Genomic DNA, 55,573 nt, shown 5'->3' with positions numbered 1-55,573 from the left:
GCTTCAGCCTGGCGGCCGAGCGGCTGTTCATCGCCCAGTCGGCGCTGAGCCGCCAGGTCAAGGACATGGAACAGGCGCTGCAGGTACCCCTGCTCGAGCGCGGCACGCGGCACCTGCAGGCCACCCCCGCGGGGCGGTCGCTGTATGCCGACGCGCGCCGCATCCTCGCCGACCTGCAGCAGGCCGCCGTCAACGCGCGCGATGCGCAGCGCGGCATCGAGGGCACGGTGCACCTGCTGCATGCCAGCTCGGTGCCGCTCACGCCCGCGCTGCAGTCCTTTCTGCGCCGCCATCTGGCGCAGCACCCGGGGGTGTCGGTCGAGGTATCGCAATCCTCGTCCGAGCACCAGGCCCCCGACATCGCCCAGGCGCGCGCCGACATGGGCCTGGCGCGCGCGCCGGTGCTGCGCCGCTACCCCGGCATGCACTATGAGCCGCTGTACACCGAGGGCCTGGTGGTGGCCCTGCCCCCCGGCCATGCACTGGCGCAAGCGCCCGAGATCGCACTGGGCGACTTGCGCGGGGAGTCCTTCGTGGCCACGCCCCACCTGGACCGGGGCGGCCTCAGCCACCACGTGGCCCAGCTGTGCCGGGCGGCCGGGTTCGAGCCGCGCAGCGCGCGGGTGCGCTCGCGCAAATGGTCGCAGCTGGCCCTGGTGCAGGGAGGTTTTGGCGTGGCGGTGATGCCCGAATCGCTGGCGGCATGGGCACCGCCGGGTGTGCCCGTGCGCCCACTGGCCGGGAGCACGGGTCACCGCACGGCGGTGCTGGCCTTGTGGCGCGAGGACGCAGCGCCCCTGGTGCAGCAGTTCGCGGATGCCATGGTGCGCAGCTTCGCCCCGCTGCCACAGGCCCCCGGCTCCCACCCGCCTGCGGGCTGAACCCAGCTGATTTCGAGATAGATACCCGCCCCATTCGGTATTGGATGTGCAGGGGGACCGCCGGTAGAGTGCATCGCATTCGTCCACCGTGCCTGTTGCCCCCGCCACCCATGCCGCTCTCCACCCTTGCCGACTTTCTGCCCGCCGTCCAGCCGTGGCAACTGGCCCTCATCTGCGCGGGGGTGACCGCCGCCTACGTGATCTTCGGCATGGCCGGTTTCGGCACCGCCCTGGTGGCCGGGCCGGTGCTGGCCCACTTCATCCCCGTCGCGACCATCGTGCCGCTGCTGGCGCTGCTCGATTTTTTCGCCGCCGCCACCAACATCGCACGCGACCGCCATGCGGCCGACCGCGCCGAGCTGGGCCGCCTGGTCCCGTTCATGGCCGCGGGCAGCCTCGCGGGGGCCGCGCTGCTGCTCTGGGGGAGGCCCGATGCACTGCAGTGGGCCCTGGGCGCATTCGCCACGGGCTATGCGCTCCATGCGCTGAGCGGCCACAAGCCCCGGTCGGCGCTGCCCCCGCGCGCGGCCCTGCCCTTTGGCTTCATCGGCGGCATCTTCTCGGCCCTCTTTGGAAGCGGCGGTTTTCTCTATGCCATCTACCTGGCGGGGCGGCTGGACGACAAGGACCGTATCCGCGTCACGCAGTCCACCCTGATCGGGCTGAGCACGCTGACCCGCGCGGTGCTGTTCCTGCTGGCGGGTGTGTACGCGCAGGCGCCGGTGCTGGTGCTGGCGGCCGCGCTGGTGCCGGCCATGCTGCTGGGCACGGCCATCGGGCGGCGCATCACGCTGCGCCTGTCGCGCGAACAATTTCTGCGCGTGGTCCACGGCGTGGTGCTGTGCTCGGGCGTGCTGCTGCTGTGGCGGCAGTGGGCGGGCGCATAGCCGCAGGCCCCGGCCGCCGGTTCACCTACTTGGGTTGCGGACAAGGGCCCGCCGGCGCGCGCGCCGCGCCCCGGTCCTCTACCATCGGGCGAAGAGGAGCCGCGCTACGTGTTCAAGTTTTTCGAAAACCGCCTTCCCCCCTATCCCCCCGCCGAACCCCACCTGCCCCCGAAGGACTTCATGGCCTTCGTCTGGGATGGCACGCGTGGCCTGCGTGGCTACGTCGCCGCGATGGCGGGGCTGTCCGCCGCCATCGCGGTGTACGAAGCCCTGCTGTTCGCCGTGCTCGGCCATGTGGTCGACTGGCTCTCCACCGTCGCGCCCGGTGCGCTGTGGACGCAGCACAAGGGCTCCATCCTCGGCATCACCGCGCTGCTGCTGGGCTCCGTGGGCCTGGTGGCGCTGCAGACGGCCATCAAGCACCAGGTGCTGGCCATCAACTTCCCGCTGCGCCTGCGCTGGAACTTCCACCGCCTGATGCTGGGCCAGAGCATGGCCTTCTATGCCGACGAGTTCGCGGGCCGCATCACCACCAAGATCATGCAGACCGCGCTGGCCGTGCGCGACATGATCTTCACCACCACCGACGTGGTGATCGGCATGGGCGTCTACCTCGTCACCATCCTCGTGCTGCTGGCCGGGTTTGACGTGCGGCTGCTGGCCCCGTTCGCCGCCTGGATGGTGGCCTACGGGCTGGCATGCTGGTACTTCGTGCCGCGCCTGGGCAAGGTGGGCAAGGCCCAGGCCGATGCGCGCTCGGTGATGACCGGGCGCATCACCGATGCCTACACCAACATCGCCACCGTCAAGCTGTTCTCGCACACGCGCCGCGAATCCGAATTCGCGCGCGCGGCCATGGACGCCTTCAAGCTCACCGGCTATGCGCAGATGCGCCTGGTGAGCCTCTTCGAGATCGTGAATCACATCCTGGTGGTGGTCATGATCCTGGGTGCGTGCGGCACGGCGCTGTGGCTGTGGTCGCTCGGCGAGGTGGGCGCGGGCGCCGTGGCCGCCGTCACCGCCATGACGCTGCGCGTGTCGGGCCACGCGCACTGGGTGATGTGGGAGATGACCACCCTGTTCGAGAGCGTGGGCACCATCCAGGACGGCATCAACACGCTGACCAGGCCGCGCACGGTGGTGGATGCACCCGATGCCCAGCCACTCGCCGTGACCCAGGGCGAGGTGCGCTTTGACAACATGAGCTTTGCCTATGGCAACGGCCGGCCCGTGATCGACGGGCTGAACCTGATCATCCGGCCGGGCGAGAAGATCGGGCTCATCGGCCGTTCGGGCGCCGGCAAGTCCACGCTGGTGAACCTGCTGCTGCGCTTTCACGACGTCAGCTCGGGCCGCATCCTCATCGATGGCCAGGACATCGCCCACGTCACGCAGGACAGCCTGCGCCGCTCCATCGGCATGGTGACGCAGGACACCTCGCTGCTGCACCGCTCCATGCGCGACAACATCCTGTACGGCCGCCCCGACGCGAGCGAGGCCGACCTGCACAAGGCGGCCGAGCGCGCCGAGGCGGCGGACTTCATCGCCACGCTGACCGACCTGCAAGGCCGCACGGGCTACGAGGCGCATGTGGGCGAACGCGGCGTGAAGCTGTCGGGCGGCCAGCGCCAGCGGGTCGCGATCGCGCGGGTGATGCTCAAGGACGCGCCCATCCTGCTGCTCGACGAAGCCACCAGCGCGCTCGACTCCGAGGTGGAGGCCGCCATCCAGCAAAGCCTGGACAGCCTGATGCAGGGCAAGACCGTGATCGCGATTGCGCACCGCCTGTCCACCATCGCGGCCATGGACCGCCTCATCGTGATGGACGCGGGCCGCATCGTGGAAGAAGGCACGCACGCGCAGCTGCTGGGCCAGGGCGGCGTGTATGCACGCCTGTGGGGGCACCAGAGCGGCGGATTCCTGGGCGAATCGGAAGAAGACTGACAGCCCCCGCCTCGCCGCCCAATCGCCCAGCCAGCCAGCCGGGCTGCCTGCCACCCACGCGACAGCACGGCACCGGCCTGTCGCCCAGGCGGCTGTGCGCGGCCCGCGCACGTTCTACCGTTGCAGCCCTGCACGGGCCATGGTGGCCTGGCCAACCGAAGGAGACGATCCGATGATCAAGGTCACGGCGGTGTACCGCTGGCGCGAAGGCGCCACGTTCAACCACGACTACTACCACGGCGAACACATGCGCATCGCCCGCGCGGCGCTTCAGCCCCTGGGCCTGGTGCGGCTCGAGAGCGACCGCGTGCTCTACCCCGGCGAGCCCCGCCCCGGCCAGGTGGTGGCGCTGACCAACGCATTCTTCAGCGACCTGAAGCAGGCCCAGGCCGCAGCCAGGCAAACGGCGGCGCAACTGACGGCGGACATCCCCAACTACACCAACATCACGCCCGAGTCCTACTTCGCGCAGATGCTGGCGCACGAGGTGGCAACGGCCTGAGAGCGCGTCGATCCGCCGCTCGCGCACGGCCTTGGGCAGCAGGCGCACACACCGCCCTGCCCGGCCCCGGCACGGCGGCCAGCACGTGGCACGCGGTGGATGGCCAGTCCAAGGCCGGGGAAGGCAACCGGCAGCGCCGCCTGGCCCCACATGGATAAAAATAGGCCCTCGCGCAGGTTTGCATTGCGCATTAAGCTATAAATTTAATAGCAACATACATTCCAGGCCGCAGCTCCATGACCACCAGCACCCCCATCCCACTCGACATGCCCGCGCCCACCGGCGACCAGCTCAAGGCCAGCCGCGCCGCAGCCGGGCTCAGCCAGGCCCAGGCCGCGGAATTGATGGGCTATCCGCTGCAGACCGGCAGCCGGGGCGGCGTGCAGTCGCGCACCTGGCAGGCGCTGGAGAGCACCACCGACGAGCGCAACATGCAGGGGCCCGTCTACGCGATGTTTCTGCTGCTCACGGGGCAGCATCCCGACTACGTGCTGGCCCGGCGCTCCGGTGCGGCCCCATCCGCCGTCGCCCCATGAAAAAAGCGGAACGGTCCAAAGACCCTTCCGCCAACTGCTTGCAGGGAGATTGCCGAAACAGCGGGTGGCTCAGTCCACCTTGATGTTGGCGGCCTTGATCACCTGGGCCCACTTGTCCACCTCGGCCTTCTGGAAGCTGGCGATCTGGGCGGTGGTCATGTCGGCCGGCTCCATGCCAAAGCCCTTCAGGCGGTTTTGCATGTCGGGCTGGGCCAGGATCTTGCGGATCTCGTCGTGCAGGCGCGTGACGGTGGGCGCGGGCGTGCCGGCCGGCACGAAGATCGCCTGCCACGACTGCACCTGGAAGTCCGCCAGGCCATTCACGCCCGATTCGGCCACCGTGGGCACGTCGGGCATGGAGGCCAGGCGCCTGGGCGAGGTCACCGCGATGGCGCGCAGCTTGCCGCTCTGGATGTGCGGGGCGGCGACCACGGTGGTGTCGAACATCATGTCGACCTGGCCGCTGATCACGTCCTGGATGGCGGGGCCGCTGCCCTTGTACGGAATGTGCGTGAACTTCACGCCCGACTTGTAGGCCAGCAGTTCCACGGCCAGGTGCTGCGAGCTGCCGGTGCCGGCAGAGGCCGACGACAGGCCGCCCTCCTTGCCCTTGGCGGCGGCCAGCACGTCCTTGAGCGTCTTGTGCGGGCTGTTGGCCGACACCACCAGCACCACCGGATTGGTGCCGATCAGCGTCACGGGGCTGAACGACTTGATGGGGTCGTAGCCCAGCTTCGGGTACAGGCTGACGTTGATGGCGTGGGAGCTGACGGTGCCGCCCAGCAGCGTGTAGCCGTCGGGCGCGGCGCGCGCCGCGGCTTCCGAGCCGATGCTGCCGGCCGCGCCACCCTTGTTCTCGACCACCACGGTGGTCCCCAGGGCGGTGCCCAGTTGCTGGCCGATCAGGCGGCCGAGCGTGTCGGTGGTGCCGCCAGCGGCAAACGGCACCACGTAGCTGATGGGCTTGCCCGTGGGCCAGGTGCCCTGGGCGGCGGTGGGCAGGCCGATGAGGCCCAGGGCGGCAGCCAGGGCCGCTGTGTGGATGAGGGTTCTGCGTTGCATGAAGGGTCTCCTGGTTTGTGGATGGTGGATGGCGGGACCGAATGGAAGAACCGTTCAGGCATTTCCACGGTTCAGTCCGTCTCAAGGCAGGTCAACGATCTCGACCCAGTTGGGGTTCTTGCCCGCTGGCACGCGCGTGGGGGTGCCCGGAACGCCGGTGGCGGGGTCGATGGGGTGCAGCGACACCTGGTGGGACTCCTGCCCCGCCGCGACCAGGAAGCGGCTCGAAGAATCCACCGCAAAGCCGCGCGGGGACTTTTCCGTGGGCACCTGGCCCAGCGGCTGCAGCTGGCCCGTGACCGCGTCGACGCGGAAGCTGCTGAGGGTGCTGGAAGTGCGCTCCGACGCATACAGCGTGCGGCCGTCGGGCGACAGGTGAATGTCAGCGGCCCAGGGCTTTCCGGCAAAGCCTGCGGGCAGCGCCGTGGCGCGCTGCACTGGGCGCAGCGTGCCCCGCGCCGAGTCGTAGGCCAGCACGTGCACGGCGGCGTCCAGTTCGTTGAGCACATACATGAAGCGCTGGCCCTTGTCCCACACGAAGTGGCGCGGGCCCGACTTGTCAGGGGCGACGGTGGTGAGGGCGGGCTCGTGCGCGCTGAGCCTGCCCGTCTCGGCATCGAAGCGCCAGGCCGAGAGGTTGTCTCCGCCCAGGCTGGTGGCGAACACATGGCGGTTGGCGGCATCCGCATGGATGGCATGCGCATTCGGCGCCGTGGGAATGAGCTGCTGCACCGCCCCCACCGCGCCGTCCTTGCCAATGCTGTTGACCGTGATCTTGTGGCCGGGGTACGAGGCCGCGAACAGCCAGCGCCCGGTGGCATCGGTGTCGATGTTGGCCATGCTGTCGGCCAGCGGCGCCTCGCCCAGCTTGCGCAGCTTGCCGCTGGCCGGGTCGATCGCCAGGCTCACCACCCTGAACGGCTGTGAGCGCAACGCCACGTACAGCATCTTCTTGTCCGGGCTCACGGCCATGGGCATCGCCATGCCGCCCAGCGGTGTGGTATCCACCGGCTTGAGCGCGGCGGCGCTGCGGTCCAGTTCGAACACCGACACGTCCTGGCTGTCCGCGTTGGAGACATAGACCCAGGTAGCGGCCCAGGCGCCCGGCGTGGCCAGTGCGGCGGCCACGGCAACGGCCACATGCGCCAGCCGTGCGGCCCTGCGGCGGGAGCGAAGTGCTGCAATCATCCGTATTCCTTGGGCAAGATGGCGGCGAAGGCTGGGGAACAGCGCACTCGCGTTGCCATGGTGGTCGTTTCCCGCCGGGCGATTTCACGGCCTGCCCGGCGCGGGGTGGGAGTCTTTTGTCATATGTCGTCATACAACAAAGAGGCGATTGTGGAGCCACTCCCACCTGGCACCCTAAAGGGATTACCCGAAGTTTTTTGACAGCCGATTGGTGCGCCGAACCCCTGCCACCATAAGGAAACGGCCTCCCAAAACCTTGGTACTTACCCTGATTTTTTAAGGGTAAACCCGATATTTCCAGGCCGGTCGGTTGTTTTGGACGGCATCTAGTTGTACGATGACTAACAACAACCCATGCAACGGAGACATTCCATGACCTTGAACCGACGCGCCATCCTCCTGGCCTGTACCGCCGCCCTGGCCGCAGCCTCCGCCACCGCCCAGACGGCGGAATGGCCAGCAAAGACGCTGCGCATCGTGGTGCCCTACCCTCCAGGCGGCAGCTCGGACATCATTGCGCGCTCCATCAGCCAGTCGCTGTCCGAGGCGCTCAAGCAGACCGTCATCGTCGAGAACAAGCCCGGGGCCAACGGCAACCTGGGGGCGGACTTCGTCGCCAAGGCCGAGCCGGACGGCTACACCATGCTGCTGTGCGACGTGGGCGCGCTGGCCATCAGCCCCTCGGTCTACACCAAGCTGTCGTTCGACCCCTCCAAGGACCTGCGTGGCGTGACCATGCTGGCCTACTCGCCCCACCTGCTGGTGGTGCACCCTTCGGTGCCCGTGAGCAACCTCAAGGAGCTGGTCGCCTACTCCAAGAAGAACGACCTGAACTTTGCCGTCACGGCCACCGGCAGCGCTCCCCACCTGGCTGGCGTGGCGCTGGAGCGCGCCAGCGGCGCGCGCTGGCAGTACATCCCCTACAAGGGCGGCGTCACCGCCATCCAGGACACCGTCGCCGGCCAGACCCAGGTGCTGATGAACGGCATGCTGGCCACCCTGCCCCAGGTGCAGAGCGGCAAGCTCAAGGTGCTGGGCGTGTCCAAGTCCACGCGCATGCCCCTGATCGGCGACGTGCCCACCATTGCCGAGCAGGGCGTGGCCGGCTACGAGTCCGGCACCTGGCAAGGCGTGCTGCTGCCACGCGGCACGCCGGATGCCGTCGTGCAAAAGCTCAACAAGGCCCTCATCACCGCCATCCGCGCACCCGAGATCCGCTCGCGCCTGGCCGGCCAGGGCGCCGAGGTGGTGACCATGACCTCCGCCGAGCAGGACCAGTTCTTCGTCAAGGAGCGTGCGCGCTGGGCCAGCGTGGTCAAGGCCGCCAACATCAAGCTCGACTGAGCACTTCACACCCCCTGTTTCATTCACCTTTCTCCCTCGTTGCAATGACCATGACCCCGCAAGACCTCAAATCCATCATGGGCTCCGGCCTGCTGTCCTTCCCCATCACGGACTTCGACGAGCAGGGTGAATTCCGCCCCAGGACCTACATCGAGCGCCTGGAGTGGCTCGCCCCCTATGGCGCCAGCGCCCTGTTCGCCGCCGGCGGCACGGGCGAGTATTTCTCGCTCTCGGGCCCCGAGTACGGCCAGGTCATCAAGACCGCCGTGGACACCTGCCGCGGCAAGGTGCCCATCATTGCCGGCGCCGGCGGCCCCACCCGCACCGCCATCGCCCATGCCCAGGAGGCCGAGCGCCTGGGCGCCCACGGCATCCTGCTGTTGCCCCACTACTTGACCGAAGCCGGCCAGGAGGGCCTGATCGAGCATGTGGCCGCCGTGTGCAACAGCGTGAAGTTCGGCGTGATCGTCTACAACCGCGACCGCACCAAGCTGACTGCCGATTCCCTGGCCATCCTGGCCGACCGCTGCCCCAACCTGATCGGCTTCAAGGACGGCGTGGGCAACATCGAGACCATGTCTTCCATCTTCATGAAGATGGGTGACCGCTTCTCCTACCTGGGCGGCCTGCCCACGGCCGAGGTGTATGCGGCGGCCTACAAGGCGCTGGGCACGCCGGTGTATTCGTCCGCAGTGTTCAACTTCATTCCCAAGACGGCGATGGACTTCTACAAGGCCGTGGCGGCCGACGACACGGCCACGCAGCACAGGCTGCTCAAGGAGTTCTTCATGCCCTACCTGGCCATCCGCAACCGGGTGGAGGGCTATGGCGTGAGCATCATCAAGGCGGGCGCCAGGATCGTGGGCCATGACGGTGGGCCGGTGCGCGCGCCGCTGACGGACTTGAAGCCCAGCGAGATGGAAGAGCTCAAGGCGCTCATCGACAAGCTCGGCCCGCAGTAAGCGCGCCGAGGGGCCTGGCAAGCCAGGCCCCTTTTCTTTGGTTGCATTCCACCACGCGCCTGGCCGTGCACGGGCGCGTGGTGCAGCCGTGGCACGCACACACATCCCCAACACCACAACGGAGACAGACAAGATGTTCAAGCAAATCGTTCTCGCCACGGCCGCCGCCTTGGCCATTGCCGCGCTCACGGGCTGCGCCACTAGCGCACCCGCTGCATCTTCGGCATCGTCCGAGCAATCGGTGGCCGCGGCTGCGGAAAAACTGCGCGTGGCCATGATCGATCCCACGCCCACGGCCCTCGCCCAACTCGTCGCCGACGACCTGAGCTACGGCCATTCGGGGGGCCGCGTGGACACCAAGGACAGTTTCATCGGCGACCTGATCGCAGGAAAATCCGACTTCGTCACCATCGCCATCTCCGACCAGACCATCAAGGTCGTGGGCAACACCGCCATCGTGCGCCACACCCTCACGGCCGATACCAATGACTCGGGCAAGCCAGGCAAGGTGCAGATCAAGATCCTGGGCGTGTGGCAGCAGCAAGGCGGCCAGTGGAAGCTGCTGGCACGCCAGGCCGTGCGCGTCGCGGCATGATGTAGACACATCGGGGCGGCAGTGTGCCGCCGTATGCCGCCCGTTGCATTTTTTGGCACTGTTGCCCCACGAAACCATGACCACGACTCCCCACCGCATCCTGCAAATCGGCCGCCTGCCCCTCCCCGCGCTGGAGGCCGAACTGGCGGCCCGTTACAGCGTCGCCTGCCTGGCCGAACAGCCCGATCCAGCGGCTTTTCTGGCGTCACACGGTGCCGGGTTCACCGGGGTGGTGACCACCGCCGCCATCGGCCTCAAGGGCGAGGTCATCGCCGCGCTGCCCCACCTCCAGGTCATCAGCAGCTTTGGCGTGGGCTTTGACGCGCTGGACATCGATGCGGCCAAGGCGCGTGGCGTGCAGGTGGGCTACACGCCCGGCGTGCTCAACGACTGCGTGGCCGACATGGCATTTGCGCTGATGCTGGATGTGTCGCGCAACCTTGCCGCCAGCGACCGTTTTGTGCGCCGTGGCGAATGGCCGAAGGCCAGGTTTGCGCTCGGCAGCCGCGTGTCGGGCAAGCGCCTGGGCATCGTGGGCATGGGCCGCATCGGCCAGGCGGTGGCCGATCGTGCGAGCGGTTTCCGCATGGAGGTGGGCTACCACAACCGTCGGCAGGCCGAGGGCTGCGCACTCCCTTACTTCGCGTCCTTGACCGCACTGGCGCAGTGGGCCGACTACCTGGTGCTGACCGTGGCGGGCGGCGCTGGCACGCGCCACCTCGTCAACCGCGATGTGCTGGATGCCCTGGGGCCGAACGGCTACCTCGTCAATGTGGCGCGCGGCAGCGTGGTGGACGAAGCCGCATTGATCGAAGCGCTGACCGAACGCCGCATCGCCGGTGCAGGGCTGGACGTGTTCGAGAACGAGCCCACCGTGCCCGCCGCGCTGATGGCGCTGGACAACGTGGTGCTGACGCCCCACACCGCCAGCGCCACGCACGAAACCCGACGCGCGATGGCCGACCTGGTGCTGGAAAACCTGGAATCGTTCTACACCACCGGTGCCGTGCTGGCGCCGGTGCCTGGCACCTTGGTACTTGAGTAAGCCGTAAACAGCGCCTCCGTGCCTGGCTCCTCGCCCTGCAGCACCGGAGACGCCCCCGCAGGGGGAGGCACGAAGCGGCTCAGGGAGTCACTTCAGCCTGTCGCGCGAGATGTCCATGATCATGCGCGTGGCCAGGTACAGGCGCGGCACGATGGTATTGATCTGCACGTACTCCGCATCGTTGGAGTGGGCGCCGTAGCCCGACAGGCCCATGCCCTCTACCACCGCGCCCTTGGTCTTGAGCGCCGCAAAGGCCGCATCGGTGCCGCCCCCGGTGGCTTTCTCGACCACGTTGAGCGGCAGGCCCAACTCCTGGTAGATGACCTTGCCGTAACCGGCCACACGGCGCGATGCCTCGCTGGCTTCGAGCGGCGGCCGGCGCACCTCGAACTTCACGTCCACCTTGGAGGCGGGCAGCAGCCGGGTCTTGATCTTCTCCTGCAGCGCCTTCTCCAACCCGTCAAAGTCCGCCACCTTGAGCGCGCGGGCATCGGCCTGGGCCGTGGCTTCTGCGGGGATCACATTGCGGTTGGTGCCGGACTTGGAGACGGTCCAGTTGAGCTTGAGTCCTTCGTCGTTCTTCGACAGGTCCTTCATCTGCAGCAACTGGTGCGACAGTTCGTACAGCGCGTTCACGCCATCCTCGGGCTTGGCCCCGGCGTGCGATGCCTTGCCCTGCACCGTGAGGTAGGCCGCCCCGATGCCGCTGGTGGCCAGGCGCAGCGTGCCGTCGGTGCCGCCGCCTTCGAACGACAACACCACATCCTGCTCGGACGCCACACGGGTGATGGTGCTGCGCCAGCCGGGCGAGCTGATTTCCTCGTCGCCATTAATCAGCACGGTGAGCGTGCCGTAGTCCTTGAAGCTGAGCTTTTGCAGCAGGGCCACGGTGTGGATGATGAGCGCGATGCCCTGCTTGTCGTCCGAAATGCCCAGGCCATAGGCCTTGTCGCCATCGATGCGGAACGGCTGGCCTTTGAGCATGCCTTTCAGGTACACCGTGTCCATGTGCGCGATGAGCATGATCTTCTTGCTGCCCGTGCCCTTGAACACGGCCTGCACGGCAGGGCCCACCTTCTCGGGCGTGTCGTCCAGGCGGTAGATGTCGCTGGTCTGCAGCACGTCCACCGTGCCGCCCAGTTGCTTGAGCTGGCTGGCAATGCGCTCGGCGATCTGATTCAAGCCTTCGATGTCCTTGCTGCCGGACTCGATGTGCACCAGGTCGCGCAGGGTGTCGAGCAGCGGCTGCTGCTCCTTCTGGGCCAGCGCATGGACATCAGCCACCGGCGCAGCGTGGGCCAGGGCGGCGGCAAACGCCAGCGCCAGCGAGGCCATCAGGGGGCGGACAAACGAAGGGGCTGAGTGTGGGCGGCGCTGCGGATGGTGCATGGTGCAAAGGCTCGGTGAAGGGATGAGGAAAGCGATTATGGAGTCTTGCAACACCAATTTCAAACACTGATCCTCCTTGCAATGCTTCGGTCAGCGCCTGCGCGCCAGACTCAGCCCGCGGGCGCAAACACCTCGGGGCCCAGCCGTGACTTGTAGCCCCGGGGTTCGAACAGCCACATGCCATACAGCGGCAGAGATTCCGCCAGCCGCAGGGGCGCCACCAGCGTGGACGCACCGCCCAGCAACGCAGGGTGCGGCACAACAGCCAGCAGGTCGGACTGCGCCACCAGGTGCAGCAGGCTGGCAAAGTCGGGGCAGCGCACGGACATCTTGGGCGCGGGCATGCGGCGCACACGGTGCGCTTCCGTCAACACATCCACCGGCCCGCTGACACTGGGCCCCACACAGGCCCACGCAGCGCCCTGCAGTTGCGCCAGCGACTGGGCCCGGACCCATGGGTGGCCCTTGCGCGCATAGACCTGGGGATGCAACTCGTACAGGGGGCGCTCCGTCACATCGGGATGCGCAAACTTGCGCGGTTTGGGGGCAATGACCGCATCAAAGCGCCGCTGCAGCAGGCCCTCCAGCAGACTGCCTTCATCGGCCGTCGCCATCTCCAGCGAGCGCCGGGCGTTGGGCAGGCACCAGCTGGCATACAGCAGCGGGCCACAGACCAGCGCCGCTGAAGACGTGAGCCCTACCCGCAGCAGGTAGCGGTCTGCCGCAGCCACTGACGCGCGGGGCAGCGCCTCAACCCCTTGTGCCAGGTGCAGGGCCTGCGCGGCTACAGCCCGGGCCAGGTCGGTGGGCACATGGCGGCGCCCCTCGCGCACCAGCAAGGGCTTCGCGAAGTGGACTTGCAGTGCCTTCATGCCATGGCTGATCGCAGGCTGCGACACGCCGCAGGCCTTGGCCGCCAAGGCGAACGAGCCCTGTTCGATGACCACTCGGAGGTATTGCAGGTAGCGCAGATACATAAACACCTTTTATGTACAAGCCACCATTGTCTCTTGTCGTGCGGCGCGGAGTTGGCGAAGCTACGCACTCCACTCCACGCCCTTTGCATCGCCACGTATGAGCCATTCCCCCATCGACACCGTCCGCACCTACCTCGCCCACCTGCATGCCAGTCATACCGACGGGCTGATTGCCTGTTTTGAAGACGATGGCATGGTGCACTCGCCGTTCCTGGGCACGATGCGCGCGAGCGACTTTTTCAAGAAGCTCGCCCAGGCCTCCAGCGGCAGCGTGATCACCGTGCTGGATCTGTTCGCCTCCGCCCAACCAGAAAGCGGCGGCGCCGTGCGGGTCGCCGCCTATTTCCGCTACGACTGGACCTTGAACGATGGCCGGGAGGTGACTTTCACCTGCGTGGATGTGTTCACGTTCGACGCGGGCAGCACCCGCATCCGCGACATGAACATCGTCTACGACACCCACCCGCTGCGCGAAGAGGTGGGCGACAAGTACGCGCCGGATCCAATTGTCACAACAACTCCACGCCCTTGAGCGTGACAAAACTCGTCTCGCGCGTGACCTGCACAAAGTCCTGCAGGTACGGCTTGGCCGACAAGCTGGGCAGGCAGGCGGCGTGCAGTTCGCCCCGCACCCCCCGGGCTCCGATGGGCCTGGCCGTCACATACCCCCGGTCCAGGTAACTCTGCACCGCCCACAGCGGCAGCGCCGCCACGCCGCGCCCGCTGGCCACCAGCTGCAGCATGGCCACCGTCAGCTCGGTGGTGCGGCGCGGCGGGCGCACCCCGGCGGGCTCCAGCACCTGGCGGATCAGGTCCAGCATTTCGTCGGGCACGGGGTAGGTGATGATGGTCTGGTCGGCAAAGTCCTGCGCCACCAGGTGCGGCCTGGCGACCAGCGGGTGCGTGTTGGCCAGCAGCGCGCGGATCTCGAAGCCAAACAGCGCGTGGTAGTCCACGCCCGCCTCGTCGGCATCCACCTCCGACACGATGGCCACGTCGGCCCGGCCCTGGTGCAGCAGGCCCACGGGGTCGGCGTGAAAGCCGCTCACGATGTCCAGCTCCACCTCGGGCCAGCGGGTGCGAAACGCATCCATGGCGGGCATCAGCCAGTCAAAACAGGTGTGGCATTCCACCGCAATGCGCATCTGCCCGCCCTGCCCCAATACCAGGCGGGCAATGTCGCGCTCGGCTCCCTCCACCTGCGGCAGCATGGCATCGGCCAGGGCCAGCAGGCGTTCGCCCACGGCGGTGAACTGCGGCGGCACGGACTTGCGCTCAAACAGCGGCTGGCCATAGCGGTCCTCCAGCAGCTTGATCTGGTGCGACAGCGCCGACTGCGTGAGGTTGAGCAGCTGCGCGGCCCGCACCAGGCTGCCGCTGTCGCGCAGGGCGACCAGGGTGCGCAGGTGGCGCACTTCCAGAATCGACTGGTTCATTACTAATTTTCAAGTTGATCGCATAAAACTTTCGTTTGAATAATAAACGAGCCCGCGCGACCATCGGTGCCTTCATTGCATTGCTCCATTCAGAAGAAGGAAATCACCATGTCGCTCGCCGCCCAATCCTCCTCTCGCCCTGTGCTCACGCACACACTGGGTTTTCCGCGCATGGGGGCGCAGCGCGAACTGAAATTCGCGCTCGAGTCCTTCTGGCGCGGCGACAGCACCGAGGCCGAGCTGCAGGCCACCGCCGCCCAATTGCGCCAGTTGCATTGGCAGGCGCAGGCCGATGCGGGCCTGGGTTGTGTGACGGTGGGCGACTTTGCGCTGTACGACCACGTGGCCAACCACATCCAGCTGCTGGGCTGCGAGCCTGCCCGTTTTGGCTTTGACGGCCACACGCCCGAGCTGGCGCGCTACTTTGCGATGGCGCGGGGCGTGTCGGCCCACGCCGCCGAAGACCATCAGGGCTGCAGCGCCGGTTGCCAGGCAAAGCACACCACCGCAGGCCAGCCCGCGCTGGAGATGACCAAGTGGTTCGACACCAACTACCACTACCTCGTGCCCGAGTTCAGCGCCGGCACGCAGTTCCACCTGGCCAGCGAACGCCTGTTCGAGGAAGTCTCTGAAGCGCAGGCGCTGGGCCACAAGGTCAAGGCGGTGCTGCTGGGGCCGCTGAGCTTTTTGTGGCTGGGCAAATCCAAAACGGCGGGTTTTGACCGCTTCAGCCTGCTGGAGTCATTGCTGCCGGTGTACGAAACCGTGCTGGCGCGCCTGAAGGCCCAGGGCGTGGAATGGGTGCAGATCGACGAACCCATCCTGGGCCTGGACTTGCCCGATGTGTGGCGCCATGCCTTTGAGCCCAGCTACTGGCAACTGGCGCGCAGCGCGCCCAAGCTGCTGCTGGCCACCTACTTCTCGCCCCTGGCCGAGAACCTGCGCCTGGCCTGCCAGCTGCCCGTGGCGGGCCTGCATGTGGATGCCGTGCGCGCGCCGGAAGAACTGGTGGGCGTGGCGGACTGGCTGCCCTCGCACAAGGTGCTGTCGGTGGGCATCGTGGACGGCCGCAACATCTGGCGCACCGACCTCGATGCCGCTCTGACCAAGCTGCGCCCTGTGGCCGACAAGCACCAGGGCGAGCTGTGGCTGGCACCGTCGTGCTCGCTGCTGCATGTGCCGTTCAGCTTAGAGGCCGAAACGCAGCTGGATGCCGAAGTGAAATCCTGGCTGGCGTTTGCCGTCGAAAAGCTCGACGAGCTGCGTGTGCTCTCCACCGCCTTGTCGCAAGGCGAGGTTGCGGTGGACGATGAATTGCACGCCGCCCGCATCGCCCTGGCCGCCCGCCGCGCCAGCCCCCGCGTTCACCGTGCCACCGTGGCCGCCCGCCTGGCCGCCGCTGCGCCGGGGGCCGACCAGCGCCACGACGCCTTTCCCGCCAGGCAAAAGGCACAGCGCGCACGCCTGAAGCTGCCGCTGCTGCCCACCACCACGATTGGCTCGTTCCCGCAGACGGCGGAGATCCGCGCCGCACGCGCCGCCTTCAAGCGCGGGGCACTGGATGCGGCCCACTACCAACAAAAGATGCAAGCCGAAATTGCCTTGGCAGTGCGCAAGCAGGAAGCCCTGGGCATCGACGTGCTGGTGCATGGCGAGGCAGAGCGCAATGACATGGTCGAATACTTTGGCGAGCAGCTCGACGGTTTCGCCTTCACCGCCAACGGCTGGGTGCAAAGCTATGGCTCACGCTGCGTGAAGCCGCCCATCATCTACGGCGACGTGGCCCGCCCCACGCCCATGACCGTGGCCTGGACGCAGTACGCGCAGAGCCTGACCGACCGCCCCATGAAGGGCATGCTCACCGGCCCCATCACCATCCTGCAGTGGAGCTTTGTGCGCGACGACCAGCCGCGCGCCACCACGGCCGACCAGATCGCCTGGGCCATCCGCGACGAGGTGTGCGACCTCGAGGCCGCAGGCATCGCCATCATCCAGATCGACGAGCCCGCGATCCGCGAGGGCCTGCCGCTGCGCCGCGCCGGGTGGAAGAGCTATCTGGAGCGCGCCACACGCGCGTTCCGCATCAGTGCCAGCGGCGTGCACAACGACACCCAGATCCACACCCACATGTGCTACAGCGAGTTCAACGACATTCTGCCCGCCATCGCGGCCATGGATGCCGATGTGATCACCATCGAGACCAGCCGGTCGGACATGGAACTGCTGCAGGGTTTTGGCGACTTCAAATATCCCAACGAGATCGGCCCCGGCGTGTACGACATCCACTCGCCTCGCGTGCCCGGCGTGCAGGAGATGGCCGCGCTGCTGGAGAAGGCCGCCGAGGTGGTGCCCGTGGAGCACCTGTGGGTGAACCCCGACTGCGGCCTCAAGACCCGGGGCTGGCCCGAGACGGAAGCCGCGCTGCGCCACATGGTGCAGGCGGCGCAGGAAGTGCGCGAGCGGCTGCTGGAGGAAGCGGCCCTGGCATGACGGAGGCCCGGCCGCGAGATCGCCTGGCCGCCCACTCAGCCCGCAGCGCCCTTCATCTCCGCCAATTTCACGAGGACCAGCAAAGCGTGGTTGAGGGGCGTGGGCACGCCCAGGGCGGCCCCGCGCCTGACGACGTAGCCGTTCAGATGGTCGATCTCGGTGGGCTTGCCCCGCGCCAGGTCCTGTGCGGTGGACGAGAACTGGCCGGGCATGGTGGCAGCGATGCCGCGCACGGCGGCCTGCACGTCGCCCGCAATCGTCACTCCGTCCGCAGCGGCCACGGCCAGGCATTCGGCCACGATGTCGGCGATCACCTGCGTCACGCCGGGCACCTGCACCAGCGGGCCATAAGGCTGTTGCGACAGGGCCGAGAGCGCGTTGTACGCGCTGTTGAGCACCAGCTTGGCCCACAGCGCACCGCGCACGTTGTCTGACACCTGGGTGGGGATGCCCGCCGCCGTGAGCTGGCGGGCGGCCTCGCCGCTGCGTGGCGATGGCGCAATCACCAGCTCGCCCCGGCCATGGTGCACCACATGCCCCGGGCCGCCCATGGCGGTGGCGACGTACACCACGGCGGCGGCCACGGGGGTGCTGGCGCCGAGCACGGCGCGCACGCGCTCGTCGTTGTCCACGCCGTTCTGCAGGGTCAGCACCAGCGTGCCGGGCGCCAGGTGCGGGCGCATCCCGCGCGCGGCGTCCTCCGAGTCCGAGGACTTGACGCAGAACAGCACCACGTCGGCCCCCAGCACCGCGCTGGCCTCGGTGCTGGCCGCCAGCGGCACCTGCACATCCAGCACGGCTGTCTGCAGGCGCAGCCCGCGTTCGCGCACGGCCTGCACATGGGCGGGCCGGCCAATGAGCGTCACCGGGTGCCCGGCGCGTGCCAGCAGCGCGCCGTAGTAGCAGCCCACCGCCCCCGCGCCCATGACGGCGATGCGCAGCAAGGGGCCGGGGGTGGGCGGGGCGCTGGAGGAAACGGCTGTGGTCATGGAAAGTCCGGGGGACACAAAAAGAAGGCTGGGCCGATGGGCCTTGAGACTATATCGGGCGATCCGCCGCCCGCGCGCACGCTCAGGCGCCGCGCAGCACGCGCTCCGCCCACCTGCCCGCCCCCAGGAAGAGGAAGCCCACCAGCACGAAGCCGCCCAGCAGGCCAGCCGCATTGCGCAGCACCATGGCATACCCCAGGGCGTTCACATCGATGAACGGATACGGGTAGCTGCCCAGCCACACGCCGCGTACCAGCGCATAGGCAAAGTACGCCAGCGGGTAGGCGCAGGCTGCGAGCGGCACCCACCACCGCAACCCGCGCTTGCCGGGCGCGGCCCCCAGCCAGTACAGGCCGAACAGCACGGGCACCGCGTAGTGCAGCAGCACATCGGCCAGCCACTGCCAGCCCTGGGGATCCCAGATGTTGCGCAGCAGGAAGTGGTAGGCCAGGCCCACCAGAACAATGCTGATGGCGGCACACGCCTGCACCGGCGCGCGCGCGAAGAACCGCCCCCAGGAGGAGCCTGCGGCCACCGCCGGCAAGGTCAGCACCAGGGCCACCAGGATGTTCGTGAGCACGGTGAAGTACCCCAGATAGGCCACCAGGCCCTGCAGGGCGGACTGGCCGCCGGCCAATGCAAGCCGCAGGGAAAGCACCAGCTGGAGCAGCACGGCGAACCAGACAAGCAGTGCAAGGGAAAAGGTGGCCCGCCTTTCGGCCGGGGTGGGGCGCGCGGCGTGCGCAGACGGGGGTGGCGAAGGATTCAAGGGTGTGCCCTGCTCTCGATGGGATGTGCCAGCACCATAGCCCAAAGGCCGTGGCACGGCCATCTCACCCAGGGCCGGAAGTTGCAATAACCCCTGGCAACAACTCGGGAATCAGTTGATTGCAAAGACAATCATTGTCTAGTCAATTAAATTCCTGCCCATGACTTCCGCGCGCCCCACCCCCTCGATCCAGGGCTTCTACAGCCCCGACCACCTCCAGCCCGAGGACAGCGTGGGCTACCTCATGCGCAAGGTGATGTCCTCCATCCGCACCCAGGCGGATGCGCAGCTGGCTCCGCGCGACCTGACCTACGCCCAGTGGCTGCCGCTGTACAAGATCTCGCGCTGCGACAAGACCACGGTGGCCAGCCTCGCCCGCGACCTGGAGACCGATCCGGCGTCGATGACCCGGGCACTCGACCGGCTCGAAGCCAAGGGCCTGGTGCTGCGCGAGCGTTCCACCACCGACCGCCGCGTGGTGCAGCTCGCGCTCACTGCCGAAGGCCAGGCCGTGGCCGCCCAGGTGCCCGCCGTGCTGGCGGACGTGCTCAACGGCCACCTGAGCGACTTCACCCACGACGAATGGCAGCTGCTGCTGCGCATGCTGCGCCGCATGCTGGCCAATGGCGAAACGCTGCGCCAGCAGCCGCCCGCGCAGCCCTGATCGCGGTGCCCCGTACTTTTTTCGAATCCCTGGAGATTGACGTGTCCCAACCCACCCTCTTTTCAACCCGCGCCGCCGTGGCGGCCCACTTCGCCGTCTCGGCCGTCGCGCTGGCGGCCGCCCTGTTCCTGGTCGGCTGCGCCAGCCCCGGGCCGGCGCACACGCCGCTGGCACAGACCACGCCTGCCGGGGCGGGCCTGAACGCCTCGGCCAGCGAATCGGCCGCCCCGTCGCAGTGGTGGACCACCCTGGGCGACACACAGCTCAATGCCCTGGTCGACAAGGCCCTGCAGGGCAGCCCCAGCCTGGCCGTGAGCCTCGCCCGCCTGGAGCAGGCCGTGGCGCTGAGCCAGGTGCGCGAAGCCGCCAGCGGCCCGCAGGTGAACCTGGGCGTGGACGCCACGCGCCAGCGCTACACCGCGCACGGCCTGGTGCCCGCCCCGGTGGCCGGCAACACCTACAACAGTGGCACGGTGCAGGCGACGTTCAGCTGGTCGCCCGACTTCTTTGGCCAGCACGCCGCCGAGCTGCAGGCCGCCCTGGGCCAGGCGCGCGCGGCCCAGGCCGATGCTGCCGCGGCAGCCAACACCCTGGCTGCCCAGGTGGGGCGCAGCTACGTGGCCCTGGCGCGCCTGGTGTCGCAACGCGAAGTCGCGGTGCGCGCGCTGGAGCAGCGCGAAGAGCAGCGCCGCCTGACCAATGACCGCGTGGCCGCGGGCCTGGACAGCCAGGTCGAGCTGACCCAGGCCCAGGCCGCCGTGCCCGATGCGCGCACGCAGATCGAGGCGCTGGACGAGCAGATCACCCTGGCGCGCCGCCAGGTGGCCGTGCTCACCGGCCAGGCGCCCGATGCGCTCACCACCCTGACCCCGCAGCTGGCCGCCCTGCAGCCCGCGCCCGTGCCCGAGGCGCTGGGCGCCGACCTGCTGGGCCGCCGCCCCGACGTGGTGGCCGCGCGCTGGCGCGTGGAAGCCGCCACCCAGGGCGTGAAGGTCGCGCGCACGGAGTTCTATCCCAACATCAACATCGGCGCCTTCATCGGCCTGAACTCGCTGGGGCTGGACAACCTGTTCAGCGCCGGCTCGCGCCAGATGGGCGTGACGCCCGCGCTGCGCCTGCCGATCTTCGACGGCGGCCGCTTGCGCGCGCAGCTGGGCGGCCGCCAGGCCGAGCTCGACGCCGCCATCGCCCAGTACAACGGCATGGTGCTCGACGCGGTCAAGGAAGCCGGCGACGCCATGGCCTCGGTGCAGTCGCTCACGCGCCAGCAGGCGCTGCAGGACGATGCCGCCGCCAGCGCCGAGAAGGCCTACCGCTTCGCGCAGGAGCGCTACCGCGCGGGCCTGGGCAACTATCTGGTGGTGCTGTCCACCGAAAGCCAGGTGCTCGCCCAGCGCCGCCTGGCCGTGGACCTGCGCGCGCGCCAGCTCGACACCCGCCTCATGCTGATGAAGGCCCTGGGCGGCGGCTGGACGGACGACACCGACACGCTGCGCACCGCCGCGCGCTGATTCCTGGCACACGAAAAACACATACAACAAACACCTACCGAAAGATCACAGCCATGAGCGAACCCCTCACCTCCCAAGAAGCCAACACCGCCCGCCGCCGGGGCCTGACCCTGATCGCCGCCGCCGTGGCCCTGGCCGCCATCGGCTGGGGCGGCTGGCACTGGGCCAATGGCCGCCATGTGGAGACCACCGACAACGCCTACGTGGCGGGCAACGTGGTGCAGATCACGCCGCAGATCGGCGGCACCGTGGTCTCCATCGGCGCGGACGACACCGATTACGTGAAGGCCGGCCAGCTGCTGGTCAAGCTCGACCCCGCCGATGCCCGCGTGGCGCTGGAGCAGGCCGAGGCCCAGCTGGCGCAGACCGTGCGTGAAGTGCGCACCCTGTTCGCCAACAATTCCACGCTGAAGGCCCAGGTCAGCCTGCGCAGCGCCGACCTGGCGCGCGCCCAGGCCGAAGCCGCCCGCCTGCAGGACGACGTGGCCCGCCGCGCGCCGCTGATGGCCAGCGGCGCCGTGGGCAAGGAAGAGTTCCAGCACGCCAATGCCCAGGCCACGGCCGCCAGGAGCACCGTGGCCGCCGCCCAGGCCGCCGTGGTGGCCGCGCAGGAGCAACTGGCCGCCAGCCAGACGCAGACCGAAGGCACCTCCATCGAGCAGCACCCCAACGTGCAGCGCGCCTCGGCACGCGTGCGCGAGGCCTACCTGGCCGTGCAGCGCGCCCAGCTGGTGGCGCCGCTCGACGGCCATGTGGCCAAGCGCGGTGTGCAGGTGGGCCAGCGCGTGCAGGCAGGTGCCCCGCTGATGACGCTGGTGGCCCTGAACGACCTGTGGGTGGACGCCAACTTCAAGGAAAGCCAGCTGCAGAACCTGCGCATCGGCCAGCCCGCCGAGCTGGTGGCCGACGTATACGGCACCAAGGTCGTCTACCACGGCAAGGTCGCCGGCCTGGGTGCCGGCACGGGCGCCGCCTTCGCGCTGCTGCCCGCGCAAAACGCCACGGGCAACTGGATCAAGGTGGTGCAGCGCGTGCCCGTGCGCATTGCCCTCGACCCCAAGGAAGTCAGCGAGCACGCCTTGCGCGTGGGCCTGTCGATGGACGTGAAGGTGGACACGGCCGACCAGAGCGGCAAGACCCTGTCGGATACGCAGCGCACCACGCCCGTGGCCGCCACCGCCGTGTTCGACGCGCAGTTCAAGGCCGCCGACGACGAGGTGGCCCAGATCATCGCCGCCAACCTGGGCCGCAAGGCCCTGGCCGTGGCCTCGCCCAAGGTGGTCCAGACGCCGGGCGGCAGCGCCGGGCAGGAACAGAACCACGCCTCCGCCCCCGTGCGCGCCCCTGTGGTGCAGTAAGCCGGAGTCTTTTCCATGACTGCCGCCAACCCCACCGCGGACCAGGCCGGCGCCTCGGCGCTGCCCGCCGCGCCGCCGCCGCCAGCCGCCCCGCCCGGGCCGCCTGCGGCCTACCCCCCGCTGCAGGGCACGGCCCTGCTGCTGGGCACGCTGTCGCTGTCGCTGGCCACGTTCATGAACGTGCTGGACTCGTCCATCGCCAACGTCTCCATCCCCGCCATTGCCGGTGACCTGGGCGTGAGCCCGGGCCAGGGCACCTGGGTCATCACCAGCTTCGGCGTGGCCAACGCCATCTCGGTGCCGCTCACGGGCTGGCTCACGCAGCGTTTCGGCGCGGTGCGGCTGTTCACCATGAGCGTGCTGCTGTTCGTGCTCACCTCCTGGCTGTGCGGCTTCGCCTCGTCGCTGGAGATGTTGGTCTTCTTCCGCGTGCTGCAGGGCCTGGTCGCCGGGCCGATGATCCCGCTGTCGCAGACGCTGCTCCTGGCCAGTTACCCGCGTGCCCTCGCCGGAACGGCGCTGGCCCTGTGGGGCGTGACCACGCTGGTCGCGCCCGTGGTGGGGCCGCTCCTGGGCGGGTGGATCACGGACAACATCTCCTGGCCGTGGATCTTCTACATCAACGTGCCCGTGGGGCTGCTGGCCGGCGTGCTCACCTGGGGCATCTACCGCAAGCGCGAGACCCCGATCCGCAAGCTGCCGATCGACACCGTCGGCCTGTCCCTGCTGGTGCTGTGGGTGGGTGCGCTGCAGCTCATGCTCGACAAGGGCAAGGAACTCGACTGGTTCGCCTCCAACGAGATCATCGTGATGGCCGTCGTCGCCGTGGTGGCGTTCGCCGTGTTCCTGGTCTGGGAGCTCACCGACAAGCACCCGGTGGTGGACCTCAAGCTCTTCAAGGGCCGCAACTTCACCTTCGGCGCGCTCGCGCTGTCGGTGGCCTATGCCCTCTTCTTCGGCAACGTGGTGCTGCTGCCGCTGTGGCTGCAGCAGTGGATGGGCTACACCGCCACCTCGGCCGGCATGGCGCTGGCGCCGGTGGGCATCTTCGCCATCCTGCTCACGCCGCTGGTGGGCCGCAAGGTCGGCCAGTGGGACCCCCGGCGCATGGCGACGGGCGCCTTCATCGTGTTCGGCATCGTGCTGTGGATGCGTTCGCAGTTCACCGTGCAGACCGACTTCATCCACATCCTGATCCCCACCCTGCTGCAGGGTGCGGCCATGGCGTTCTTCTTCATCCCGCTGACCACGCTGACGCTGGCCGGGGTGGCCCCCGAGCGCATTCCGGCCGCCGCCGGGCTGAGCAACTTCGTGCGCATCACCGCCGGGGCCATGGGCACGTCCATCGCCACCACGCTGTGGGAAAGCCGCGCCGCCATGCACCATGCGCACCTGACCGAGGGCCTGGTGCAGGGCCAGGGCGTGTTCGCCATCACGCTGGATAACCTGATGGCATCGGGCCTGACACAGTTGCAGGCGCTGGCGCAGGTGAACCGGCTGATCGACCAGCAGGCATTCACCCGCGCGGCCAACGACATCTTCCTCGGATCGGCCGGGCTGTTCCTGCTGCTGATCGGGCTGATCTGGCTGACCAGGCGGCCGCCCAGGGCCCAGGGCCCGGGCGCCGCCGACGCGGCCGGAGCGCATTGAGGGCCAGCGGGCCGGCAGCAGCTGAATAACACCGGAAAATGGCTGCAGCGCTTTAACAACAAGCGCTGGCAGCTATTTTTTTTATAGCGCCCAAGCCACCTGCCGCGCCCTGCGGCACTGCGCGGCCTCCCACAGGCCACGTCGGAAAAACCTGACCTCCAGGCGGGCGCGGCACCTTCGGCCGCACCCCGGGGGGCGCCCCAACAATGCAGTCACCGCAACACACAACAAGGAACTGCCATGTCGCTCTCGCTGATTCTGCTGATCGTCCTCATCCTCATCCTGGTTGGCGCACTGCCAACCTGGGGCCACAGCCGCTCATGGGGCTACGGACCCAGCGGCGGGATCGGGCTGGTGGTGCTGATTCTCGTGATCCTGCTGCTGATGGGCAGGATATGACGACGACACCTCCCGGCTGAGGCCGGGGGCCCTGCTCCCGCAAGGGGGTGGAGGCACCTGTCGGCCCCGCAAGAGAACGGCGCTTCCTTGGAAGCGCCGTTTTTTTATGCCCGTTGGCGGCACCGGGTTCGATGCCCCTGCGGCCTGGCTTTTCACGCCCGGCGCTGGCCCGCTGCCGCGAAGGCTGTCGAGAACGCCGCGAACTCGTTCTGCGCCACCGTGCCATCCGCGTTGCCGCCCTGGTCCATGAGCTGCATCACCGCCTGCGAAAAACCACTGCCCGCCTGGGCGCCCTTGGTACTGGCCAGGCCCTTGAGGAATTCATCCTGCGAGATGGATCCGTCCTTGTTGGTGTCAAAACCTGCCGTCAGCTGCTCGGTTTGGGCCTCGGTGGCACCAAAGCGGGCAAGCAGGTCCCGAAAATCCTCCCTGGAGACCAACCGGCCGCCCGGTGCGCCGGAAGCCCCCGCCGGCACCGAACCGCCGCCCCGCCCCACCGCGCCCACGGCGGGGCCGTCGAGTTTGCCCTGCGAGACCAGAATGCCTTTTTCTGCAAACCCTGCCAGTGCCTCGGCCTGCGGACTCAGGGTGAGGACCGTGGAGGGCTCAGGCTCGGTCGCGCCAGCGCCGCGCCGCGATGCGGCGGACTTGCCCGGCCCGCTGGAGGCTGCGTTGAAGATCAGAGAGGCTACGGACGCAAGGCCGGAGATAAGAGGTGACATCGCCATGGACTCCTGTGGGGCAAAGCCCGGTGTCCTGGCACTTCCTGCTGGTCCTTGCTTGGAGAAGACAAAAGGACAAGGCCACCGTGATCACCGCTTCGCCCAGGACATGAAGGGTACGCCGCGCCCCACGACGCAGTGGCAGGATGAAAGCACCCTTTGGACCCCATTTCGGCACCTGTCCGGCACCTGTCAGGCACATCCCGGCTGCGACGCGGCGCTCCATGCCCCAGCGTTGGAGCACGCCGGCGTCTCGCCTGCCCGGAGCGCGGGGACAAACCCGGGGGCTGGATGCCCCGGCGGCCCGCCGCAGTCGGCGTGCGCCCAGGGCCCTGCCCTACGGGTAACCCGGCCCGAACGCCACGAACTCTCCTTCCAGCCGCCCCGCTGGCCGCCCATCGCAGTGCAGCGCCGACGCCTGCACGATCCGGCCCAGCCCCTTGCGCTGCAGCATCCGGGTGAAAGAGCGCCAGGCCTGCGGCGTGGGCGCCTGCGCCACGGCGGTGAAGGCGCCGGCCATGGGCACGAGGTAGTCCATGGTGTTGCGCTGGATCACCAGGCGGCTGCCCAGTTGCTCGGCCGACAGGCGCAGGTGCAGCATCGACCAGGCGGCCAGGATCGCCACGGCCGATGCGCTGCCGCCAAACACCGTATCGCGGTGGTTGATGTTGGGCCCCAGCGGAGCGGCCAGCACCACCTGCTGCGGCGTGGCGTCGACCACCGTCACCTCCATGGCGTGGGACAGGGGAATGTGCTGGTGCAGATAGCCTTGGAGGTCAATGGGAGTCACGGCGTGCATTCTGAAGGGTCACGGGGAAGCGGTGGCGGAAGTGTGGCCCGCCGCAAGCCGCCACTTTGCCACGGCGGGCCCGCAGGGGCGCCGCTTTCAGGCCGGGCCGGCCCGCATGGGCAGCCTCACGCAAGGGGTGGACGGGCTGCACAAGGGCGCTGCGCCTGCGTGTCCACGATGGCAGCCACCGCCTGCGGCGTGTCCCGGTGCACGATGTGCCGCACCTGGGCCACGCCTGAACGCGGTCCCCGCGCCAGGTCCTGCGCGAGCGCGGCGCGCAGGAAGCTGGGCCGCACATCCAGGCTGGCGAGCTGATCCGCGGAAAACCACGCAAAAATGAGCTTGTGCATGCCCTCCACACCCTCATAGGGCCCATCCGAGCGGGCCAGCAGAGACCCCGGCAGAGGGCTTGCATGCAGGTACAGCCCGATTTCATGGAATGACTGGCCCGCGTGGTGGAAGAAGTTCTCCACCACAAAACCCAGCGCGCCCAACGCCACCGCCGTGTCCAGCTCTTCATGCAGTTCGCGCGCGATGGCCTCGCAGGCGCTTTCACCGGGCTCGATGGCCCCGCCCGGCAGGGCCCAGAACGTGTCGTGCTCCAGGCGGTGCAGCAGCACCTTGCCGTCATGGCGCACCACGATGGCGGCGGCGCGCTGGCGCACGCGGGGCACGGGGGCGCCGGGCCGGGCGGAGGCTGGCGGGTCGGCGGCTGTCGGGGTGGTGGTCATGGCATGTGGCCAAAAGGCGGGCTCCAGGCGGCGCCGTGCGAGGCGGGGACGCGATCCTATCCACCACGGGCGGGTTTCAGTGCAGCCGGGCTGGCCAGGTTGCAAGCAATCGCAACCGCACAGCCGGCTTGAAGGCCTGCAAGCCCTGCCGCCTATTGCCGCATGGTGCGGATCCACGCCACCGTGGCATCGATCGGATACGGGGTGGCGATGGCGTCCAGCCTCAATATCCGGTACTTGGCCATCACAGGTCTCCTTCATCGGCGATGCCGCCGTGCCAGGGCCCCGCGGCGCAATCACCGGTGCCGGGACACGCGGCACTGCAAAAAATTCATGAAAAGCGCCCGTAAGGCTTTTCCATCAAGCGCTAGCAGCTCCCGAATCAATAGCACCAATGGAAGGCAGCAGCAACCCTTGCCGGGCCGCCACGGCCTCGCGCAAGAACGCCCAGGTGGCCTGCATGCGCGCCACGTGCTTGTTCTCGGCGGGCATCGACATCCAGAACGTGCGCTGGAACCGCGCCACCCCGGGCAGCACCGGGACCAGCGAGGGATCTTGGGCCGCCACGAACGCGGGCAGCACCGCCAGCCCGGCACCGGCGCGCGCCGCCTCGTACTGCGCGAGGATGCTCGTGCTGCGCAGCACGAAATGCGCGGGGCGGTGCAGCTCGTCGAGGATCTGCAGTTCCTTGCTGAACAGCAGGTCGTCCACATAGCTGATGAAGGTGTGGCCGCGCAGGTCGTCGGCCGTGTGGACGGGCGCATGGCCGGCGAGGTAGTCGCGCGCGCCGTAGAGCTGCAACACATAGTCGGTGAGCTTGACCACCAGCACCGCGCCTCGCACGGGGCGCTCCAGGGAGATCACGATGTCCGCCTCGCGCCGCGACAGGTGCACCAGGCGGGGCAGCGCCAGAAGGTCCACCACCAGGCCCGGGTGGTTCTGTGCGAAGCGGGCCAGCTGCGGCGCGAGGATCAGGTTGCCAAAACCCTCGGTGGTGCCGATGCGCACCAGGCCGTGCAGCCCTTGCCGCACACCAGGCGCCGCACTCTCCACCGCGAGGAACGCGGCCTCCATGGCCTCCACCTTGGGCATCAGCTGCCGCCCTGCTTCCGTGAGCCGGTGGCCCCCGGCTTCACGGGCGAAAAGGGCCGATCCCACCTGTTTCTCCAGCGCCTGCAGGCGGCGCGACACGGTGGTGTGCTCCACGCCCAGGCGGCGTGCGGCGCCCACCAGCGTGCCGGCGCGCGCGAGCTCCAGAAAGTAGCGGAAATGATCCCAATCCATGGGCCGATTGTGGCGCCCTCGGAGCCCGTCGCCTGGAAGAAGAGGATGCGACGCCTGCACGCCCCCGGGCTCGCCCTCCTCCTTTCCTGCACCAGGCGCCTTTCGCTGTAAACGCGATGATTGTTAAAAATTTACACTCTGTGTTTTTTGTTGCACACTCCAGCCGCGCCCGGCACCGAGCAGCGGGACCGCGCACAGCCACAAGAGCCCAGGGATTCCCCAAGGCCGCCGATACACAGGGAGGACAGGATGAATGCATTCATGCAGCCCCCCGCGGCTGCCCGCCAGAAACAAGCCCGTGCCGGGCTTCTCCGCGCCAGCCTCCGCGCCCCGGGCCCATTCCTTGCATCTTTCGAGAAGCCGCGCGCGGCGGGCTTCCTTTCCGCGCATCCCGGGCCACGCCCCGCTTTTCTTGCCTCCCCGCTTCCTTAGCCTCAGACATCTATGACACGCACCACTCTCTCATACAAGTCGCTTTGGGCCGGCCAGGCCTGCCTGGCGTTGGCCACCCTGGGTGCCCATGCGGCGGATGTGAGCATCACGCCGCCTGTCGGTGGCGGCTTTGTGATCAAAGGCCCCTCCAACACCGACAGGCTGCGCGTGCAAGGCTCCGGCGAAGTGCTGGTCCCCAGCCTGTCGGGCACGCCCAATACGAACACCAGCGTCCTGTGCTTTGACGGCCCGTCCGGGCGGCTGGGGCAATGCGCCCCCGGCGTGGCGTCCGGAGCCACGGGAGCGACCGGCCCGACCGGCGCGACGGGAGCCATCGGAACGACCGGCGCCACCGGCCCGGCAGGCACCACGGGCGCTACCGGGGCCGCCGGCCCCACTGGCGCGACCGGCGCGACCGGAACGGCAGGCCCCGCCGGCGCCACGGGCGCGGCGGGTAGCAACGGCGCTCCGGGCGTGGCGGGAGCCACCGGCCCCACGGGCGCCACAGGCCCTGCGGGCGCCACGGGTGCCACGGGCGCGACCGGCCTCCCAGGCCCTGCGGGCTCGCTCAGTGTCAATGTGCGGACCGCAACCGGCACCGGCACCACGGACAGTTGCAATGCGACCGCCTGCTGCCTGCCCGGGGAGAAGGTTGTAGGGGGAGGGTACGAGGGTGCCAGCGGGGCTGGCGGGATCGATACGGGCGGCGTGTTCATCGCCGCCAACTACCCCACGGCGGGCGGCGCTTGCGGCGCTTCGGTGCAAAGTTGGAGCATCCGGCTTCTGAACTCCTACCGCGTTCCCACCCTGACGTCGGCCTGCATCGCCTACGCCATCTGCGCGCAATGACGCCTCTGGAATCACCTGCGCAAGCACAGCCCCAGGGCCTGATGGTGCAGGGCATGCAAACAGCCCGGCTGCCCTGGCGGTTCGACGCCGCTGCGGCCCTGGCCGAAGTCAACGCCCTGCCCTCCTCGCTGTGGCGCACCCATTTCAACGAGGGCCGCCACGATGGCGGCTGGCAGGCCCTCGCGCTGCGTTCCGCGCCCGAGGCCCCCATCGATGTCGTTCCTGTTGATGTGCCGGCATCGGGCTATGCCGACACGCCCGCGCTGGAACAGTGCCCCACGCTGCGCGCCATGCTGGACACCATGGCCTTGCCCTGGAAGTCCGTGCGGCTCATGCAATTGCTGCCGGGCTGCGAAATCAAGGAGCACACCGATGCCGGCGTGTGCGCGGCGCGGGGCGAGGCCCGCCTGCACGTGCCGCTGCAGACGGGCGAGCAGGTGTTCTTCCATGTCGATGGCGAGCGCATCCCGCTGCGGGCTGGCGAGTGCTGGTACGTCGACGTATCGCGCCCGCACCGGGTTCGCAACCGTGGCAGCCAGACCCGGGTCCACCTGGTGGCGGACACCTCGGTGGACATGCGCCTGTTCGAGGCCTTCCGCTCCAGCGATGCCGGCGAGCCCCTGCCCGACCCCAGCGACCCGTGGAGCCAGTTCATCCGGTTTCGCGACTTCGTGGGAGCGGATGCGGAACACTCCGCAAGGCTCAGCGCCATCACCAACACCGCCGAGTTCGTGCAGGAATCGGTGCGCATGGGGCAGGACGCCGGCTTTCAATTTGACGCATCGGATGTGGAGTCGGCCATGAAGGCCGGGCGCCGCGCGTGGGTGGAACAATGGATTCTGTGAACTTCAGCGGCTGGCGCCCGATCCGTTTTTACATCGCCAAGGGCCAGGTGATGGTGGACTGGATCCGCATGCTCGACGAGCCGATGCGCGAGCCCTTCTTCCAGCACGGCATCCAGAGCCAGATGCAGCACCCCTTCCATCTGGCGTTCCGGCGCCAGACGCCGCTTCACGACCTGCTGGCCTGGCATGATCGGTCGCCGGGCCTGGACCCCTCGCTCGTCATCTTCCACGTGTCGCGCTGTGGTTCCACGCTCATCACGCAGGCGCTGGCGGAAAGCCCGCACCATCTGCAACTGTCGGAGCCCGCTCCGGTGGACTTTCTGCTGCGCCAGGCCTTGCCCAGCGGGTGGCTGGACAGGACCCAGGTCGTCCGTGCGTTACGGGCGTGGGCCAGTGCCTGGGGGCAGCGCTGCGACGATGCCAGCCCGGGGCTGGAGTCCTTCAGCATCAAGCTGGACGCCTGGAACACAGACAAGGCCCCGCTCGTGGCGGAAGCCTGGCCCGAAACGCCCTGGGCATTCCTGACCCGGGAACCCCTGGCGGTGCTGGTCTCGCAGATGCGAGAACGCGCCTTCTTCCTTGTGCCGGGCACGCTGGGCGCATGCCTGGACGGTCTCAGCGTCCATGAACTGGCCGTCATGCACCCTGAGCTTTACTGCGCGCGCGTGCTGGGGAACATCTATGCGGCCATGACCCAGGAGTTCGACCCCGCACGCACACTGCTGCTCGACCACGCCGAACTGCCCGGCGCCATTGAAACCCGGGTGCTTTCCCACATGGGCTGGAATGCCTCGGCGACCGATCAAGAGCGGATGCGCGAACGTGTCACACGGCACGGCAAGCACCCCCATCAAGTCTATGTTTCAGACACGGAATCCAAACACAGCATGGCAAGCGATCATCTTCAATCCCTGACCGCGCAATGGATCGCCCCTCACTACCTGAGGCTTCAGGACCTGCGCCAGTCCCACCATCCTGCAGCCTCCCCGCATCTCGCCGAGGAGGCACTGCCATGATCGCCCCCCTGCATCGACGCCATTTCCTGGCCGCGGGCAGTGCGGTGGCGGCCACCGGCGTCCAGCTCTCGACGCCTGTTCTCGCGTCCGCCGGCCCGTCAAGCCCCCATTGGCACATCCTGGGCATCGCGCCCATGTCGGAAAAGCTGCCCCAGCTTGGGCACGACTACCAGCGGGGCGTCGAGCTGGGTATGGCGCAGGCTGGCGCCTCGCAGGTCAGGCTGACCTGGTTGTCGGCGGGCCCTTTGCCTGCAGCCCCCGCCAGGGCCATAGGGTCCGCGCTGCAGGACGGCAAGATCGATGCCGTGATGGGGTGGATACCCCCTTTGCTAGCGAAAAAGGTGTCTGCCTTGACGGAGAAGGCCGGTGTGCCCCTCTGGATCAGCGACAGCGGCGCCGACATCGCCACTCCCTCGGAACAGCACCCCCTGCAGGTTCGCCACAGCCTCGAACTGTGCACCATGGCATCCGCGCTGGCCGACAAGGTGCACGCGCAATGTGGTCCACGCGCTTTCCTGTCGATGGGCTGGCACGAATCGGGGTATGACTTTGTCCAGGCCTTCCAGCACCGCTGGCGCTCATTGGGTGGGCAGATCGTGGGCCGCCACATTGCAGGCGCTCCAGGGCGTTCACCGGAATTTGGTGATCTGAAGCAGGCGATTGTTTCGCAGCAACCGGATGCGGTGATTGCATTGTTCTCCGGCCCCCAGGCGCACCGTTTCAGCCAATGGTGGCAAGCCCAGCCGGCCTTGCTGCGCACCCAACTGGCCGGGTTCCCATGGCTTTCCGATGGCACCTCGGGCGTTCGTCCATGGACCGTGGCAAGCTGGCCCACCGCAGACATCGCAGAGACTGGTTGGAAGACTCGATTCGCACAGGCAGGCCTTGCGTGGACCGCCGCTGCGCTGCTGGGTGCAGAGGCCGGCGCCAGCCTGGGCAGCGCCCTGGCGGCCGCTCCCCCGGGAACCAGCACCAAGGACGTCTGGGCGGCATTGACGAGCAAACCGCTGGCGGGCCCTCGCGGACAACGGTACTGGGCCAGTTCCGCCAGCGACAGCGCAGGGCCGTTGTGGGAGCGCTCGACCTCCGTCACCGGCACCTGGCTCCAACGCCACCAGGCTTACTCCCACCTCGGTGCGTCCGCTGCCGCCCAGGGTGGATGGATCACTGGCTACTTTTTGACTTGATGAGGAATCGCTATGAGTGAACCGTTTATTGCCGAAATCAAAATGTTCGCTGGCAATTTCGCCCCCCGTGGGTGGGCTTTCTGCCAGGGTCAAATTATGAGCATTGCCCAAAATACGGCCTTGTTTTCCCTGCTGGGCACCACCTACGGCGGCAATGGACAAACCACCTTTGCCTTGCCAGACCTGCGTGGCCGGGCTCCCGTCGGCACAGGCCAAGGGCCGGGACTTCCCGAAGTCACCATGGGTGAAATTGGCGGCAGCCCCACCCACACGCTGATCAGCACGGAAATGCCGGCACACACCCATGCAGCGCCCACCATTCCTGCATCCACCACCCTGGGCACCCTGCAGGCACCCGGTCCCGGGGCGATGCCGGCAGCGTCCAATCAGCGCAATGCCCAATATGCTGCCAGCGGCACTGCCGATACCCAATTGCCCATGAGCAGCGCGACGACCGGTATTGCAGGTGGCAGTCAACCGTTTTCCATCATGCCCCCGTATTTGGGGATGAACTACATCATTGCCGTGGAGGGCATATACCCGTCCAGAAACTGAATGGACCAACCCGCCACGGAGCGGCGGAAAAAAGGGGCCGACGGCAGCGTTTGCCCCTTTTTGCATTTCTGCTTCACTGAACAAAAAACCGCACCCTGAGGACAGGAGCCTTCGGCTGCTCATCCCCTGATCCGCTGGGGTTCGGGCTTGCTGTTTTCATGTGCAAATAAGCACATACACATTGCAGAGCAACGCCTTGTAATTACATATTTGCACGCATAACATGCACGGGTTGGCCTGCACCGCGGGCCGTTTGCAACCCCCCGGAGACAAAACCATGAACGCACCCACCCGCGTGGCCGCACTGGCCCCCACCGTCAAGCTGCTGATCGGCGGCCAGTTCGTCGAGTCCAAGACCACCGAGTGGCGCGACGTGGTGAACCCCGCCACGCAAGAGGTGCTGGCCCGCGTGCCCTTTGCCACCGCTGAAGAAATCGATGCCGCCGTGGCCTCGGCCAAGGAAGCGTTCAAGACCTGGAAGAAGACGCCCATCGGCACGCGCGCCCGCATCTTCCTCAAGTACCAGCAGCTCATCCGCGAAAACATGGCCGAGCTGGCCGCCATCCTCACGGCCGAACAAGGCAAGACCTTGCCCGACGCCGAAGGCGACGTGTTCCGTGGCCTGGAAGTGGTGGAACACGCCGCCAGCATCGGCAACCTGCAGCTGGGTGAGCTGGCCAACAACGTGGCCGGTGGCGTCGACACCTACACCCTGCTGCAGCCGCTGGGTGTGTGCGCGGGCATCACGCCCTTCAACTTCCCGGCCATGATCCCGCTGTGGATGTTCCCCATGGCGATTGCCACGGGCAACACCTTCGTGCTCAAGCCCTCCGAGCAGGACCCCATGGTGACCATGCGCCTGGTGGAGCTGGCGTTGGAAGCCGGCATTCCACCCGGTGTGCTCAACGTGATCCATGGCGGTGAAATGGCCGTGAACGCGATCTGCGACCACAAGGACATCAAGGCAGTCTCCTTCGTGGGCTCCACCAAGGTGGGCACCCATGTGTACAACCGCGCCACCCTGGCCGGCAAGCGCGCGCAATGCATGATGGGCGCCAAGAACCACGCGATCATCCTGCCCGACGCAAACAAGGAACAGTCGCTCAACGCCATCGCCGGTGCCGCATTTGGCGCGGCCGGCCAGCGCTGCATGGCCTTGCCCGTGGTGGTGCTGGTAGGCGAGGCGCAAAAGTGGATTCCCGATCTGGTGGCCAAGGCCAAGACGCTCAAGGTCAACGGCGGCACCGAAAAGGGCACGGACGTGGGGCCGCTCGTTTCCTGTGCGGCGCTCTCGCGTGTGGAAGGCCTGATCGAACGCGGCATTGCCGACGGCGCCACGCTGGAGCTGGACGGCCGCAAGCCCACGGTGCCCGGCTATGAAAAGGGCAACTTCGTGGGCCCGACGATCTTCTCGAACGTGCAGCCCGGCATGGCCATCTACGACCAGGAAATCTTTGGCCCCGTGCTGGCCCTGGTGCCCGCCGCCGACATCGATGAAGCCATCGAATTCATCAACAGCAACCCCAACGGCAACGGCACCGCCATCTTCACCCAGTCGGGTGCGGCTGCACGCAAGTTCCAGGAAGAGATCGATGTGGGCCAGGTCGGCATCAACGTGCCAATCCCCGTGCCAGTGCCGTTGTTCTCGTTCACGGGTTCGCGCGCGTCCAAGCTAGGCGACCTGGGTCCTTACGGCAAGCAGGTCGTCATGTTCTACACGCAGACCAAGACGGTGACGGCCCGCTGGTTTGATGACAGCACCACGTCGCATGGTGTGAACACGACGATTAGCTTGAAGTGACATCCCCCTGAGGCGCTGCGCGCCTTCCCCCTTCTCTTCTCTTGCATCGCTGCGCGATGCGGAAGGGGGACGCCACCCGTGCGGCGGGGCGGCCCTTGCACGGTGGCACTGGCCTTAGGCCGCGCCAGTCGTGACCACTGTGGTCGATGGTAAAAGCGGGGCATGCAAATTGATCTGACAATGATACGGGGATGGGCCATGGTCTTCGGTGCGGCTTGCGTGATGCTGGTGGGAGCTGATGCCCACGCGCAGGCCGGTGCCGCCTGCAAGCCCGGCGGCAGCGTGGACGAAACCAATGCCTGCGCCGTGCAGGCCTTTCAGGCGGCAGACACGCAGATCGCGATCCTCTACGGTGATGTGATGCGCGCGCTGTCGGCCCACGAGCGGCCCCAGTTGCGCCAGGAGCACACCGCCTGGCAGCGCGAACGCACCACGCGCTGCAAGCAGGCCACGCGCAGTGCCGAGTCGCAGCCCCAGTGGCCGCGCCTTTACCACGAGTGTCTGACGACGGAGACCGAGACCCGCCGCAAGGGCCTGATGCGCTGGCTGACGCTGGACCACCCATCCGCCAGGCCCTGACCCGGGCGCCCAGAACAACAAGAACCGACGACGAGACAGAACACCATGGACTTTGAACTCACCGAAGAACAACGCGCCTTTGCCCAGACGGCCCGCGACTTTGCGCAAGCCGAGTTCGCGCCCCACGCGGCGTTGTGGGACGCCGAGGGCATCTTCCCGAAGGAAGCCATCGCCAAGGCGGGCGAGCTGGGCTTTTGTGGCCTGTATGCACCCGAGAACGCCGGTGGCCTCGCCCTGCCCCGCCTGGACGCCACCCTGGTGTTCGAGGAAATGGCCGCCATCGACCCCAGCACCACCGCCTTCATCACCATCCACAACATGGCCACCTGGATGCTGGGCACCTGGGCCACCCCCGTCGTGCGCGACCACTGGGGGCCGCTGTTGACCACGGGCGAGAAGCTCGCGTCCTACTGCCTCACCGAGCCCGGCGCAGGCTCCGACGCCGCCTCGCTCAAGACGCGTGCCGAACTGGTGGGCCACGACTATGTCATCAACGGCAGCAAGGCCTTCATCAGCGGCGCAGGCAGCACCGACGTGCTGGTGCTCATGGCGCGCACGGGCGACGCGAATTCGGGCGCGGGCGGCATCAGCGCCTTTGCCGTGCCCGCCGATACGCCCGGCATCAGCTACGGCAAGAAGGAACACAAGATGGGCTGGAACAGCCAGCCCACGCGCACCATCAGCTTTGACAACGTGCGCATCCCCGCCGACCACCTGCTGGGCCGCGAGGGCGAAGGCTTCAAGATCGCGATGAAGGGCCTGGACGGCGGGCGCATCAACATCGCCACCTGCTCGGTGGGCGCGGCGCAAGGCGCGCTCAACGCCGCGCAGCAATACATGCAGGACCGCAAGCAGTTTGGCAAACCCATCGCCAGCTTTCAGGCCCTGCAGTTCAAGCTGGCCGACATGGCGACGGAACTCGTGGCCGCGCGCCAGATGGTGCGCCTGGCCGCCAGCAAGCTGGACGCGGGGGCCCGCGACGCCTCCACCTACTGCGCCATGGCCAAGCGCTTCGCCACCGACGCGGGCTTCACCGTCATCAACGACGCCCTGCAGTTGCACGGCGGCTATGGCTACATCCGCGAATACCCGCTGGAGCGCCTGCTGCGCGACGCGCGCGTGCACCAGATCCTGGAAGGCACGAACGAAATCATGCGCGTGATCATTGCGCGGCGCATGCTGGACGGGGATGCGACGGAGGCCATCCGCTAGGCAATAACTCCTGTTTTTATAGCTGCCAGCGCTTATCCATCAAGCGCTAGCGGCCTATTTGACCTGAAACCATGCCCGCCCGCCCCCTCTCCGACGAAACCCTGCACCTGATCGACGCCGTGCGCACGGCGCTCGCGCACCGCAGCGACGTGGAGGAGCGCCCGCTGTTCGGCACCCATGCGTTTTTTGTGGACGGCAAGATGTGTGTCGCCGTCAAGGGCGAGGAACTGCTGGTGCGCCTGCCGCCGGAGCGCCATGGCGAGGTGCAGGAGATGCAGAACACCCGCGAGCTGTCGCCCGGCGGCGGCATGAAGGGCTACTTCTGGGTGGAGCCCAATGGCTACGCCACGCGCGCACAGTGGAACCATTGGCTCGAAGCAGCCCTGGCCTACAACCCGCTGGCCAAGGCATCGCCGCGCAAGAAGAAAACAACCAACACCCCGGCCGCGGCCAGGAAAGCGCCCGCCAAAAAAACCGCCGCGAAGAAGCACAGCATCTTCGAAGCCGACGACTGATCTGCCCCACCCTCCCTGGAGCCCACCACCATGCCCCTTCGCATCGTCCGCCTCGGCACCCCGCGCGCCGCCGGGGAAGGCACCCGCATCGGCACCGTGCGCCGCCCGCCGCGTGGCGTGCCCAAGACCGAGTTCGCCAGCCGCGACTACTACGACGTGTGGTACCCCCTGCTGTCCCCCACGGCCGAACTCATGGCCCAGGGCCAGCAGGCGCAGACGGACAAGGAGTGGGAAGCGTTCGTCAAGCAGTTCCGCAAGGAACTGGCCCAGCCCGAGGCCAGCCGCACGCTGGACCTGCTGGCCGCGCTCTCGCGCCATGCCGCGATGTCGCTGGGCTGCTACTGCGAGGACGAATCGCGTTGTCACCGCTCGGTGCTGCGCGCGGAGCTGAAAGCCCGCGGCGCAGATTTCGCCGAGTGATTTTCAAGCCTTTTCGGCCGGTAGCCCTTTGAAATCAAGCGCTGGCAGCTATCAATTTCATACCAACCCGATTCACCACCACAACGACATCCAGGAGAAACACACCATGAAGATTGCATTCATCGGCCTCGGCAACATGGGCGGCCCCATGGCCCTGAACCTGCACAAGGCGGGCCACGACGTGGGCGCCTTCGACCTCTCCAAGCCGGCCTGCGACAAGCTCGCCGCCGATGGCGTGCGCATCGCGACGGACGCCGGCGCCTGCGTGCAAGGGGCCGAGGTCGTCATCAGCATGCTGCCCGCCAGCCAGCACGTGGAAACGCTCTATCTGGGCAGCGACCGGCAACCCGGCCTGCTGCCGCTGCTGGCCGAGGGCACGCTGGTGATCGACTGCTCGACCATCGCCGCAGCCACGTCGCGCAAGGTGGCCGAGGCCGCCAAGGCACGGGGCATGGACTTCATCGACGCGCCCGTCTCGGGCGGCACGGGCGGAGCCATCGCCGGCACGCTGACCTTCATGGTGGGCGGCGACACCCCGGCACTGGAACGCGCGCGCCCCGTGCTCGAGAAGATGGGCGCCAACATCTTTCACGCCGGCGCCGTGGGCGCGGGCCAGACGGCCAAGATCTGCAACAACATGCTGCTGGGCATCCTGATGGCCGGCACCAGCGAGGCGATCGCCCTGGGCGTGGCCAATGGCCTGGACCCGAAGGTGCTCTCCGAGATCATGCGCCGCAGCTCGGGCGGCAACTGGGCGCTGGAGAAGTACAACCCCATGCCCGGCGTGATGGAGACCGCGCCGGCGAGCAAGGGCTATGCGGGCGGCTTCGGCACCGACCTCATGCTCAAGGACCTGGGGCTGGCGCAGGAGAACGCCGCGGCCGTGAAGGCCTCCACCCCGCTCGGCGGCCTGGCGCGCAGCCTGTATGCCGCGCACAGCCTGGCGGGCCATGGCGCGCTGGATTTCTCCAGCATCATTAAGTTGGTGCAAAAACACTGACACCACGCGGCGGCGCGGCGGCGGGGCCCGCCAAGGGACCGCCGCCGGGCTCAATGCGCGGGCACGCTGGCGGAACCCGCCAGGAACTGGGCCTCGAACACGTCCGCGGGGAGGGGCCGGCTGAGCAGGTAGCCCTGGATCTCGTCGCAGCCCAGCAGTGCGAGCCGGCGGCACTGGTCGTCCGTCTCGACCCCCTCGGCCACCACCTTGAGCCCCAGCGAGTGCCCCATGTTGATGATGGTGGACACCAGCGCCTGCCCCTGGGCTCCGGTGTCCATGCCCAGGATGAAGGAGCGGTCGATCTTGAGCGTGTCGGCCGGCAGCGTGGCCAGGTAGCTCAGCGATGAGAACCCGGTGCCGAAATCGTCGATGGCGATCGTGATGTCCATCTCGCGCAGGGCGTGCAGGCTGCGCCTGCTGTGCTCCACGTCCTCCATCACCATGCTTTCGGTGATCTCCAGCTCCAGCCCGCCGCCTGCCCCCGGGTCCAGGGCCAGGGCCTCGCGCACCTCGGCCACGAAGTTGCGGTGCCGCAGCTGCAGGAACGACACATTGACCGCCACGCGCAGCGGCGCGTGGCCCGCCTGCCGCCAGCGCCGGTTGTCCGCCAGCGCCTGGCGAAGGGCCCAGCGGCCCACGTCGTAGATCAGGCCGGTCTCCTCCAGGATGGGAATGAAGAGCCCCGGTGGCACCAGGCCCCGGTGCGGATCGTTCCAGCGGATCAGCGCCTCGGCGCCCGCCACGACGCCGCTGGCCAGGCATTGCTTGGGCTGGTAGTGCAAAACAAACTGGCCCTGCTCCAGCGCTTCGCGCAGGCGGCCTTCCAGGCTCAGCGCCTCGGCCACGCGGGTGTTCATTTCAGAGGTGTAGAACAGCAGGCTGTCGGCCGATGCCTTGGCCTTGCCGACCGCGGCCTCGGCGTTGCGCAGCAGCGCTTCGGCATCCACGCCGTCCATGGGGTACAGGGCCACCCCTGCCTTGGCGGCCATGCGCAGCTCGGTCTGCCCCAGCAGGAAGGGCGCATCAAAGCAGCTGCGCATGAGATGGTCCACCACCAGCGCCACGGCCCCGGCATCGCGGGCGCCGGCCACGGCCATGCCGAAACTGTTGATCCCGATGCGCGCCACGCCGTGCACATCGGCCGCCGCACGCTGCAGCCGCTGCGCCACCTGCTTGAGAAGCTCGTCCCCCATCTGCCGCCCCAGCGTGTCATTGACGAACCGGAACCGGCTGATGTCCATCAGCGCGATCCCGAGCAGCGGCCGCGGCCCTTCGCGGGGTCGCAGGTGCTGGCCGGCGCGCTCCAGGAAAAGCGTGCGGTTGGGCAGGCCGGTGATCTCGTCGTAGTAGGCCAGGTAGCTCAGCCGGTCTTCCTTGTCGAGGTGGTCGAGCGCGAAGCCGATGTCGCCGGCCAGCTCGGTCAGCAGCTTCATCTCGGCCTCGTCGAAAAACCCCACCTCTTCGGAAAACAGGGCCAGCACCCCCACCACCTCGTGGGCCACGACCAGCGGCAGCATGGCCAGCGACGCCACGCCACGCTGCGCCAGCAGGCCGGGCAGCAAGATCCGGGGGTCGCCCACCACGTCGTCGCACACGGCGGGCAGCCCGGTGCGAACCACCTCCGCGCTCAGGCTCTCGCCCGGGGTGGGCTTGTCGTGCAGCCGCAGCCGGTCCCGGATGTGCGCGAGGAAGTCCTCTCCCGCGCCAGAGAGCGCCACCGGCACCAGCTGCTGGCGGGCCGCGTCCACCTTGCCCAGCCACGCGATCTTGAACTGCCCTTCCTCCACGGCGATGCGGCAGGCCTCGTGAAACAGCTCCTCGCGCTTGCGCACGCGCACGATCAGCGTGTTGATGCCGCTGAGCATGGCGTACACGCGGTTGAGCCGCTTGATCTTGTGCTCGGCCTCCTTGCGCTCGGTGATGTCCTCCCCGAGCGCGGCCACGCCGGTCACCTGGCCGCCCGCCGACCGCAGCACGGTGTTGTTCCAGTGCACCAGCCTGCGCTCGCCGCCGCGGGTGATGATTTCGTTGTCGTAGTGCCAGGCAGAAGGGCGGTCGGCCAGCAGGTCGGCGAACACGTCGCGCACATCCACCTGCTCGGGCGGCACGAACAGCGAGAACCAGTTCTGGCCGGACACCTCGTCGCGCCGCCACCCGGTCAGGCGCAGCAGGTAGTCGTTGCAATAGGTGATGCGCCCCTCGCAGTCGAGCATCAGCGAGATCATCTCCACCTTGTCCAGCATGTCGTTGAAGCGGCGGTCGCTCTCGCGCAGTTCCTCCTCCGCGCGCTTTTGCACGCTGATGTCCTGGATGGTGTTGAACCAGCGGACGGTGTCGCTGCCCACGCCATCGTCGGCCAGCAAAGGCTCCATGACCTGGCGCAGGTGGATCACCGCGCCGTCTGCGCGCACGAGGCGGTAGTTGAAATCCAGGCGCACGCCCTCGGTGGCAGCCTCCAGCGCGCGCTCACGGAACAAGGGCTGGTCGTCCGGATACACGAGGGCCAGCCATTCGCGCGCGGACCGGGGCATCGCCGACGGCTCCACGCCCAGCATCTGGGGGCAGGTGTCGGGCCAGCTCTCGAACACGCCGTCCTGGCTGCTGATCACATGGGTGATCTTGGCCAGCACCTGCGCGCGGTGCAGGCCCGCCTCGCTGGCCCGGAGCTCTTCGATGACCCGCTTGCGCTCGATCACCTCGAACTGAAGCTGGTCGGCATGGCGCTGCACCTCCGCGTACAGGCTTCCGTTCTCGTAGATGCGCCCCACCTGGGCCCCCAGGATGGACAGGATCTTCTCGTCCTCGGCGCTGAACTCGTGCGACCCGGGCTTGTTGGCCAGGCAGATCCAGCCATAGGAGAACGACAGCGATGTGATGGGCGCGATCAGGCCGCAGTGCAGCGCCGGATAGCCCGCCGGCAAGCCCACCTCGCGGGGGTCGCCGCTGGCGTTGGCCACCCGCCGCGCCCGCCGCTCGGCGCGCACGCTGCCCAGCAGGCCGTGCGACACCACGGGCAGGTCCAGCACCCCCGTCGCGGCGGCATCGATGCCACTGGTGCAGACCAGGGCCGCATGGCCATCCTTGCGCACGGCGCACAGCACCACGTACTGCGCGCCCACCAGGTCCCGCGCACCCCGGCAGACGCTGGCCAGCAGCACCTGCGGGTCGCGCTCGGACGCCAGCTGCAGGTTCAGGTCGGTCAGCGCCGCCAGCCGGCGGTTCATGGCTTCCAGCTCGGCCACGTTGCCGGTGAGCTTGTCCGCCATGAGCTGCAGGTGCCGCGTCTGGAAGCTGTGCTCCAGCGGGAGCACGGGCTGTGGCGGAACCTGCGACAGCGCCTGCTCGATGGCCGCGATGATGTCCTGCGGCTCGCAGGGCTTCACCAGCACCTGGGCGACCCCGCAGGCCAGGGCCAGGTTGCGCGCCTCCTGCTCGCGGAAATGCGCGCTGTAGAAAATCACCTGCGTGGCGGCGAGCTGGGGATCGGCACGCAACTGCCGCACGAACTCATAGCCGTCCATCGTGGGCATCAGGATGTCGGAGATCACCAGCTGCGGGCGTTCTGCCCGCACCACGTCCAGCGCCTGGGCGCCGTCCGCCGCCTCCAGCGCCTGGTGGCCGCTGTGTCCTATGAGCGTGGCCACCAGCGCCCGGTTGGCCGGAAGGTCATCCACGACAAGGATCTTGGCCATGCTGCCGCCGTAGCTGCTTCAGGCCGCCGCAGGCGGCGCGTGAAACGAGGAGCCCAGAAATGCCTCGACCTGCTTCACGAAGGTCTCGGGCGTGATGGGCTTGGAAAGGTGCTCGTCGAAACCCACGTCGAGCGCCTTCTCGCGGTCGCCCGGCATGGAGAACGCCGTGACGGCCACCAGCGGCACCACGCGCCACGCGTGGTGGGAGCGCAGGCTCTGCGCCACCTCGTAGCCGTTCATGACGGGCATCTGCAGGTCGCACAGGATCAGGTCGGGAGATTCCGCCAGCGCGAGCCCCATGCCCAGCGCGCCATTCTCGGCGGCCAGCACGCGGTGGCCCGCGGCCTCCAGCAGGTAGGTGACGAGTTCCCGGCTCGCGTCATCGTCCTCGATGACGAGGATGGTGGCTTTCATGCGCTGGTCTCCTGGAATTCCACGGTGAACGTGCTGCCCTGCCCTTCGGTGCTTTCAAAGCCGACGCTGCCGCCCAGCGCCTCGGCCAGCTTGCGGCTCAGGTGCAGGCCCAGGCCCGTGCCTTCGTGGTGGCGCCGGTCGGCGGTCTCCACGCGCGAGAACGCCTCGAACAGCCGGGACTGCTCCTGCGGCGCGATCCCGGGCCCCGTGTCCCGCACCCGGACCTGCACGGTGCGGCCTTGCGGCGACAGCGTCTCTTCCAGCACCACCTCCACGGCCCCCTCCGGCGTGAACTTGATGGCATTGCCCACCAGATTGATGAGTATCTGGCTGAACGCCCGGCGGTCGGTGTGCAGGGTGACGGCCTGGGCGGGCGCGCGCACGCTGAACGCCAGCCCCTTGCGCCCGGCCTCCTGCTCCAGCGTGGCCGCGACTTCCGCGACGATGCTCCGGCAGTCGAGCGCCTCGATGTTGAGCGACACCTTGTTGGCGCTGAGCTTGGCCACATCCAGCAGGTCATTGATGAGGGAAAGAAGGTGCCGCGCCCCCGTCTGCACGATGCGCAATTGCTTGTCCTGCTCGGGATTGAGCGGGCCCGGCAGCTTCATCAGCAATGTGCCCGTGAAACCGATGATGGCGTTGAGCGGGGTTCGCAGTTCGTGGGACATGCTGGCCAGGAAGCGGTCTTTGACCAAGGCCGCATTTTCAAGCTCCAGGTTCTTGTCGCGCAAGACCCGCTCGATCCGCTTGCGCTCGGTCACGTCGCGGATCGCGCTCGAGACGAAAAGGCCTTCCTCCGTCTGCAGCGGGCTCAGGCTGATCTCGACCGGGAACTCGGAGCCGTCCTTGCGCAGTCCGTACAGATCAAGGCCCGCCCCCATGGAGCGGGTGCGTGGCTCGACGAAGAAGCGGTGGCGGTGCTCGGGATGCCGGGCATTGAAACGTTCGGGCACGAGCAATTCGATCTTCTGGCCCAGCAACTCGGTGCGGCTCCAGCCGAACAGCTTCACGGCCTGGGAATTGACCAGCACGATGCTGCCATCCCGGTCGACGATGACCATGGCGTCGGGCGCGGCTTCGAGCAGGTCCTTGAACTTCTGGTCGGCCCGCTTGCGGTCGGTGATGTCGCGGATGGCGCTCATCACCATCTCGCCTTCCTCGGTGTGGATCGGGCTCAGGCTGATCTCCACCGGAAACTCGGTGCCCCCCTTGCGCAGGCCATACAGCTCCAGGCCCGCTCCCATGGTGCGCGTGCGTGGTGCCCCGAAGAAGCCGCTGCGGTGCCCCAGGTGCGCGCCCCGGTAGCGGTGGGGCAGAAGCACTTCCACCGCCTGCCCCAGCAGCTCGGCCCGCTCGTAGCCGAACACGCGCTCGGCCTGCGAATTCACCAGCACGATGCGGCCGGTCACATTGACCATCACGATGGCATCCGGCGTGGATTCGAGCAGGTCGCGAAACCGTGCCTCCAGCAACTTGGCCTCGCGCTGGACCTTGAGCTGGGTGACATCCTTCTTGCTGGACAGGAAGTACAGCAGCTGCCCGCCGTCATCGCGCACCGCCTTGGTGGAGACATTCACGTGCACGAGCGAGCCGTCCTTGCGGCGGCGCACCGACTCGTGCACCGCCGTCACGCCGCGCAATGCCTCGGCGCGGATCTCGTCTTCCTCATGGGCCCGTCCCTCGGGAACGATCAGATCCATCAGGGACCGGCCCTGCACCTCGGCCAGCGCGTAGCCAAAGATCGCTTCGGCGGCGGGGTTCCAGTTGAGCACCATGCCCTCGGGCGACAGCACCAGCAGCGCATCGGGGTTTTGCTCCCAGTATGCGGCGGAAAAATCAGATGCCATGCAGCCCTCCCTGTGTGAGGCCATCTCCCTGCGCAGCGCGCCCAACGCGCACAGACGGCAGCGGCCTTCGCCCTCATTGCCCTCGCCAATGGCTGATCCCATCTTAGGCGGGAAATCTCCAAATAGCCAACACTCAACTGCCCCGCGGATCACCCGCCCCGGCCGCCTGGGCGCGGGCCGCCCCGGGACCGCGCGGCCCAAGCCGCGATGCGCCATACCCCGACCCATCTTCGCCATCCGCCGTGGGAGGCCGAAAAACAAAAACCCCTGAAATCCTCACGGAGATCAGGGGCTCCATCCGTGCCGCGCGGCGCGCCGGCGGCGGTCAGTCCATCGCGTCGATCATCACCTGGCCAAAACCGGAACAGCTCACCTGCGTGGCGCCATCCATCAGGCGCGCGAAATCGTAGGTCACCTTCTTGGAGGCGATCGACTTTTCCAGCGAGCGGATGATCAGGTTGGCAGCGTCGATCCAGCCCATGTGGCGCAGCATCATCTCGGCCGAGAGGATCTCGGAGCCCGGGTTCACGTAGTCCTTGCCGGCGTACTTGGGCGCCGTGCCGTGCGTGGCCTCGAAGCAGGCCACCGAATCGGACATGTTGGCCCCGGGCGCGATCCCGATGCCACCGACCTGGGCCGCCAGCGCGTCCGAGATGTAGTCGCCGTTGAGGTTGAGCGTGGCCACCACCGAGTATTCGGCGGGGCGCAGCAGGATCTGCTGCAGGAAGGCATCGGCGATGCTGTCCTTGATGGTGATGTCCTTGCCCGACTTGGGGTTCTTGAACTTGCACCACGGGCCGCCATCGATCAGCTGCGCGCCGAACTCCTTTTGCGCCAGGGCATAGGCCCAGTCACGGAATCCGCCTTCGGTGTACTTCATGATGTTGCCCTTGTGCACGATGGTCACGCTGGGCTTGTCGTTGTCGATGGCGTACTGGATGGCCTTGCGCACCAGGCGCTCGGTGCCCTCGCGCGACACGGGCTTGACGCCGATGCCCGAGGTGTTGGGGAAACGGATTTTCTTCACGCCCATCTCATCCTGCAGGAACTTGATGAGTTTCTTGGCCTTGTCGGACTCGGCCTCGAACTCGATGCCGGCATAGATGTCCTCCGAGTTCTCGCGGAAGATCACCATGTTGGTCTTCTCGGGCTCCTTGAGGGGCGAAGGCACGCCCTTGAAATACTGCACGGGGCGCAGGCAGACGTACAGGTCCAGCTCCTGGCGCAGCGCCACGTTCAGCGAGCGGATGCCGCCCCCCACGGGCGTGGTCAGCGGGCCCTTGATGGAAACCACATACTCGCGCAGCACCTGCAGGGTCTCTTCGGGCAGCCACACGTCGGGGCCATACACCTTGGTGGATTTCTCGCCGGCATAGACCTCCATCCAGTGGATCTTCTTCTTGCCGCCATAGGCCTTGGCCACCGCGGCATCCACCACCTTGATCATCACCGGCGTGATGTCCAGGCCCGTGCCGTCGCCTTCGATGAAAGGGATGATGGGCTGGTCCGGCACGTTCAGCGACATGTCGGCGTTGACGGTGATTTTCTGGCCTTCGGCGGGCACCTTGATGTGCTGGTAGCTGGTCATGGGCGGGTGTCTCCTGGGGTGGCTGAAACAGGATTCAGCGAATTGGGCAAAGCGCTCTGAAGCCGGTCAATTCTAATGACAAATATTTATGGCCAAGACCCTGTCAACGCGGCTGCCGCTGCTATCGTTGGGGGTGGAGCCATGCGGGGTTTCGCATGGCCCTCAACCCTTGTTCACACTGGAAACGGCACATATGAAAAAACTCCTCGCTGTACTGGTGGCTGGTCTGTTTGCTGCGGGTGCTTTCGCACAGCAAGCGCCAGCAACCGCTCCCGCCCCTGCTGCTCCCGCAGCCCCCATGGCTGCGCCCGCCGCGGCTCCCGCACCGGTAGCCAAGACCCACAAGGCCGCCACCACGGCCAAGAAGAAGACGCACAGCACCAAGAAGGTCGCCAAGAAGAAAACCACCAAGAAGGTGGCCTGAAACGCCGGGCGCCAGGCCCGCGCGGGGCCAGGGCCCGCCGCTTCAAGATCGCCCGCTGCCGCGGGCGTTTTTGTTGATGGGGGCCGTGCAATGCCCCGTTGTGCCGCCATGCCTGCATGTTTGCGCTAATCTGCCATCGTCCGCAGCGTGATTTTTCCGCTGCCCGTTCATTGCCATCGTCCGTGTTGCCTTCATGAAAGCCCTGCCCATGACCGATCTTCACCCGGCCCGCGCCCCGCAGGCCCGCACCGCCCGCGTGATGTCCTTCGCGCGCCGCGCCGCCCTGGCCGCCGCAGCCCTGGTGGCCGCCACCGCCCTGCTGCATGCGGGCGGGGTTGCCGCCCAGGAAGGACCGCAGCTGAATCTGCGGCGCGTCGAACTGACGGCGGGCATGCACCGCATCGACGCCCAGGTCGCCCTTGCACCCCAGGAACGCCAGACCGGCCTCATGCACCGCAAGGAGATGCCGCAGCACGAAGGCATGCTGTTCGTGTTCGAGCAGCCGGCACAGCAGTGCTTCTGGATGAAAAACACCCTGCTGCCCCTCACCGCGGCTTTCGTGGAGGATGACGGCACCATCGTGAACCTGGCGGACATGAAGCCGCAGACACTGGACTCCCACTGCTCTGCCAAGCCCGTGCGCTATGTGCTGGAAATGAACCTGGGCTGGTTTGCCCAGAAGGGCATCAAGGCAGGGGCCAAGCTCTCGGGCGCGCTGTTTCGCCGCCCCTAGGTCCGCCCCCCGGGCCGGGGGGACTGCAAAAGAAAAACGGCCCCGCAGGGCCGTTTTTTCTTGTCCGCGGCAGGTGGCTGCCACGGCACCGCGCAAGCAATCCGTCAGGCGAAGTTGGCTTCCGCGAACGTCCAGTTCACCAGGCTGGAGAGGAAGGTCTCGACGAACTTGGGGCGCATGTTGCGGTAGTCGATGTAGTACGCGTGTTCCCACACGTCCACCGTCAGCAGCGCCTTGTCGGCCGTGGTCAGCGGCGTGCCGGCGGCGCCGGTGTTCACGATGTCCACGCTGCCGTCGGCCTTCTTCACCAGCCAGGTCCAGCCCGAGCCGAAGTTGCCCACGGCGCTCTTGACGAAGGCTTCCTTGAAGGCGGCGTAGCTGCCCCACTTGGCGTTGATGGCCGCAGCCAGCGCGCCGGAGGGTTCACCGCCACCCTGGGGTGCCATGCAGTTCCAGAAGAAGGTGTGGTTCCAGATCTGGGCGGCGTTGTTGTAGATGCCGCCGCTGGACTTCTTGACGATCTCTTCGAGCGTCATGGATTCGAATTCAGTGCCCTTTTGCAGGTTGTTGAGGTTCACCACATAGGCGTTGTGGTGCTTGCCGTGGTGGTACTCCAGGGTTTCCTGGCTGTAGTGCGGCGCCAGGGCGTCGATGGCGTAAGGCAGCGGGGGAAGGGTATGTTCCATGGTGGTTTCCTCGTGGTTTGAAATTCTGGGATGCCATCTGCACCGCGATCTTTCCTGAGCAATGCAGTCGGACACAGCACAAAGGGGGCATTGTAGGAAGATCAGGTGACCTGTGCAGCGTGAGGCCACACGGATCGGTGCCGAAGCGCCACAACCCGCCACTGTCCTACAGGCACCCCCGTCAGAGCAGGCGCGGCTGGGACACCGTCACATCCACCACGCCGTCGGCCAGCGTGGCGCGCAAGGCATCGCCGGGGTGCGCCTGCCGCGCGCTGGTCACGGCCTGGCCTCCGGTATCGGTCAGCAGCGCGTACCCGCGCTGCAGCACCAGGCGCGGATCCAGCAACTCCAGCCGCAGGGCCGCGCGGTCCAGGCGGTCCGACTGCCGCGCGGCGCAGCGCAGCAGCTTGTTGGGCAAATCGGCCTCCAGCGCTTCCTGCGTCTGCGCCAGGCGCTGCAATTTCAGGAGCACTCCATGCCGCATGCGCTGGGCCAGACGCGCCAGTTGCATCTGCTGGCGCGCCACCAGGCCGGACGGGCGGCCCAGCCGCGCCGCCGCTTGGTCCAGCCGCTGGTGGCGTGCATCGAGCTGGCGCTGCACCGCGTCGGCGATGCGCCCGCCCAGCAGGCCCAGGGCGCCCAGCCACACGTCGCGGGGCTGGGCCACCAGCTCGGCGGCCGCGGTGGGTGTGGGCGCGCGCAGGTCGGCGCAGAAGTCGGCGATGGTGAAGTCCGTTTCATGCCCCACGCCGCTGACCAGCGGCACGGGGCTACGCACGATGGTGCGGGCCAGTTGCTCGTCGTTGAAGGCCCAGAGGTCCTCGATGGAACCCCCGCCCCGCACCAGCAGGATGACGTCGATCGGCGGGTTGCGGGTCAGATCAGCCCCTGGCGCTTGTCCAGTCTGCGCCAGCAGATACAGTTTTGATAGCGCCGCCACCAGCGACGCCGGTGCGGCGCCCCCTTGCACCTGCGCGGGCACCAGCACCACCGGGATGTGCGGCACGCGCCGGCGCAAGGCGGTGACGACGTCGTGCAGGGCCGCCGCCCCCGTGGAGGTGACCAGGCCGATGCCGCGCGGCTGCAGCGGCAGCGGACGCTTGCGGTCGCCGCTGAAAAGGCCTTCGGCCTCCAGCTGGGCCTTCAGGCGCAGGAACTGCTCGAACAGCGCACCCTGCCCCGCCCGCTGCATGCTTTCCACGATGAACTGCAGGTCGCCACGCGCCTCGTACACGCCAAGGCGGCCGCGCACTTCCACCAATTCGCCATCGCGTGGAGAAAAGTCAAGCAGGCTGGCCGCGCGGCGAAACATGGCACAGCGCAACTGGCCATTCGCGTCCTTGACCGAGAAGTAGCAATGACCGCTGGAAGCGCGCGAGAAGCCCGTGATCTCCCCGCGCACCGCGACAGGATTGAACCGCGCCTCCAGCGCATCAGCAATGGCGCGGCATAGCGCGCCAACTTCCCATACGCGCGGCGCCGCCGCGAGGCCCGGGCGCTCAAACATGAGATACGGCGGGCTTTCGCGGCGCGCTCCAGGGGCGAGTACTCCACAGAACCGCCCGAGCGACCCAGGACGGCAGCGCGCCCGGCAAAACTGGCCGCAAAACACGATTGCACGTGCAAGTCATTGATTTATATGATTTTTTCACTGCGCAATTTTTCATCAATCTGTTGCAAGCACGGCGGGACGCCACTTTGCGCGGCGCACGAACCGGGTTTCCCACAAAGTTATCCACAGTTTTTGTGGGTGACACCGCCGATGCGGTGGCCACCCGGCAAGGTAACTGTTTGTGACGCGGAGGCGGCAGGAAGCTGGGCCATAATCGCCGATTGCTTTCATCTGCGCGGAGAGAGATTTGCTGTCCATCATACAAGCCGCAGGCTGGCCGATCTGGCCCCTGATTGCGTGTTCCATCCTGGGAATGGCGCTGATTTTCGAACGGTTCGTGGCCCTCAAGACGGCCCGCGTCGCTCCTCCGAAATTGCTCGATGAAGCCATCACGGTGTCCTCCAAGGCCGTGCCCACCCCCGACGTGGTGAACCAGCTCGCGCAGAACTCCGCCCTGGGCGAGGTGCTCGCCAGCGGCCTGCGCACCCTCAACAGCAACCCCCAGTGCAGCGAGACCGACCTGCGCTCGGCCATGGAAGGCGCCGGCCGGGCCGTGGCCCACCGGCTGGAGAAGTACCTCGCGGCGCTGGCCACCATCGCATCGGCCGCGCCCCTGCTGGGCCTGCTGGGGACCGTGATCGGCATGATCGAGATCTTCGGCTCGCAGGCCGGCAGCGGCGGCGTGGGCCAGGCCATGGGCGGCGGCAACCCCGCGCAGCTGGCGCATGGCATCTCGGTGGCGCTGTACAACACGGCCTTCGGCCTGATCGTGGCGATCCCGGCGCTGATCTTCTGGCGCTACTTCCGCGCCCGCGTCGATGCCTATCTGCTCACGCTGGAGCTGGCTTCCGAGCAGTTCGTCCGCCACATCCTGCGCCTGAGGAAGAAGTGAACTCCCCCCTGAGGCGCGGCCGCGCCCTTCCCTGCTTCTCGCAGCGCCATGCACCGCGGGCAGGGGTACGCCGCCCGTGCGGCGGGGCGACCCTTGCGCCACGCCCGCCTGCGTTGACGCCGCCGGTTTCCAAACTTCGCGGGCAACGCGTACCGCCCATTGGATCGTCGACATGAATTTTCGCCCCCGCGCCAAGGAAGAGCCGGAGATCAACCTGATCCCGTTCATCGACGTGCTGCTGGTGATCCTCATCTTCCTGATGCTGACCACCACCTACAGCAAGTTCACGGAGCTGCAGCTCACCCTGCCGGTGGCCGACGCCGAGCAGCAGCGCGACCACCCCAAGGAAGTGATCGTCTCGGTGGCCGCCGACGGCCGCTATGCCGTCAACAAGAACGGCGTGGACGGCAAGAGCGTGGACGCCATCGCGCAGGCCCTGCGCGGCGCCGCCACCGCCGGGCGCGACAGTGTCGTGATCATCAGCGCCGACGCCATGTCCCCGCACCAGTCCGTGGTCTCGGTGATGGAGGCGGCGCGCCGCGTGGGCCTCACGCAGATCACGTTTGCCACGCAGTCGTCGGCCGCGGCGCGCAGCACCGGCCGCTGACACGGCATGGCTGGCCCCGGGCCGCAGCCGCCCCCCCGGTCCGCGGCGCGCGGCGGCGCCCCTTCCCCGGCCTCCGGGCTGCAGAAGATCTGGCAGGCACGCGGCCCGGCCGCCTGGGCGCTGTGGCCTGTCTCCCTGCTGTACCTGGCGCTGGTGGCCCTGCGCCGGGGGCTTTACCGCGCTGGCGTGCTCAAGGCCGAACACCCGGGCCGTCCCGTCGTCGTGGTGGGCAATGTGATCGCCGGAGGCGCCGGAAAGACGCCCGTGGTCATCGCCGTGGTGAAACATCTGCAGGCTCGCGGCCTGCGCCCCGGGGTGATCTCGCGCGGCTATGGCCGCAGCACCACCGATTGCCGGGCGGTGGCGCCCGACAGCCCCGCCCGCGAGGTGGGCGATGAGCCCGCGCTGATCGCGCGCAGCTGCGGGGTGCCGGTTTTCGTCGCGCCGCGCCGCATCGCCGCAGCCCGCGCCCTGCTGGCGGCGCACCCGCACACCGACGTGATCGTCTGCGACGACGGGCTGCAGCACCTGGCCCTGGCGCGCGATGTGGAGGTTTGCATCTTCAACGACCAGGGCGTCGGCAACGGCTTCCTGCTGCCTGCGGGCCCGCTGCGCGAGCCCTGGCCGCGGCCGGTGGACCTGGTGCTCCATGCGGGTGGCGTACCGCCCCGGGGAGACTTCGAGGCCTATGCGCTGCAACGGCGCCTGGCCCCCTGGGCCGTGCGCTCGGACGGCACCCGCGTGCCCTTGTCCAGCCTGCGGGGGCAGCCTTTGCACGCGGTGGCGGCCGTCGCACGCCCCGGGGACTTCTTTGCGATGCTGCAGGCCCAGGCGTTGCAACTGGCGCACGCGCAGGCCCTGCCGGATCACTATGATTTTGATAGCTGGAACCGCTCACCAGACAACCGCTACACACTGATCTGCACTGAAAAAGATGCCGTCAAGCTGTGGCCCCGCCACCCGGACGCACTGGCCGTGCCCCTGCAACTGCACATGGATCCAGCCTTTTTCGCGGCCCTGGATGCGCGCCTGCCGGCACCGGGTGGTCTTTAGCGCGCACCGGCGGTCCCGCGGGCTGGCCGCCGCTATCATCGCTGCCTGCCCGAACGAACCTCCCGGAAGCACCGCCACCATGGATCCCAAACTGCTTGAACTGCTGGTCTGCCCTGTCACCAAAGGCCCGCTGACCTACGACCGCGAGGCGCAGGAACTTGTCTCCCGCAGCGCGCGGCTGGCCTACCCGGTGCGCGACGGCATCCCGGTGCTGCTCGAAAACGAAGCCCGCACGCTCACCGACGAGGAACTGGAGCAGTGAGCGCTGTGCCCGCCCCCGGCGCCGTGGCACCGGACAGCCGCTTCACGGTGCTGATCCCGGCCCGCATGGCATCGAGCCGGCTGCCCGACAAACCCCTGGCCGATATCGCCGGCCTGCCCATGGTGGTGCGGGTTGCCCGCCGCGCGGCCCAGAGCGCCGCCACCCGGGTCGTGGTGGCCGCCGACGACAGCCGCATCCTGCAGGCCTGCGCGGCCCACGGCGTGGAGGCGATCCTGACCCGCGCCGACCATGCCAGCGGCAGCGACCGGCTGGCAGAGGCCTGCGTCCAGCTGGGGCTGGATGGCGCCGACATCGTCGTCAACGTGCAGGGGGATGAACCCCTGATGGACCCCGGCCTCATCCATGCCGTGGCGCAACTGCTGCCGGCCCGCCCCGAGGCCAGCATGGGCACGGCCGCGCACGCCATTGCGTCACAAGCCGACTACGCCAACCCCAACGTGGTGAAGGTGGTGCTGGACGCGCGGGGCCTGGCGCACTACTTCAGCCGGGCGCCCATCCCCTTCGCCCGCGACCATGCCGCAACGCCCTGGTGGCAAGGCGCCGCCCAGGCGGCCGCACCCGGCGTCGTCGCCCTGGCGGGGTTCGCGCCTTTGCGGCATGTGGGCATCTACAGCTATCGTGCCGGCTTCCTGCGGGAATTTCCGGCGCTGGCGCCAGCCCCCACCGAAGCCGTGGAAGCGCTGGAGCAGCTGCGCGCGCTGTGGCACGGCCACCGCATCGCGGTGCACCTGGCCAGCACCGCCCCGGGGCCTGGCGTGGACACCCCCGAGGATCTGGAGCGGGTCCGCAGCCTTTTCCGCTGACGGACGCCCCGGCGGCCCCGTGGCGCGGGGACCTGCCCGCGCCACCGTGCAGGGCACTATCCGCACCGCGACACCCCGGCCGCCGCGCGGTACGGCGTGTAAGTCAGCGCAAGGTGGTCGCATGCTATCCTCGCCCGCAACGAGAGCACCGCATCCCGGGCGCACAGAACGGCTTCAGGCGCCCTTCGAACGTCCCCGCCAGCGGCGCCAACCGATTTCTAACCTTCGAGGACTTCCATGAGACTGATTCTGTTGGGCGCGCCTGGCGCCGGAAAGGGCACGCAAGCCACGTTCATCTGCCAGAAATACGGCATCCCGCAAATCTCCACCGGCGACATGCTGCGGGCGGCGGTGAAGGCGGGCACGCCCTTGGGCCTGCAGGCCAAGGCCGTGATGGATTCGGGTGCCCTGGTCAGCGACGACATCATCATCGGTCTCGTGAAGGAACGCATCACGCAGGCGGACTGCGCCAACGGCTTCCTGTTCGACGGCTTTCCCCGCACCATTCCCCAGGCCGACGCCATGAAGGCGGCGGGCGTCAAGCTCGACTACGTGCTCGAAATCGATGTGCCTTTTGACGCCATCATCGAACGCATGAGCGGCCGCCGCTCGCACCCTGCCAGCGGCCGCACCTACCACGTCAAGTTCAACCCCCCCAAGGTGGAAGGCAAGGATGACCTGACGGGCGAGGAACTGATCCAGCGCGAAGACGACAAGGAAGAAACCGTCAAGAAGCGCCTGCAGGTCTACAGCGACCAGACGCGCCCCCTGGTGGACTACTACAGCAACTGGGCCCAGGCCGAGCCCGACGCCGCCCCCAAGTACCGCGCCATCAGCGGCACAGGCAGCGTGGAAGAAATCACCGCGCGCGCGCTCCAGGCGCTGGCCAGCTGAGCGCGAGGGTCACGCCCCAGGACCAGCGACGCCATGGGGCACCAGGGCGTCGCTTTTCTTTTGGGAGGTGCCGGTGGCCCCTTCAGGCGCGCCGTGGCACCAGCGGTGCCAGGCCCTCATGGCCCCGGCCTTGCCACCCATCCTGGTTTTGTTCAGGCCGGACTGGAGCGCAGGCCGTAGGCCTTGCCGTCCACGAAAAGGTATTCCGCGCGCAGCACCGCATCGCCCTTCTCATCGCGCAGGGTGAAGCCCACCACCGACAGGTCCGTGCCGGGCTTGATCTCCTGCACCTGCCAGGCCTGCATGCGTGTCAGGGGCGCCAGCTCGATCTCCCAGCGGCGGTCCTTGCGGGTGGGCAGCACCGCCTTGGCCAGCAAGGCCTTGCCGTCCACGGGCGAGGCCTGGGCGGGCACCGCGCGCTGCGCCAGGTCCGCGGGAAGCCGCAGCTGCGCGGGAAGCTCCAGCTCCAGCTCGGCATGGGGGTTTTGCCAGCGCACCTTGCGCACCGTGCCTTCCAGATAGATGGGGCGCTCGGCATCAAAACTGCTCCAGCCATGGTGGGCGCGCGCCCAGAGCGGAACCATCGCAGTGGCCAGGAGCAGGCGGCGGCGTTGCAGACTCATCGGTTCTCTCCTTGTCAGGTCACAGATAGGCGATCCAGCGGCCACAGACCACCACGGCCAGCCAGATCAGCGTGGACGCCAGCATCTGCACCCGGGCCAGGGCGTCCAGGCGCGCCAGCGATCCACGCCCATGGAACCACGCGGCGTTGCAGCCCGCAAGCATTAACAGCAGCATCTTCAAGGTGAATGCGCGGCTGGCGAGCAGCTCGGAAGGCTGGGTGGCGAACATCAGCAGGCCCGATGCCGCCGCCAGGCCAAAGCCGCACAATGCCAGCGACAGGCTGAGCCGCGCAAGGTCCTTGACGGGCAGCGCCGCCCCCCGGCCAAACACGCGCAACTCCAGCAGCACCAGGTTGCCCAACAGCAGGGCAATGCCAACGATGTGCACCACTTCCAGCGCCGGGTAGGCCCAGGCGTGTGTCTTGAGGGCTGCAAACAACACCGGACAGCCTTCGCGCTCAGCGCATCAGGTCCAGCATCAGCGAGATCCGGGCCTTCAGGGGCGGCAGCCCGCCGGAATCAGGCAGCACGTCACCAGGCTTGGGCAGCACCCGCCCCTCGGCGCAGCGCGTGGACCGGACCACCCGCACGCCCACCTCCTGCGCGCGCAGCAATGCGGCTTCCAGAAGGTGGTGGATGGTGCCGTTGCCGGTGCATGCCACCACCAGCCCCTGGACGCCGTCACGCACCAGCGCATCCACCATGGCGCCCGTGGCGCCCGCGTGGCTCATGATCACCTCCACGCGGGGCCAGGCCGCTGCATTTGCTATATTTTGCAGAGCACCCCACGCATGCTTGGCGGGCGGTATCGGCCAATCCTGCGCAAGGCGAATGGCGCCCTCCTCCACCCACCCCAAAGGCCCGGCCTCGCCCGAACTGAGCGCATGGACACGGTACGGATGCACC

At 67.9% G+C, this 55,573-nt stretch carries 56 protein-coding genes (2 of these 56 running past the window's edge); 36 read left to right on the top strand and 20 right to left on the bottom strand.

The genetic code is table 11. The annotated features are described in order from the left end of the window. The 5 genes from KW843_RS09765 to KW843_RS09745 all read left to right on the top strand — a co-directional run. Positions 1-881, top strand: the 3' portion of a protein-coding gene (locus KW843_RS09765) for a LysR family transcriptional regulator (RefSeq protein WP_218294933.1). It extends 52 nt beyond the left edge of the window; 881 of the gene's 933 nt are visible here — the last part of the coding sequence; the start codon falls outside the window, past its left edge; the stop codon is at positions 879-881. Between the two features lie 110 nt (positions 882-991). Further along, entirely contained in the window at positions 992-1,768 is a 777-nt protein-coding gene (locus KW843_RS09760; protein ID WP_218294932.1) for a sulfite exporter TauE/SafE family protein, read from the top strand. A gap of 108 nt (positions 1,769-1,876) precedes the next feature. Then, on the top strand, positions 1,877-3,712 hold the full coding sequence (locus KW843_RS09755; protein ID WP_218294931.1) for an ABC transporter ATP-binding protein: 1,836 nt from the start codon (positions 1,877-1,879) through the stop codon (positions 3,710-3,712). A gap of 172 nt (positions 3,713-3,884) precedes the next feature. Further along, positions 3,885-4,214: an EthD family reductase gene (locus KW843_RS09750; protein WP_218294930.1), complete on the top strand. Its 330-nt coding sequence runs from the start codon at positions 3,885-3,887 to the stop codon at positions 4,212-4,214. Between the two features lie 236 nt (positions 4,215-4,450). Then, positions 4,451-4,750, top strand: coding sequence for a helix-turn-helix transcriptional regulator (locus KW843_RS09745; protein WP_218294929.1), 300 nt, complete (start codon positions 4,451-4,453; stop codon positions 4,748-4,750). A gap of 69 nt (positions 4,751-4,819) precedes the next feature. Here KW843_RS09745 and KW843_RS09740 read toward each other — a convergent pair whose 3' ends face one another. Together KW843_RS09740 and KW843_RS09735 are read right to left on the bottom strand one after the other, a co-directional pair. Next, the gene (locus KW843_RS09740) at positions 4,820-5,812 is read right to left on the bottom strand and encodes a tripartite tricarboxylate transporter substrate binding protein (protein WP_218294928.1); all 993 of its coding nucleotides are present in this window, start codon (positions 5,810-5,812) and stop codon (positions 4,820-4,822) included. An 81-nt stretch (positions 5,813-5,893) separates the two neighbouring features. Then, entirely contained in the window at positions 5,894-7,000 is a 1,107-nt protein-coding gene (locus KW843_RS09735) for a beta-propeller fold lactonase family protein (RefSeq protein WP_218294927.1), read from the bottom strand. 372 nt (positions 7,001-7,372) lie between these two features. Here KW843_RS09735 and KW843_RS09730 point away from each other — a divergent pair, with 372 nt between their 5' ends. From KW843_RS09730 to KW843_RS09715, 4 genes are all read left to right on the top strand, one after another. Beyond that, complete coding sequence (locus KW843_RS09730) at positions 7,373-8,344, top strand: tripartite tricarboxylate transporter substrate binding protein (RefSeq protein WP_218294926.1); 972 nt, start codon at positions 7,373-7,375, stop codon at positions 8,342-8,344. 50 nt (positions 8,345-8,394) lie between these two features. Beyond that, positions 8,395-9,306 (top strand): 5-dehydro-4-deoxyglucarate dehydratase, encoded by a 912-nt coding sequence (gene kdgD, locus KW843_RS09725; protein ID WP_218295311.1) that lies wholly within the window; start codon positions 8,395-8,397, stop codon positions 9,304-9,306. A gap of 133 nt (positions 9,307-9,439) precedes the next feature. Beyond that, positions 9,440-9,901, top strand: a complete 462-nt coding sequence (locus KW843_RS09720) for a nuclear transport factor 2 family protein (RefSeq protein ID WP_218294925.1) — start codon at positions 9,440-9,442, stop codon at positions 9,899-9,901. 76 nt (positions 9,902-9,977) lie between these two features. Continuing rightward, entirely contained in the window at positions 9,978-10,946 is a 969-nt protein-coding gene (locus tag KW843_RS09715; RefSeq protein WP_218294924.1) for a 2-hydroxyacid dehydrogenase, read from the top strand. Positions 10,947-11,033: 87 nt separating this feature from the next. Here KW843_RS09715 and KW843_RS09710 read toward each other — a convergent pair whose 3' ends face one another. Both KW843_RS09710 and KW843_RS09705 read right to left on the bottom strand, forming a co-directional pair. Beyond that, the gene (locus KW843_RS09710) at positions 11,034-12,335 is read right to left on the bottom strand and encodes a M20/M25/M40 family metallo-hydrolase (protein WP_218294923.1); all 1,302 of its coding nucleotides are present in this window, start codon (positions 12,333-12,335) and stop codon (positions 11,034-11,036) included. A 110-nt stretch (positions 12,336-12,445) separates the two neighbouring features. Continuing rightward, on the bottom strand, positions 12,446-13,312 hold the full coding sequence (locus tag KW843_RS09705) for a LysR family transcriptional regulator (RefSeq protein ID WP_218294922.1): 867 nt from the start codon (positions 13,310-13,312) through the stop codon (positions 12,446-12,448). 97 nt (positions 13,313-13,409) lie between these two features. Here KW843_RS09705 and KW843_RS09700 point away from each other — a divergent pair, with 97 nt between their 5' ends. Further along, positions 13,410-13,844 (top strand): nuclear transport factor 2 family protein, encoded by a 435-nt coding sequence (locus KW843_RS09700; RefSeq protein WP_218294921.1) that lies wholly within the window; start codon positions 13,410-13,412, stop codon positions 13,842-13,844. Here the strand turns inward: KW843_RS09700 and KW843_RS09695 are convergent. Beyond that, a complete protein-coding gene (locus KW843_RS09695) occupies positions 13,822-14,748 on the bottom strand; it encodes a LysR family transcriptional regulator (RefSeq protein ID WP_218294920.1) in 927 nt (308 codons plus the stop codon). The two genes, KW843_RS09700 and KW843_RS09695, sit on opposite strands and share 23 nt — an antisense overlap. A gap of 108 nt (positions 14,749-14,856) precedes the next feature. On the opposite strand from KW843_RS09695, the gene metE reads away from it, so the two are divergent. Next, positions 14,857-17,238, top strand: coding sequence for a 5-methyltetrahydropteroyltriglutamate--homocysteine S-methyltransferase (metE, locus tag KW843_RS09690; RefSeq protein WP_218294919.1), 2,382 nt, complete (start codon positions 14,857-14,859; stop codon positions 17,236-17,238). 35 nt (positions 17,239-17,273) lie between these two features. Here metE and KW843_RS09685 read toward each other — a convergent pair whose 3' ends face one another. Continuing rightward, positions 17,274-18,227: a ketopantoate reductase family protein gene (locus KW843_RS09685; RefSeq protein WP_218294918.1), complete on the bottom strand. Its 954-nt coding sequence runs from the start codon at positions 18,225-18,227 to the stop codon at positions 17,274-17,276. 82 nt (positions 18,228-18,309) lie between these two features. Next, positions 18,310-18,996: a Pr6Pr family membrane protein gene (locus KW843_RS09680; RefSeq protein WP_218294917.1), complete on the bottom strand. Its 687-nt coding sequence runs from the start codon at positions 18,994-18,996 to the stop codon at positions 18,310-18,312. Positions 18,997-19,156: 160 nt separating this feature from the next. On the opposite strand from KW843_RS09680, the gene KW843_RS09675 reads away from it, so the two are divergent. The 5 genes from KW843_RS09675 (at position 19,157) to KW843_RS09655 (ending at position 24,578) form a co-directional block, all read left to right on the top strand. Then, entirely contained in the window at positions 19,157-19,660 is a 504-nt protein-coding gene (locus tag KW843_RS09675; protein WP_218294916.1) for a MarR family winged helix-turn-helix transcriptional regulator, read from the top strand. A 41-nt stretch (positions 19,661-19,701) separates the two neighbouring features. Continuing rightward, positions 19,702-21,171 (top strand): efflux transporter outer membrane subunit, encoded by a 1,470-nt coding sequence (locus KW843_RS09670; protein ID WP_218294915.1) that lies wholly within the window; start codon positions 19,702-19,704, stop codon positions 21,169-21,171. Positions 21,172-21,224: 53 nt separating this feature from the next. Then, positions 21,225-22,529 carry an efflux RND transporter periplasmic adaptor subunit gene (locus tag KW843_RS09665; protein WP_255594651.1) on the top strand — a complete coding sequence of 435 codons (1,305 nt, stop codon included), beginning with the start codon at positions 21,225-21,227 and terminating at the stop codon, positions 22,527-22,529. 15 nt (positions 22,530-22,544) lie between these two features. Continuing rightward, positions 22,545-24,179 carry a DHA2 family efflux MFS transporter permease subunit gene (locus KW843_RS09660; protein WP_255594650.1) on the top strand — a complete coding sequence of 545 codons (1,635 nt, stop codon included), beginning with the start codon at positions 22,545-22,547 and terminating at the stop codon, positions 24,177-24,179. A gap of 240 nt (positions 24,180-24,419) precedes the next feature. After that, positions 24,420-24,578 (top strand): DUF3309 family protein, encoded by a 159-nt coding sequence (locus KW843_RS09655; RefSeq protein WP_007856361.1) that lies wholly within the window; start codon positions 24,420-24,422, stop codon positions 24,576-24,578. 152 nt (positions 24,579-24,730) lie between these two features. Here KW843_RS09655 and KW843_RS09650 read toward each other — a convergent pair whose 3' ends face one another. From KW843_RS09650 to KW843_RS09635, 4 genes are all read right to left on the bottom strand, one after another. Further along, positions 24,731-25,300 (bottom strand): EF-hand domain-containing protein, encoded by a 570-nt coding sequence (locus KW843_RS09650; RefSeq protein ID WP_218294914.1) that lies wholly within the window; start codon positions 25,298-25,300, stop codon positions 24,731-24,733. Positions 25,301-25,637: 337 nt separating this feature from the next. Beyond that, entirely contained in the window at positions 25,638-26,090 is a 453-nt protein-coding gene (locus KW843_RS09645; protein ID WP_370628473.1) for a YiiD C-terminal domain-containing protein, read from the bottom strand. A 125-nt stretch (positions 26,091-26,215) separates the two neighbouring features. Then, on the bottom strand, positions 26,216-26,821 hold the full coding sequence (locus tag KW843_RS09640) for an NUDIX hydrolase (RefSeq protein WP_218294912.1): 606 nt from the start codon (positions 26,819-26,821) through the stop codon (positions 26,216-26,218). Between the two features lie 360 nt (positions 26,822-27,181). Further along, positions 27,182-28,105 carry a LysR family transcriptional regulator gene (locus KW843_RS09635; protein WP_218294911.1) on the bottom strand — a complete coding sequence of 308 codons (924 nt, stop codon included), beginning with the start codon at positions 28,103-28,105 and terminating at the stop codon, positions 27,182-27,184. 444 nt (positions 28,106-28,549) lie between these two features. Between KW843_RS09635 and KW843_RS09630 the strand changes: the two genes are divergently transcribed. The 11 genes from KW843_RS09630 to mmsB all read left to right on the top strand — a co-directional run bounded on the left by KW843_RS09630 (position 28,550) and on the right by mmsB (position 38,516). Next, positions 28,550-29,386: a hypothetical protein gene (locus KW843_RS09630; RefSeq protein ID WP_218294910.1), complete on the top strand. Its 837-nt coding sequence runs from the start codon at positions 28,550-28,552 to the stop codon at positions 29,384-29,386. Beyond that, positions 29,383-30,231 carry an aspartyl/asparaginyl beta-hydroxylase domain-containing protein gene (locus KW843_RS09625; RefSeq protein WP_218294909.1) on the top strand — a complete coding sequence of 283 codons (849 nt, stop codon included), beginning with the start codon at positions 29,383-29,385 and terminating at the stop codon, positions 30,229-30,231. The genes KW843_RS09630 and KW843_RS09625 overlap by 4 nt, the downstream gene beginning before the upstream one ends. Beyond that, entirely contained in the window at positions 30,219-31,247 is a 1,029-nt protein-coding gene (locus tag KW843_RS09620) for a sulfotransferase family protein (RefSeq protein ID WP_218294908.1), read from the top strand. The genes KW843_RS09625 and KW843_RS09620 overlap by 13 nt, the downstream gene beginning before the upstream one ends. Next, positions 31,244-32,434: a hypothetical protein gene (locus KW843_RS09615; protein ID WP_218294907.1), complete on the top strand. Its 1,191-nt coding sequence runs from the start codon at positions 31,244-31,246 to the stop codon at positions 32,432-32,434. The genes KW843_RS09620 and KW843_RS09615 overlap by 4 nt, the downstream gene beginning before the upstream one ends. 12 nt (positions 32,435-32,446) lie before the next feature. Further along, positions 32,447-32,989, top strand: a complete 543-nt coding sequence (locus tag KW843_RS09610) for a phage tail protein (protein WP_218294906.1) — start codon at positions 32,447-32,449, stop codon at positions 32,987-32,989. 277 nt (positions 32,990-33,266) lie between these two features. Continuing rightward, entirely contained in the window at positions 33,267-34,790 is a 1,524-nt protein-coding gene (locus KW843_RS09605; RefSeq protein ID WP_218294905.1) for a CoA-acylating methylmalonate-semialdehyde dehydrogenase, read from the top strand. Between the two features lie 198 nt (positions 34,791-34,988). Beyond that, positions 34,989-35,369, top strand: a complete 381-nt coding sequence (locus KW843_RS09600; protein ID WP_218295308.1) for a lysozyme inhibitor LprI family protein — start codon at positions 34,989-34,991, stop codon at positions 35,367-35,369. A gap of 45 nt (positions 35,370-35,414) precedes the next feature. After that, entirely contained in the window at positions 35,415-36,581 is a 1,167-nt protein-coding gene (locus KW843_RS09595) for an acyl-CoA dehydrogenase family protein (RefSeq protein ID WP_218294904.1), read from the top strand. Between the two features lie 71 nt (positions 36,582-36,652). Beyond that, positions 36,653-37,096 carry a TfoX/Sxy family protein gene (locus KW843_RS09590; RefSeq protein ID WP_218294903.1) on the top strand — a complete coding sequence of 148 codons (444 nt, stop codon included), beginning with the start codon at positions 36,653-36,655 and terminating at the stop codon, positions 37,094-37,096. Between the two features lie 30 nt (positions 37,097-37,126). Next, a complete protein-coding gene (locus KW843_RS09585) occupies positions 37,127-37,516 on the top strand; it encodes a DUF488 domain-containing protein (RefSeq protein WP_218294902.1) in 390 nt (129 codons plus the stop codon). 106 nt (positions 37,517-37,622) lie between these two features. Next, positions 37,623-38,516: a 3-hydroxyisobutyrate dehydrogenase gene (mmsB, locus tag KW843_RS09580; RefSeq protein ID WP_218294901.1), complete on the top strand. Its 894-nt coding sequence runs from the start codon at positions 37,623-37,625 to the stop codon at positions 38,514-38,516. A 50-nt stretch (positions 38,517-38,566) separates the two neighbouring features. Here mmsB and KW843_RS09575 read toward each other — a convergent pair whose 3' ends face one another. The 4 genes from KW843_RS09575 to icd all read right to left on the bottom strand — a co-directional run bounded on the left by KW843_RS09575 (position 38,567) and on the right by icd (position 46,057). After that, positions 38,567-42,208, bottom strand: a complete 3,642-nt coding sequence (locus tag KW843_RS09575; RefSeq protein WP_218294900.1) for an EAL domain-containing protein — start codon at positions 42,206-42,208, stop codon at positions 38,567-38,569. Positions 42,209-42,226: 18 nt separating this feature from the next. Next, positions 42,227-42,622: a response regulator gene (locus tag KW843_RS09570; protein ID WP_218294899.1), complete on the bottom strand. Its 396-nt coding sequence runs from the start codon at positions 42,620-42,622 to the stop codon at positions 42,227-42,229. Then, entirely contained in the window at positions 42,619-44,469 is a 1,851-nt protein-coding gene (locus KW843_RS09565) for a PAS domain S-box protein (RefSeq protein WP_218294898.1), read from the bottom strand. The genes KW843_RS09570 and KW843_RS09565 overlap by 4 nt, the downstream gene beginning before the upstream one ends. A 325-nt stretch (positions 44,470-44,794) precedes the next feature. Then, entirely contained in the window at positions 44,795-46,057 is a 1,263-nt protein-coding gene (gene icd, locus KW843_RS09560; protein ID WP_218294897.1) for an NADP-dependent isocitrate dehydrogenase, read from the bottom strand. 193 nt (positions 46,058-46,250) lie between these two features. On the opposite strand from icd, the gene KW843_RS09555 reads away from it, so the two are divergent. Together KW843_RS09555 and KW843_RS09550 are read left to right on the top strand one after the other, a co-directional pair. Continuing rightward, positions 46,251-46,481: a hypothetical protein gene (locus KW843_RS09555; RefSeq protein WP_218294896.1), complete on the top strand. Its 231-nt coding sequence runs from the start codon at positions 46,251-46,253 to the stop codon at positions 46,479-46,481. Between the two features lie 208 nt (positions 46,482-46,689). Further along, positions 46,690-47,214 carry a DUF192 domain-containing protein gene (locus KW843_RS09550; RefSeq protein ID WP_218294895.1) on the top strand — a complete coding sequence of 175 codons (525 nt, stop codon included), beginning with the start codon at positions 46,690-46,692 and terminating at the stop codon, positions 47,212-47,214. Between the two features lie 104 nt (positions 47,215-47,318). Here KW843_RS09550 and KW843_RS09545 read toward each other — a convergent pair whose 3' ends face one another. Both KW843_RS09545 and xseA read right to left on the bottom strand, forming a co-directional pair. Beyond that, the gene (locus KW843_RS09545; protein WP_218294894.1) at positions 47,319-47,900 is read right to left on the bottom strand and encodes a superoxide dismutase; all 582 of its coding nucleotides are present in this window, start codon (positions 47,898-47,900) and stop codon (positions 47,319-47,321) included. Positions 47,901-48,081: 181 nt separating this feature from the next. Continuing rightward, positions 48,082-49,407, bottom strand: coding sequence for an exodeoxyribonuclease VII large subunit (gene xseA / locus KW843_RS09540; RefSeq protein ID WP_218294893.1), 1,326 nt, complete (start codon positions 49,405-49,407; stop codon positions 48,082-48,084). A 113-nt stretch (positions 49,408-49,520) separates the two neighbouring features. Here xseA and KW843_RS09535 point away from each other — a divergent pair, with 113 nt between their 5' ends. The 7 genes from KW843_RS09535 (at position 49,521) to adk (ending at position 54,044) form a co-directional block, all read left to right on the top strand. Next, complete coding sequence (locus KW843_RS09535) at positions 49,521-49,697, top strand: hypothetical protein (protein ID WP_218294892.1); 177 nt, start codon at positions 49,521-49,523, stop codon at positions 49,695-49,697. 62 nt (positions 49,698-49,759) lie between these two features. Next, positions 49,760-50,404 carry a MotA/TolQ/ExbB proton channel family protein gene (locus tag KW843_RS09530; protein WP_218294891.1) on the top strand — a complete coding sequence of 215 codons (645 nt, stop codon included), beginning with the start codon at positions 49,760-49,762 and terminating at the stop codon, positions 50,402-50,404. A 172-nt stretch (positions 50,405-50,576) separates the two neighbouring features. Next, positions 50,577-51,011: a biopolymer transporter ExbD gene (locus KW843_RS09525; protein ID WP_218294890.1), complete on the top strand. Its 435-nt coding sequence runs from the start codon at positions 50,577-50,579 to the stop codon at positions 51,009-51,011. A gap of 6 nt (positions 51,012-51,017) precedes the next feature. Further along, the gene (gene lpxK, locus KW843_RS09520; protein WP_218294889.1) at positions 51,018-52,064 is read left to right on the top strand and encodes a tetraacyldisaccharide 4'-kinase; all 1,047 of its coding nucleotides are present in this window, start codon (positions 51,018-51,020) and stop codon (positions 52,062-52,064) included. A 79-nt stretch (positions 52,065-52,143) separates the two neighbouring features. Next, positions 52,144-52,326, top strand: coding sequence for a Trm112 family protein (locus KW843_RS09515; RefSeq protein ID WP_056062396.1), 183 nt, complete (start codon positions 52,144-52,146; stop codon positions 52,324-52,326). After that, positions 52,323-53,150 carry a 3-deoxy-manno-octulosonate cytidylyltransferase gene (kdsB, locus tag KW843_RS09510; RefSeq protein ID WP_370628472.1) on the top strand — a complete coding sequence of 276 codons (828 nt, stop codon included), beginning with the start codon at positions 52,323-52,325 and terminating at the stop codon, positions 53,148-53,150. The genes KW843_RS09515 and kdsB overlap by 4 nt, the downstream gene beginning before the upstream one ends. A 237-nt stretch (positions 53,151-53,387) precedes the next feature. Continuing rightward, positions 53,388-54,044 (top strand): adenylate kinase, encoded by a 657-nt coding sequence (gene adk, locus KW843_RS09505; RefSeq protein WP_218294888.1) that lies wholly within the window; start codon positions 53,388-53,390, stop codon positions 54,042-54,044. Positions 54,045-54,196: 152 nt separating this feature from the next. Here the strand turns inward: adk and KW843_RS09500 are convergent, their stop codons facing one another. The 3 genes in view from KW843_RS09500 to KW843_RS09490 are tightly spaced (at most 19 nt apart) and all read right to left on the bottom strand, a layout consistent with a single transcriptional unit that may run on beyond the window. Next, complete coding sequence (locus KW843_RS09500) at positions 54,197-54,667, bottom strand: DUF6152 family protein (RefSeq protein ID WP_218294887.1); 471 nt, start codon at positions 54,665-54,667, stop codon at positions 54,197-54,199. Positions 54,668-54,686: 19 nt separating this feature from the next. Next, positions 54,687-55,106 carry a hypothetical protein gene (locus KW843_RS09495; RefSeq protein WP_218295306.1) on the bottom strand — a complete coding sequence of 140 codons (420 nt, stop codon included), beginning with the start codon at positions 55,104-55,106 and terminating at the stop codon, positions 54,687-54,689. A gap of 19 nt (positions 55,107-55,125) precedes the next feature. Then, positions 55,126-55,573, bottom strand: partial view of an asparaginase gene (locus KW843_RS09490; protein ID WP_218294886.1) — the 3' end only. 509 nt of this gene lie beyond the right edge of the window; 448 of the gene's 957 nt are visible here — the last part of the coding sequence; its start codon lies off the right edge, out of view; the stop codon is at positions 55,126-55,128.

Origin of the sequence: Acidovorax sp. sif1233, assembly GCF_019218755.1 — a bacterium.
GTDB lineage: Bacteria > Pseudomonadota > Gammaproteobacteria > Burkholderiales > Burkholderiaceae_C > Acidovorax.
Note: the sequence above shows the minus strand (reverse complement) of the source record. Positions and strands in the feature narration are given on the sequence as shown.

Excerpts from the sequence above, each read along its gene's own strand:
- KW843_RS09760 (WP_218294932.1), top strand. The coding sequence starts at position 992 with ATGCCGCTCTCCACCCTTGCCGACTTTCTGCCCGCCGTCCAGCCGTGG.
- KW843_RS09750 (WP_218294930.1), top strand. The coding sequence starts at position 3,885 with ATGATCAAGGTCACGGCGGTGTACCGCTGGCGCGAAGGCGCCACGTTC.
- KW843_RS09745 (WP_218294929.1), top strand. The coding sequence starts at position 4,451 with ATGACCACCAGCACCCCCATCCCACTCGACATGCCCGCGCCCACCGGC.
- KW843_RS09740 (WP_218294928.1), bottom strand. The coding sequence starts at position 5,812 with ATGCAACGCAGAACCCTCATCCACACAGCGGCCCTGGCTGCCGCCCTG.
- KW843_RS09735 (WP_218294927.1), bottom strand. The coding sequence starts at position 7,000 with ATGATTGCAGCACTTCGCTCCCGCCGCAGGGCCGCACGGCTGGCGCAT.
- KW843_RS09730 (WP_218294926.1), top strand. The coding sequence starts at position 7,373 with ATGACCTTGAACCGACGCGCCATCCTCCTGGCCTGTACCGCCGCCCTG.
- kdgD (WP_218295311.1), top strand. The coding sequence starts at position 8,395 with ATGACCCCGCAAGACCTCAAATCCATCATGGGCTCCGGCCTGCTGTCC.
- KW843_RS09720 (WP_218294925.1), top strand. The coding sequence starts at position 9,440 with ATGTTCAAGCAAATCGTTCTCGCCACGGCCGCCGCCTTGGCCATTGCC.
- KW843_RS09715 (WP_218294924.1), top strand. The coding sequence starts at position 9,978 with ATGACCACGACTCCCCACCGCATCCTGCAAATCGGCCGCCTGCCCCTC.
- KW843_RS09710 (WP_218294923.1), bottom strand. The coding sequence starts at position 12,335 with ATGCACCATCCGCAGCGCCGCCCACACTCAGCCCCTTCGTTTGTCCGC.
- KW843_RS09705 (WP_218294922.1), bottom strand. The coding sequence starts at position 13,312 with ATGTATCTGCGCTACCTGCAATACCTCCGAGTGGTCATCGAACAGGGC.
- KW843_RS09700 (WP_218294921.1), top strand. The coding sequence starts at position 13,410 with ATGAGCCATTCCCCCATCGACACCGTCCGCACCTACCTCGCCCACCTG.
- KW843_RS09695 (WP_218294920.1), bottom strand. The coding sequence starts at position 14,748 with ATGAACCAGTCGATTCTGGAAGTGCGCCACCTGCGCACCCTGGTCGCC.
- metE (WP_218294919.1), top strand. The coding sequence starts at position 14,857 with ATGTCGCTCGCCGCCCAATCCTCCTCTCGCCCTGTGCTCACGCACACA.
- KW843_RS09685 (WP_218294918.1), bottom strand. The coding sequence starts at position 18,227 with ATGACCACAGCCGTTTCCTCCAGCGCCCCGCCCACCCCCGGCCCCTTG.
- KW843_RS09675 (WP_218294916.1), top strand. The coding sequence starts at position 19,157 with ATGACTTCCGCGCGCCCCACCCCCTCGATCCAGGGCTTCTACAGCCCC.
- KW843_RS09665 (WP_255594651.1), top strand. The coding sequence starts at position 21,225 with ATGAGCGAACCCCTCACCTCCCAAGAAGCCAACACCGCCCGCCGCCGG.
- KW843_RS09660 (WP_255594650.1), top strand. The coding sequence starts at position 22,545 with ATGACTGCCGCCAACCCCACCGCGGACCAGGCCGGCGCCTCGGCGCTG.
- KW843_RS09655 (WP_007856361.1), top strand. The coding sequence starts at position 24,420 with ATGTCGCTCTCGCTGATTCTGCTGATCGTCCTCATCCTCATCCTGGTT.
- KW843_RS09650 (WP_218294914.1), bottom strand. The coding sequence starts at position 25,300 with ATGTCACCTCTTATCTCCGGCCTTGCGTCCGTAGCCTCTCTGATCTTC.
- KW843_RS09640 (WP_218294912.1), bottom strand. The coding sequence starts at position 26,821 with ATGACCACCACCCCGACAGCCGCCGACCCGCCAGCCTCCGCCCGGCCC.
- KW843_RS09635 (WP_218294911.1), bottom strand. The coding sequence starts at position 28,105 with ATGGATTGGGATCATTTCCGCTACTTTCTGGAGCTCGCGCGCGCCGGC.
- KW843_RS09630 (WP_218294910.1), top strand. The coding sequence starts at position 28,550 with ATGACACGCACCACTCTCTCATACAAGTCGCTTTGGGCCGGCCAGGCC.
- KW843_RS09625 (WP_218294909.1), top strand. The coding sequence starts at position 29,383 with ATGACGCCTCTGGAATCACCTGCGCAAGCACAGCCCCAGGGCCTGATG.
- KW843_RS09620 (WP_218294908.1), top strand. The coding sequence starts at position 30,219 with ATGGATTCTGTGAACTTCAGCGGCTGGCGCCCGATCCGTTTTTACATC.
- KW843_RS09615 (WP_218294907.1), top strand. The coding sequence starts at position 31,244 with ATGATCGCCCCCCTGCATCGACGCCATTTCCTGGCCGCGGGCAGTGCG.
- KW843_RS09610 (WP_218294906.1), top strand. The coding sequence starts at position 32,447 with ATGAGTGAACCGTTTATTGCCGAAATCAAAATGTTCGCTGGCAATTTC.
- KW843_RS09605 (WP_218294905.1), top strand. The coding sequence starts at position 33,267 with ATGAACGCACCCACCCGCGTGGCCGCACTGGCCCCCACCGTCAAGCTG.
- KW843_RS09600 (WP_218295308.1), top strand. The coding sequence starts at position 34,989 with ATGGTCTTCGGTGCGGCTTGCGTGATGCTGGTGGGAGCTGATGCCCAC.
- KW843_RS09595 (WP_218294904.1), top strand. The coding sequence starts at position 35,415 with ATGGACTTTGAACTCACCGAAGAACAACGCGCCTTTGCCCAGACGGCC.
- KW843_RS09590 (WP_218294903.1), top strand. The coding sequence starts at position 36,653 with ATGCCCGCCCGCCCCCTCTCCGACGAAACCCTGCACCTGATCGACGCC.
- KW843_RS09585 (WP_218294902.1), top strand. The coding sequence starts at position 37,127 with ATGCCCCTTCGCATCGTCCGCCTCGGCACCCCGCGCGCCGCCGGGGAA.
- mmsB (WP_218294901.1), top strand. The coding sequence starts at position 37,623 with ATGAAGATTGCATTCATCGGCCTCGGCAACATGGGCGGCCCCATGGCC.
- KW843_RS09575 (WP_218294900.1), bottom strand. The coding sequence starts at position 42,208 with ATGGCCAAGATCCTTGTCGTGGATGACCTTCCGGCCAACCGGGCGCTG.
- KW843_RS09570 (WP_218294899.1), bottom strand. The coding sequence starts at position 42,622 with ATGAAAGCCACCATCCTCGTCATCGAGGACGATGACGCGAGCCGGGAA.
- KW843_RS09565 (WP_218294898.1), bottom strand. The coding sequence starts at position 44,469 with ATGGCATCTGATTTTTCCGCCGCATACTGGGAGCAAAACCCCGATGCG.
- icd (WP_218294897.1), bottom strand. The coding sequence starts at position 46,057 with ATGACCAGCTACCAGCACATCAAGGTGCCCGCCGAAGGCCAGAAAATC.
- KW843_RS09555 (WP_218294896.1), top strand. The coding sequence starts at position 46,251 with ATGAAAAAACTCCTCGCTGTACTGGTGGCTGGTCTGTTTGCTGCGGGT.
- KW843_RS09550 (WP_218294895.1), top strand. The coding sequence starts at position 46,690 with ATGACCGATCTTCACCCGGCCCGCGCCCCGCAGGCCCGCACCGCCCGC.
- KW843_RS09545 (WP_218294894.1), bottom strand. The coding sequence starts at position 47,900 with ATGGAACATACCCTTCCCCCGCTGCCTTACGCCATCGACGCCCTGGCG.
- xseA (WP_218294893.1), bottom strand. The coding sequence starts at position 49,407 with ATGTTTGAGCGCCCGGGCCTCGCGGCGGCGCCGCGCGTATGGGAAGTT.
- KW843_RS09525 (WP_218294890.1), top strand. The coding sequence starts at position 50,577 with ATGAATTTTCGCCCCCGCGCCAAGGAAGAGCCGGAGATCAACCTGATC.
- lpxK (WP_218294889.1), top strand. The coding sequence starts at position 51,018 with ATGGCTGGCCCCGGGCCGCAGCCGCCCCCCCGGTCCGCGGCGCGCGGC.
- KW843_RS09515 (WP_056062396.1), top strand. The coding sequence starts at position 52,144 with ATGGATCCCAAACTGCTTGAACTGCTGGTCTGCCCTGTCACCAAAGGC.
- adk (WP_218294888.1), top strand. The coding sequence starts at position 53,388 with ATGAGACTGATTCTGTTGGGCGCGCCTGGCGCCGGAAAGGGCACGCAA.
- KW843_RS09500 (WP_218294887.1), bottom strand. The coding sequence starts at position 54,667 with ATGAGTCTGCAACGCCGCCGCCTGCTCCTGGCCACTGCGATGGTTCCG.